Below are 41,583 nucleotides of genomic sequence, written 5' to 3'. Positions count from 1 at the left end.
TATTGAAAGCGCCGTATACCGAACGGTACGTACGGTGCTGTGAGAGGACGGCGGTTAGCCACCGCCTCCTACTCGATTTTCAGATCATTTTTAGCAATTTTTCAGTTTTAATTCCAGTTTCGGAATTTTTCTCTTTTTACAGATGCTCTTCCAGCTCACTGTTCCTATGTACCCCAGTGATCGCATACTCTGCCCACTCCGCGATATTTGTGGCGTGGTCGCCGATGCGCTCGTAGTATTTGGCGATCATGAGGATGTCCAGGATCTGTTCCTGGGTGGCCTCGCCGTTTAAGATACCGTCTGCCAGTTCTTTCTTTACCTGGGAGAACATATCGTCGATCACGTCATCGTAGGCGATGACTTCCTTTGTCTTCTTGAGGTCCTCGTTTGCGAAGCTCTCAATGCTCTCGCGGACCATGGACGCAACGGCTTTTGCCATCTCGCCAAGTCTTGTCGCCTTTACCGGCTCTAAGAGGTCTGTGGTCTTGATGATCTCCGCGATATCGCCCGCCTGGTCACCGATACGCTCCAGGTCTGTGATCATTTTTAATGCGGAAGAGATCTTTCTTAAGTCACTCGCCACCGGCTGCTGCTCTAAGAGAAGCTTCAAGCACTTGCTCTCGATATCTCTCTCCTTTAAGTCCACGTTCGCATCGTCTTGCAGGATCTTCGCCGCCTGCTCCCGGTCCATGTGCATCAGTGCCTCGTAAGTCCCGTCGATCATTTTCTCGCAGAGCAGTCCCATCTCCGCCAGCATCTTATGCAGCTCTTCCAATTGCTTTAAAAACGCGTCTCTCATAATCAGCCAAACCTCCCTGTGATGTAGCTTTCTGTCCGTTCGTCCCTCGGGTTCGCAAACAGATCACTTGTATTATTGTACTCGACGACCTCACCTAACAGGAAGAACGCTGTCTTGTCAGAGATACGCGCCGCCTGCTGCATGTTGTGGGTGACGATCACGATGGTGTATTTATCCTTTAATTCCATCGCCAGGTCCTCGATCTTCGATGTGGAGATCGGGTCCAGGGCAGAGGTCGGCTCATCCATCAAGATTACCTCCGGCTCCACCGCCAGGGTTCTCGCGATGCAGAGTCTCTGCTGCTGTCCGCCGGAAAGTCCCAGGGCACTCTTATTTAAGCGGTCCTTAAGCTCATCCCAGATCGCCGCCTGACGCAGGCTTTTCTCAACGATCTCGTCGAGATCCGCCTTTCTCGTGATCCCGAAGATCCTCGGGCCATAGGCGATGTTGTCGTAAATACTCTTCGGGAACGGGTTTGGCTGCTGGAATACCATGCCGACCTTGTGGCGCAGTGTGATGGCGTCCATATCCTTAAAGATGTTCTGCCCGTCAAGCTCCACTTTTCCGTCGATCTTTACATTCTCCACAAGATCGTTCATCCGGTTCAATGTCTTTAAAAATGTAGATTTTCCGCAGCCGGACGGTCCGATGAACGCGGTGATCTCATGGGCGCTGATCTGCATGTTGATGTCCTTAAGCGCATGGAACGAGCCGTAATGCAGATTCAGCTTTTCGATATCAAATTTCGGTTTCATATCAGTCATATATGTTTTCCTCTCTAAAACTCTCATATGCCATCCTCAGAGTTTCATTACTTCTTCCTCAAGAATCGTCATTGAGGTCCTTTTCCGAATATTTCTTACGCTGCCTCGCCAGAGCTCTTTTTCTTCAGATGATGGCTCCAAACATTCGCACCGATGCTGAATGCCAGAACCAGGATCATAAGGACCGCGGAGGCGGTGTTCGCCAGTGCCTTATCCTGACCGTTTACCTGAAGGTTCCAGATCTGGATCGACAATGTCTCTGCCGGGCGGAACGGGTTGAAGGGGCAGGTCGGGGTTGCCAGGTTCCAGTTGCCCCAGCGCAGGTCGCTTCCGGATCCTGTGGTGTAGAGGAGCGCTGCCGCCTCACCGAATCCACGTCCCGCCGCCAGGATGACGCCTGTCATGATGCGCGGGAGACATGCCGGGAGAAGTACATGGAAGATGGACTGCCATTTTGTCGCTCCAAGACCTAAACTCGCCTGAAAATATCCCGCCGGGAGTCCCTTGATGGCATCCTCGGTGGTCGTCGTGATAAGCGGAAGTGTCAGGATCGATACGGAGAGTGCACCCGCCATCAGGCTCTTTCCCATTCCGAAGAATACGAGGAATACCAGGTATCCGAACAGGCCCACAACGATGGACGGAAGGGAAGAAAGTGTCTCGATACACATTCTCAGAAACTTTGTCATTTTTCCCTGTTTCGCATACATGGCCAGATAAATTCCGGCGCAGACACCGAGGGGGATGGATACCAGCAGGGAGATAAATACGAGATAGATCGTGTTGAACAACTGGTTTCCGATGCTTCCTTTTCTCGCGAAGCGGAACATCTCCGGCTTTGCCCCCATGAGACCGCCGATGATGACCTTGCCCGCAAAACCGATCAGAAGAGCGAAGAAGAAGATCGCAACCAGGTAGAAAATGACTGTCATAACGCGGTCCACACCGCGCGAACGTCTGATCTTACTTTCCATGGTCTAATTTTCCCCCTTTGCTGCGAACTGCTTTACCGGCACTGCGGTCGTGCTGGTTTTCACAGAAGTGCTTGTTTTTTCTTCTTTCTCCGGCTTTACCGCTGTCACATGATGGATCAGGAAGATGAAGAACAGGGAGATTGCAAATAACAGCAGTGCCATGGTCCAGAGTGCGGATTTCATCTCGCCGCCCTCCATGGCGTTGCCCATCTGGGCCGCGATCTCGGTGGTCAGAGTCTTTGTCGTTGAAAAAATGCTTGTGGGAAGCGCTGTGGTCTGTCCGATGACCATGGCCACTGCCAGGGCCTCACCGAAGGCTCTCGCGAGACCTAAGATCACACCGGAAATGATTCCAGGCGCTGCCGCCGGAACTACGATCCGGTATATGGTCTGCCAGCGGGTAGAGCCGAGTCCGTACGCCGCCATTCTGCATTCCTTCGGTACGGAGTGAAGGGCATCCGCCGCAACACTTGTGATCGTCGGGAAGATCATGACCGCTAAGACCAGACCTGCTGCCAAGATGGAATGTCCCACCTGACGGTCAAACAAGATCTTGATCGCCGGTACAAGCACCGTAAGTCCCACCCAGCCATAGACAACAGACGGGATCCCGGCGAAGATCTCGACTACCGGGCGGTAGAATTTCTCGCCAAACTCCGGGGAGATCTCCGTGATGAAGATCGCTGATCCCAGAGAAAACGGAGTCGCGATGAGAAGCGCCAGGCCGCAGGTGCAGAGCGACCCAGCGATGAAGATCAGCGCACCGATGCTGCCGCCGCCTGCCATATTGTCCTCCGGTGCCCAGTCTGCAGATCCTAAGAATTCCAGGAAGGAATGTCTGTAAACCAGGAATGTGGACGATCCCTTGTATACAAGGAACGCGCCGATCACGATCGTCAGAAGAATTACGAACAGTCCACAGACAGTCATCAGATCCCGCCACAGATATTCTCTGACGAACATGCTTTTTTCTTTACCATTCTTCATAAGTCCTCCTGCTTCCTATATTCGAAGCAAATTCTATCAGGTCAGCCAGCCTTTTATCGGCTGGAAATAAGTCCATATACCGCATCGGGCGGGTCAGATTTTTCTGCCCCGCCCGTTTCGCAGCTCTCTGTCCATGTCCTCTCTGCATCCTGCCATCGGCTCATGGCTTTGCTGCCCCATTCTCGATTAATGCGTAACTGCTCAGTACCTTCACAGTTACGAGCAAAAATCTATTCCAAATCGACTGCCTTCCGGGCGACGTTTTCTTACGGTCAGCGCAGTAAACGCGCAGACCTACTGAACATTTATATTAATGTTCGGTGTTTGTCATCTTGGAAGATACGCCGTATCCTAAGGATTCCATCTTTGCGCCGTACTCATCGGACATGATGTAGTCAAGGAATGCGCTTACAACTTCGTCCGGCTCACCCTTTGTGTACATATGCTCAAATGTCCATACCGGATATTTTCCAGCGTATGTATTTTCAAGTGTCGGCTCTGCGCCATCGATCGCTACGGTTGCAACTCCCGCATCACCTGTCAGATAAGAAAGTGCTACATATCCGATCGCACCCTTCGTATCTTTTACATTCTGAAGAAGAACACCGGAATCATCTGTTTCCATGGAAGTATTGGAAGCTTCCTCGTTTCCGTCGAGAGCGTATTTCTGGAAGGTTGCTCTTGTACCGGAAGATGTCGGTCTCGTTACAAGGACAATGCTCTCATCCGGTCCGCCAACCTCTTTCCAGTTTGTTGTCTTTCCTGTGAAGATGTCGATGAGCTGCTGTTTTGTAAGCTCCTCAACGCCGCCTTCTTTTACATCGTTATTTACGATTGGAGCCATTGTGACTACGCATACCTGATGATCAACAAGCTCTTTTGCCTGTGTCTCGTCAAGCTTTGCGGAGGCCTCAACATCGGAGTTACCGATATTTACGGTTCCCTCGGAAACCTGCTTTAAGCCCTCGCCGGATCCTCCTGCGTCGATCGTGATGGAAACGTCCGGGTATTTCTCGATAAACATGTCTGCTGCATCGTCAACCAGCGGTTTTAATGCGGAAGAACCTGCCGCTGTGATCGATCCTGTAAGATCTGCTTTTTTCTCTGCTGCTGTTGTCGCTGCTTCTTTTGCTGTCTCTGCTGCTGCCGCAGTTGTTGTCGCTGCTGTACTACTGCTGCTTCCGCATCCTGTCATCATGCTGACTGCTAATACTCCTGCACCTGCAAGTGCCATTACTTTTCTTGTTTTCATAATTCTTTTCTCCTCCTCAAAGGTCTTTGTTTTTATTTTTTCTTTCTCTGTACAGTATTATTTTTATCACGAATCCCCGAAACCAAAAACCATGGTTCGGTAACTACTTTGTATAATCTATGTAAATTGTAAATTCAGATTTTCGTTTGAAAATATAGCCGGGTAAAACCTTTCCACTGTGCCGGACTACCGCGAATTCAAAAAAATCAGCCATTTGTCGAGATTTTTCACAGTAGTACCGTTATCGCACAGGTATGGATATGGCCCGCTGCACGCAAAAAAAGACGCACCATCTGGTAGTCTGGAATATTTCTTCCAAATCAATCAGACGATGCGTCTTGATCCTTAATATCCTATATTTCCTTTATAACCTTTGAGCCTGGCCTCTATTCTTAAATTCCGGCTGCCGGGCCTTCAGCCGCTACACTTCCTTCACCCGGAACTGTTACCGAACTCTGTCCTTCCGTCGGGGTTGCCGGACCTGCACTCGTTGTCGCTTCCGGAACTGCCGTCGACTTCTCATATCCCGGGCCGATCGGGGCTTCCGTTGTCATATCCTGCGGACTTGACGGTCTGTATGCCTCCATGGAGGTCTCTGCTTCGTCCGTCGGACTTCCTGCATGGCTCTCGGTCGGTTTTGCGATCACATTGCCGTTGGCATCCGTTTCCGTCTCATGCAGATAGCCGCTGTTATGAGCTCCTGATGTAGTTTCGATCGGCTTGCCGTCCGGTCCTGTCTCAGTTTCACCCGTGCTCTCAGATTCCTTCTTGGATTCTTCGAGCATGGACTCCATCTGGGATTCTTCCTGACTCTCCTGCTTACTCTCCTCTTCAGCGGAAAGTGTCGTGGCCTCCGTCTCGCCCTTCGGGATATATCCCTGATCCGTCGCTACATGATCGATCTCCTTGCCAGCCTTATTCAGTCCAGTAAGTTCAGCGATCTTATTGCTGATCGTCTGGACCGTGCTGGATGGCTTGTAGTCCTCTTCACCATAGAGGAACTTGTGAAGGCTTGTAACATTGCTCACGAGTGTCTGCGGGATAACACAGGACAATTTCAGCTTGCCGATCTTCATCTTCTGCTCTCCGCGGGCTGCCGGGAATCCGGTCGTCTCACCGAGATGGTATTTCGTGACATTCTTCGCCATCGGAAGGATATCATTCATATTGATATTTGTCGCGCACATCGCGGACATATTGCCGATCAGGCTGTTTAATGTCGCAAAGTCTGCCTTTTTCGCCTTCTCGAATGCCTTCTGGATTACAAGTCTCTGGCGCTCTGTACGCGCATAGTCACTGTCCATCAGACGAAGACGTCCATAGGCAACGGCCTGTACGCCATCCAGATGGTTCACACCTGCTTTCTTTAACTGTACAGAACCAATTCCGGTACCTTTTACCGTCTCTGTGATGAACGCGTTGATGTAGTAGAACTCGGACTTACTGATATCGATGTCGACACCGCCGAGGATGTTGATCGCTGTTGCGACTGCCTTCCAGTTGAACGCTACATAGTGGGTGATGTTGAGATCCAGATTCTTATTCAGGGCTTTTACGGCCTGTTCCGGACCACCCATCGCATATGCCGCGTTGATCTTATTGTATGTGTTCTTGTCGCTCACATTCAGGTAAGTGTCGCGGAATACGGATGCCAGCTTGATCTCTCCGGTCTCACGATTTAAGTTCACGATCATGATAACATCGGACTGGTTGCCTTTTCCTGTGGAATTGTCACGGGAGTCCAGGCCAAATACCGCAATGGTCCAGTAGCCTTTTTCCATCTTATCTCTCATTTCCAGAGAGATGTTCTCATTCCGAACGTCCGCAATATCAAAATTATTCTGTCCGTTCATCTTTCCGAAGTTGTGCTGGATATAGCCGTATACCGCTGCGGCAAAACCCAGGACCAGAACGATCAGGGCGATCAGAACACCGATGATGATCTTTTTCTTCTTGTTTCCGTTTTTCCGTCTTCTGTGATTGTGGGAAGCTGCCCCATGGCTCTTTGCTGCGGCACGGCCTGCACGGCTTCCCGGGTCAGCACTCATAGAATACAGATCTTCCGTCCTGTGAGTGCGGCGTTTTGCGGACGTCTCACTCTCGCTCTCACGCCGTCTGCTCTTTCTGGCGCGGGAACGGTCTAATTCGTCTTCATAATTCATGTCATTTGTCCTCGTCTTAGTAAGCGTTTTTATTGATGAATCCCTTGAAAACCGTCAGGAACATGATCTTGAAATCAAGACCAAGTGTCCAGTTCTCGATATAATAGAGATCATGCTCGATCCGTTTAATGATCGAAGTGTCTCCACGGTAACCATTCACCTGCGCCCAGCCGGTAAGGCCCGGACGGACCTGATGCTTGATCATATATCGCGGGATTTCTTCCTTAAATTTTTCAACGAAAAATGGCCGTTCCGGTCTCGGACCCACAAGACTCATATCACCAATCAGGATATTAAAGAACTGCGGCACCTCGTCGATGCTTGTACGGCGGATAATTTTTCCGATGAGAGTTACACGGGCATCTCCCTTTGTTGTCCAGCGGCTCTTCTCCTTGCCCGGATCCTGAACCGTCATGGAACGGAATTTATACATTTTAAACGACCGGTTGTGAAGGCCGACTCGTTCCTGACAAAAAATGATCGGTCCCGGAGATGTCAGCTTTATGAGCACTGCCACGATCAGCATGATCGGGGAGAAAAGTACGATCCCCACGATCGCACCCACGATATCGACGGCTCTCTTTACCATCGCATTCATCGGATCATTCAACGGAACGCGGCGGATATGGATCACCGGCAGGCCCTGGAGATCTTCCATATACGGGATCGTCGGGATAATGTTCCCGTAATCCGGGATAAACTTCGTGTGCACGCCGGATTTTTCACAGAGAGCAACGATATGGCGGAGTTTTTCATACTCGCTCAGGCTCAGTGTGACGGCGATCTCATCGAGACTGTTCTGCTCTAAAATATAGTCGAGGTCCTCGATGCAGCCGATGACCTTTACTCCCTTATACTCACTTCCGCGTTCCTTCGTATCATCAATGATCCCGCGGATCGTGTACCCCCATTCCGGATTCTTGTTTACCCGGTCGATAAACCCTTCCGCTGCGGAGGAATAGCCAACTAACAGGATATGTTTCTGATTGTATCCTTTTGAGCGCATGGAACGAAGCACGATCCGGATTCCATTCCGCTCAATGGTCATAAACGCCACGTTCAGCACATAGAAATATACGACCAGTCTCTGGGAGAAGTTGTAGAGATGCGGCTCTTTTCTTCCAAAGTACAGGATCAGACCAAAAATAAGGAGTCCGATCGTGTTTGCCTTGAATATCTTTCCGAATTCATTTCTGCGTCCGAGTACACGCTTCGGCGTGTACAGTCCAAAAAAGGAGTACAAAAGCAGATACGCCGGAATAATGACAAGGAGCGCGCCAAAATAAAAACCGACCTCAAGTGTCCGTTTTCCGAGCAGGTTCGCCCATCCGCTTCCGATTACGATAAACCATGCAAGCAGATAAGAGAATGCGGTCACGAAGGCGTCAAGCACAACGTGAAAACGGTTGAGGCTCTTCTGATTATCTTTGATCATATAATTTTCACCCTGTTTTCCAAGGAACATGCCGGTCAGAATTCTTTCCGTGATCAGCGCATGCACAGCCGCGCCAGCCAATTCCCCCGGCAGGTATTTTCAACTATACCATGCCCCGTCAGACTGCCTTTCTCAAGTCACTCCCCCCGGACATAGTACCGCCATCATAAAAAATATGCATACATAGTATACATAAAATTTACCCATTTGCATATAAACGATTTCTTAAGAAAATCTGAGATTTCCGTAAATTATTCGTTTATTTTGCATAAAAGCAGCCGTTCAGCCTATCCGCACTGAGCCGGCCGCACAGCGTCCGGCGAAGAATCTCAGGCTTTCGCTCCAAGCTTCGCCGCCTGTCTCCTGGAAAACTCATAAACATAGACTGCGGTTCCGGCGATCAGCTCAAGCTGGATCCCGATCTCCCGCTGTATTCTTCCTTTAAAGGAAGGGACGCGTTTACAGTTCTTTAATGTTCTGATCCCCTCAAGGAATCCGGACACATAGTCTTTTCCGAATCCCATCTTTTTAAAAAACAGGAACTTTACAAATGTTCCCGCGAGAAGACACGGAGAATTTAAAAGTAACTGCCAGGTGCGCATATTTTTGTAATTCAGATACACATTATTCCTCGCGGCAAGCTTCACCTTAAAGGAATTATACTTCGATCCGCTTGTCCCGCTGCCTACATGGTACACCACAGCTTCCGGGCAGAATACGTTGTCATATCCGTAAAGCTTCGCCCGGTATCCCACATCGATATCCTCGAGGTAGGCGAAATGCATCTCATCGAAGTATCCGATGGTCTCAAACACTTCCCGGCGGTAGATTGCCGCACCGGCACACGCCGTAAAGACGCGGCAGCTCTTTTTATAAAGCTTTTCCGGACGCCCGACGCCCCGCTGGAACGCCCAGCCGAGGACGCTGTACATGTCTCCGGCATCGTCCATGAGGTCCGGATGGTACATCTGGATCATCTTGCTGCTGACGGAAAAGATCTTCTCCGACCGGTCCATGGCCCTCTCCAACGCTTCGACGTAGTGGGGAGCCACTTTTGTATCATTATTTAATAAGATCACATAAGGCGTATCTGCCGCCCTGATCCCCACGTTTACCGCACCGGAAAAGCCAGTGTTTTCCGGAAGAAAGATCGACGGGATCTCCCGCTCCTTCAGCCACTCCACGCTGCCGTCCGTGGAACCGTTGTCCACCACCAGGATCTTGAAATCCTTTGTCGTCTGCTTTTCCAGTGCCTCAAAGCACAGTTCCATAAACGAAAGTCCGTTGTAATTCGGAATTATGATCGTTGTCTTCATTCGTCTAACGGTACCTCCAGTTTATATGGTTCCCCGATTTTTTCCTTTTTCAGGTCACGCAGCGCAAAATTTGATTTTCTCAGTGTCAGGTTCGGATTGTAGTACGGATCTCCGTCTCTCAGGATCTCCGGCCAGCGCTTCGCGAAGGTGGCGATCTCACGGTTAAATCGCTCCACCTTCTCCGGTGTGTCCTCAAGTCCGCGGGACTTGGATTCATAGTGGTGAAGCACCGCATAAGGCGCGTATACTACAAGTTTTCCGAGCTTTCTCACCTTCATGCAGTAATCAATATCATTGAAAGCCACCGCGAGCTCTTCTGTAAATCCCCCCACAGCGTCAAATACGGAACGCTTGCTCATCATGCAGGCCGCTGTGACCGCGCTGTAATCCTGGGCACACATCGCGCGGTTGAAATAGCTGTTCTCGGATTTATGAAGTCCGATAAACGTATGACCGGCGATACCGCCGAAACCGATAACAACACCGGCGTGCTGGATCGTGTCATCCTCATAGAGCAGTCTCGCTCCGGCGATCCCCACGTCCTCCCTCTGGACAAAGCCAAGCATCTCTTCCACAAAATTCTTTGCGATCAGTTCGATATCGTTGTTCATAAACAGAAGGTACTCGCCCTTTGCGTGCTGTACGCCGAAGTTGTTGATCGCGGAATAGTTGAACTCTCTTTCCCAGCGGACAACATGCACATTCGGGAATTCCTTCTGGATCTTTTCATAGTAATCCCAGGTCACCTGCTCTGTACTGTTGTTCTCCACGATGACGAACTCCAGATTCTTATAGGTTCCCTCCGTCAGCATCGGACGAATACAGTTGTCAAGATCCACGGTGTGGTCCTTGTTTGGGATAATTACAGATACCAGCGGAGCATCCTTGATCTTAAACGTCGTGTGATAGATCCCGTAATCCACACCCTTTTCTACCTTTTCTGCCTCAATTCCCACTCTCTTATAGTGGTCCATAATGGCACGGGAACCGGCTGTGAAGGCATAAAGCTTGCTCTCCGGGTTGCTTGCCGTGGAATTTGGGTGGCAGCGCCAGTGATAGAGCACCTTCGGGATATGGCAGATCTGCTTTGCATTCTCTGTACAGCGGAAAATAAAGTCGTAATCCTGGGCTCCGTCATATTCCGGCCGGAAACCGCCGACTTTATCGAGCAGTTCTTTTTTCACCACAAACAGATGGCAGATATAGTTGACGCTCGTCAACAGGTCCGGATTGAAATCCGGCTTGAAATGCGGGTCGAACAGTTCATCCCCATCCATGTCAAGCTTGTCCTCATCGGAATAGAGGACATCGCAGTTTTCATTCTCATTCAGTTTTTTCGCGCACTCAAAGAGCGCGTTCGGTGTCAGACGGTCATCATGATCCGCAAGAACAATGAAATCACCTTCTGCCATCTCAAGGGCGGCATTCGTATTTCCGGAGATACCGCGGTTTTCCCCCAGTACCTGATAGCGGATTCTTGCATCTTTCTCCGCATATTTCTTTAAAACATTCCCGACACTCTCACCCGCCGGGCTGCCGTCCGCGATACAGAGTTCCCAGTTCGCGTAAGTCTGCTCCACGATGGAGTCCAGCATTTCCTTCAGGAATTTCTCCGGAGTCTTATAGACCGGGATCACGATCGAAAATTTCGGCATATAATCGAACTTCTTTTTCTTCTGCTCTTCCAGTTCTTCCTCCGACGGTTTCGTGAGATTCCACCACTCTGCGTAGTCGTAATCGTCGTCAATTCCCTGGATCTTGTGCTTGGATTTTAAGATCAGGGCCTTCAGGCCATTTTCCTTTAAGAAGTCCCAGGCAACATGGACTGTCTCCATGTTCATAAGGTTCATGAGCTTCTGTACCTTGCGATTTGCCGCTCCGGTCTTCCTGCGGATCGCCATATCGCTGTATTTCACACGGGTCGTCTTCTTCCCGCCGCAGATCACAAGATAATAATTCTTTCCATGTTCATACGGAAAACGGATATCAAAGCCGAGATCACGGTCGATGATCTTCTTATAATAGATCTGGCTCACGTCATCTCTTCTCGTCGGAACGATCTTTGCCTTCACCGGCTGTCCCGCTTCATCCTCGACCCGGTAGGTGATCACGGAATCCGGGTTGCTCTCAACAGCCCAGCCATTTAACTGGATCGTCTGCTCCCGGACTCTCATCACTTCAACACTGTACTTCATACTTCCTCCTGTGCACCGGCCGGTGTATCAAAATTGATGCGCTCCTCCTCCACAACGAGCGGGCGGTGCATCACACGGGTATTGATGCTCATGATATACTCGCCAAGCAGACCGATAAAAAAGATCTGGACAGAACCAAGAAAGCACATTCCGATGAGAAGCGGTGCCATACCTGCCATAAAGCGGTCCCAATATAAGAGTTTCATGATCAGATATATGACTGCTACGATAAAGCTCACGCCGCCGCAGAAGGCGCCGAAAAAGGTTGCCAGGCGCAGGCCCGCTTTTGTGTAGGACGTAAAGCTGAGCATCGCCGCGTCATATAATTTATAGAAGTTATTGTGGGTCTTTCCCGCGCGGCGCTTCGGCTGCTCGTACGGGATCTCTTTTCTCTTAAAGCCTAACTCCGCAACGATCCCGCGAAGGAACGGGGTCGGATCGTTTAAGTTTCTTAAGACCTCGATAAACTGTCTGTCGTAGAGTCCGGAGCCTGTAAAGTGCTCGATCTGCTCCACATCAGATAATTTCCGGATCAGTTTGTAGTAGCAGCTTCTGAGCCAGTACATAATCGGGTTCTCTTTGCTGCTCGTCTTGATTCCGATGACGATCTTATAGCCATTCTCCCACTCGTGGACATACTTCGGAATCAGTTCCACCGGATCCTGGAAATCCGCCACCATGGAGATCACGCAGTCACCGGTTACCTGAAGGATTCCATAATACGGAGAATTGAACTGTCCAAAGTTTCTCGCGTTGAAGATCGCCTTGATCTTCGGATTCTTCGCGCAGAGCATGCGGAGCAGTTCTCTTGTCTTATCGGTGGAGTCGTTGTCGATGAAGACCAGCTCATAGTCGTACTGAGGCAGTTCTTTTGTGATAATGCCGATGACCGCTTCGCTGATCGGAACGACATTCTCCTCCTCGTTATAGCATGGAATCAAAACGCTGATTTTTTTCATGTTATATTTTCTTCTTCCTTAAATTTTACCTGACCGGTACCTTCGGGCACCTTTTTCAGTTTCTTTCAGCAGTGCGGCGGACGCCGATCTGCTGAACTTTTTTTCTAAATTGTTGCCTAGTCTTTAACTTTTATCATTGTAACCATTTTTTCTGTTTTGTCAATACTCGACGTATTTCGCGGCATTTTTTCCCAATCTGTGATCGGTCTGCATTTTCAACTGATTGCTGCCCTCTCTGCCACCCCAGAATTGCTTTCTTGTTCAGTTAAATGGTTCTCTTTCTGAGCGCGATCATCCTTGTAATTCCGGTCTTGAAATCGACCTCTGGCTTCCATCCCGTCACCGTCTCCAGCTTTTCGATGGACGGCATCAGATTGATCAGACCTTCGGCGTTCTCCCCGCGGGTGTTGTATTGGCTCTCGCCCTGTCCGCCGCAGAGTTCGTGGATCTCCTCCACGAATTCCTTTAATACCTTTGTCTCAGCACCGCCGAAGTTAAATACAGGATTTTCAAGTCCCTCAAACGCACTTTCCGAAGCTTCGCAGAGCGCCGCCATCCCTCTAGCCAGATCGTCGATATAGAGGAAATTCCACTTCTGGGTACATGCCCCCAGGGACATTTCCTTATTGTTCAGGAATGCGTCCAGGCATGACTCCACGAGAGTCCACGGGTGGTCCCCGGGGCCGTAGGCGCTGAAAATCCTGGCGTGAATGTACCGCAGTCCCAGTTCATCACAGAGTTTTTCTCCCTTTTCCCGCATGGCAAGCTTCGCCTCTCCATACAGGGATTTCGGCTCGCAGACCGTGTCCTCCGTGATCAGATCCTGGTGCATTCCGTACTCCGCCTGGGAGCCGGAGAACAGGAACTTTTTACAGCCTAGGGCTTTCGCCGTCCGAATCGTCTCCAGAGAGATCTCCATATTCTTCTCCTGAAGCGCCTTGTCCGTTCTTGACGCGCTCCCGGATCCTCCCCAGCCGAAATGGCAGAACACGTCCTGCGGTTTTGTCACTTTTTCTAAAAGCTTTTCCGGCTCGGAAAGATCATTTTCCGTCACGAGAAGACGCCCGGATAAAAGTGCCTCCTCATTTCCCTCAAGGATCGTATCAAGTTTTGAGGATTTGGGGCGCACAATGGCGGTCACCGTGTGCCCTCTCCGTAAGAGTTCCCGCACCGTTGCCGCGCCGACAAAGCTCGTCGAACCTGTCATGATGATATTCATATTCTGCTGCCCCTTTCCTCATTTAACACTGATCAATCATCCATCTTATTCCCGATTGCCAGTATATTGTACATGATGTTACTGTATACGGGTAGGAATTTTCTGAACCATCTTGCATTTTCTTCTAAGTTCCATGTCCCAGGCACACTGAACCTTCTTATTTATTCTCTACTAACGGAATAATCATATTTTCCTTCAGCTCTTCCTCCGGAAGGAACGGAGCCAGATCCTCCAGCGGTACGGATACCATGGTTCCGTCCGGCAGCATCTTTGCGGCTGCCTTCGGCTCGAAGCCCTGTTTCATATCCACGAAGATCTCACAGATCACCGGACCGTCCATGGCAAGTGTCTTCTCCACCGCCTCGCCGAGCTCGCTGTTGTGGTGGGCTGCCACATACGGATAACCGTATGCCCACGCAAGCTTCTCCATGCTCGGGAAGCTTAAGTCGTGGCTGTCCACGCCGATTCCCACTAACGGCTCATGGAAGTGGGTCTTCTGGGTCTGGCGGATGGAGTGGTAACCACCGTTGTTGATCAGGAAGATCTTGATTCCCATATGATGGTGAACGATGGTCTGGAGCTCCTGAAGATTCATCTGGATACTTCCGTCACCTGTCACAAGGATGATGTCCTTTGTATGGTCTGCGACCCAGGCACCGATGGCTGCCGGAAGATCGTAGCCCATGGACGCGATGGCAGAGTTGCTGATGAACCGCTGTCCTTTCTTCATCTCGTAGGCATGTCCGCCTACTACGCACGCGGAGCCATTTCCCACAACGGTGATCTGATCTTCCTCTCCGCGCCTGCTGATCTCCTTGATCGCCGCGTAAACATTTGCAGGCTCGTCATCTCCGGCCTCATAGTGTTTCGGAAGAACGACCGGGTATTTTTCTTTCCATTCCTGGCAGCGTCTGATCCACCAGTCCACGGCTTCTTTGTCCTTTGCTCCACCGTTCGGATCGAACTCTTCCTCGTCGAGGACGAGCTCCAGCTTTTCGAGGAGGTCCCTGACGTCCGCATGGACCGGCATGTCAACATGGACCGTCGGTTTCTTTAACTCCTCGGCGTCGATATCATTGTAGATCACATAGGCCTCTCTCGCCCAGGTCGGGTAGTTATAGCCCACCTGACGGATCGAGAGACGGCTTCCCAATGACAATAAGAGATCGCTGTTCTGTACCGCAAAGTTTCCGGCACGGTCACCCATATGTCCGGCACGTCCCACATAGAGCGGGTCTGTGTCATACATGCAGTCGATGCTGTTCCAGCCGGTGACAACCGGGATTCCAAGCTTCTTTACGACTCTCGCGAATACATCGAATGCCTTTCCGATTCGGATTCCGTTTCCGGCGTTGATCACCGGGCGCTTCGCCTCGCGGACCTTCTTTAAGATTTCTCTCGCCTGCTCTACCGTCACAGGATCCGGCAGTTTCACACGTTTTTCGCCCTGTCCGCTCACATCGGACGGGATCATTGCCGGTTTCCCTTCAACTTTATTCATCATGCAGATCGTACATCCGGAACATCCGGTTCCGTGACCGGACCAGCCGGTTCCGCCTGCTTCGTAATCGTCCTTATCAAATCCGAGAAGCGCTTCCGTCTCAATGTAAGCCCCCTGAACATTCAACGGAATATCGAGCCAGCACGGTCCCGGTCTTCCTGTCTGCGCCAGATAAAGCGATTTCTCCAGACAGAAACGGATCCGCATCGGGTCCAGCACCATCTCGCTGTACTTTGTCATGCAGTCGATCGCCTTTGTGATCTCGAATTCCTGATCCCCCATCGCACGGATCCCCAGTCCTGTGCTGTGGGCGGTCGTGTCATAGCGGACCTGTCCGGATAAAACGAGCATCGGGATCGAGTCGAGCCATCCGCCGACAACGCCTGTGATCGCGTTTGTTCCGCCGGGACCTGTTGTCACGCAGAGAGCCGCAATCTTGTTATGGATCCTCGCGTAGGCCTCAGCCGCGATGGCACAGGCCTGCTCGTGATGGTTAAAATAGCAATGCAGTCCCGGCTGATGTCCAAGTCCGTCATCCAGGTGCATCGCGCCGCCGCCCGTTACCATAAACGCGTCGGTGATGCCCTCGTCTACCAGCTTCTGGGCAATATAATCAGAAACCTTCATTCTCATAAGTGAAACCTTCTCCTCTCTCAAATCGACAAATTCAACCCTACAACTCTTCTCGTTTTCATTTACCTGGGTGCATGGCTGAATTTGTACCAAATATACCTTTCTAGATTATACCATGCGGACCGCATACCGTCCAGTAGATCATATTTTTGTAAGGTTTTCAGTAACTGTTCAGTAGGTCTGCGCACTTGCTGCGCTGACCGTAAGAAAACCTAGGCTAAAAGGCAAAAATCCCATCGGCGTAGCCGATTTGGAATGGATTTTTGCATGTAACTGTGAAGGTACTGAACAGTTACGGTTTTCGCAGGTCTTCCCCGGCGGCACTCTTCGCCTTAATTTTCCGCATTTTCCATCCCATGAAATGCTTTCCACGGCGTTCCAGATATGCCAGGAACCTACACTGGAATTCGGCCTCCACAGCCTGTTATAATCAGCCCGTAAACGAAAACACCACGGCAAAACATTTCAATTTTCATATCAAAAAGGAGAGAAAACGATTATGAAAAAACAGACAAAGATCGCTGCGGCCTTATCCGCGGCAGCATTTATGATGATGGTCTCCGGCCTGCCGGTCTATGCGGCATCCTACGGCTGGGTGACAGAAGGCGACGCAAAGGTCTACTACGATGAGGACGGGTACCTCACCACCGATGCCTGGAGAAAGCGTGGAGAAGACTGGTTCTATCTCGGTGAAGATGGACAGATCGTAAAAAGCAAGAAGATCGACGAGTACTATGTGGATGACGAAGGAAAGATGGTCACAAACGCATGGGTGGAGTTAAAGAATGAGGAAGATCCGGACTCCCCGGAGACACCGGATACCTTCTGGTACTACTTTGAGAAGGACGGGAAGTCCGCTGTCTCCAAGTGGGTGAAATTCGACTCCAAATGGTACTATTTCGATGAATCCGGCCATATGGCAACAGGAAAGACGGAGATTGACGGGGCGACCTACTACCTCGGAACAGAAAAAGACGGTTTCATGCGGACCGGCTGGATCCGTTTAGAGGAAAACAGCCACGCACCGGGCGCTTCCGAGAGCTGGTACTACTTCAATTCCGACGGCAAAATGGTGACCACCCAGTACGATAAGAAGATCGACGGAAGCTACTACACCTTCATCGACGGAAAGATGCAGACGGGCTGGGTCCTGATGCCGTCCAAGTCTGACGTAACAGACAGCAACGCCGCATCCCCGAGGATCACCGACTACCAGTACTACGGAGCAGCCGGGGACGGAAAGCGCGCCGAAGGTTTCCGCTCCATCGAGGGCATTTCCGGGATCCACGCTGCAGATGAGGTCTACACCTTCTACTTTAAGGCCGGAAAGCCGTATGTTTCCGATAAAAAGGGAAATTCCCTGTTCACCATCAACGCGAAAAAGTATGCGTTCAGTGACCTGGGAATCATGCAGACAGGCAGACAGATCGCGAACGTGGCGAACGATGAGATCGCAAACTTTTACTTCGGTGAGGACGGTATCGTAAAGACCGGAAAACAGGCGATCTACAACGAGGAGACCGGTGAGACCGAGAACTGGTTCTTCCACACCGACGGTGACAAGAAAGGGCAGGGCTACCACGGTCTCCGCGACGGCATCCTCTACGTCTACGGAAAAAGACAGGACGCCACCGCCGACCAGAGATATGCACCGGCTGATTTAAACGGCGTGACCTACCTCGTAGGGACCACCGGAAACGTACAGAAAGCATCCGCTTCCTCCACTTCCTCCGCGAAGCCGGAGCTGGGACGCGGATATAAGGACATCAAAGACGCGAACGGCAAGATCTGGACCGTGGATACGGCCGGAATCGTGCAGTAACGCTGACCATCCACACCATAGATAAAGTTTGAGTCCTCTGGGACTCTTACAAAATGCATAATTGCAAAGGTGCCGGACTCTCTCGCTCAGAGTCCGGCACCTTTTATCTCTATACTGTAATTATCCTTTTATCTTCCTGCTTCTTCATCCCAACTGCCGTCCTCTTTTACAAGCCAGCCGTCCGGAGTTCTCTTCCTTGCGCACATAATTCCTCTGGTTCCGTCGGAGACAGGATTCAGATAATACCACCTTCCATCGATGAACTGCCATCTTCCGCTGATCTTCTCCCAGTGATACTCGCTGCGCTGCCTTTCCTCACTATTTACTTTCCGTAATATACTCTTTCACCAGGCGGTTCAGTGTGCATTTCATCTGTACCACAATGTCCATCAGCCTGTCGTTCTCTTCGCGAAGCCTTTGGTTTTCTTCTTCCAGAGCATTTTTGCAATGTCTCTCCATGCTCATTGTTTTCGTCCCCCTTACGCCTCGTCAGCAGCCGCCCTTTCCTGCGTCCACTTCCTTTTACTTAAATATATAATACATTTTCCGGCAATTGAAAAGTGGTTTTTGAACGCAAGTTTCGACATGGTTCGAAGGACACACGGTATGCATGGACAAGAGCCCATGCCGCAAGACTCCTGCTGCCCCAAGCAACAGACCTCGTGCAACAGCGAAATCAATATAAAAAGCGGCAGTCCCGCCAAAAAAAGCAAGACTGCCGCCAGATTTTCTCTTATATGATATGAAGCTGCTCAAACGCCCAGGCGATCCCGTCGTCTTCGACATCTTTGGTGATGAAAGTTGCGTAGGGCTCAAGCCCCTTCGCATGTTTCTCCATAATAATGCTGTTTCCGGCATACCGGATCATCGCCAGATCGTTCATGCTGTCCCCAAAGGCGTAGGAATCTTCCCTCGCGATCCCATATCTCTTTAAGATCACTTCCATCGCCGTCGCCTTATCGTACCCCGTCGGCACGCACTCGTAGAGTCCGTGTCCCCGGTCGATGGCGGTCACGTCCGGTGCCAGGATCTTTAAAAAACCTTCCTCGTCACTGTTCTCGTCCGCAAGAACACAGAACTTATCAAAATCCACCAGCTCCGTATTCCAGTCCGCGCTGGCCAAGCCCTGGTTCTTGTAGACCACATTTTTCACATGCTCGATCTCGTCCATGTGGGAGACACCGATCTGCACCGTACATGCCTTCGGTCCCTCTAAGATTCCGTCAAGTTTGCACTCGAGGATCGCCTTCTGGATCTCCCAACGGCGTTTTGCGGAGATTTTTCTGTGGAGCAGTGCTTTTCCCTCGGCCTCTATGTAGGTTCCACAGCCGCAGAGGTAGCCGTCCACCGGTACTTTCCCCTCAACATCCTTCATCAGGCATCTCGTCCTCCCGGAGTTGATGAAAACCAGGTGTCCGGCGCGGCGCGCCTCTGTTAAAGCAAGCGCCGCGCTCTTCGGGAGCTCCTTCGACGCATCCACCAGGAGCGTCCCATCGATATCAAAAAATAATGCTTTTCTCTTCATGATCTCCGTATTAGTTTGCTGCGGAACTGCTCTCGCTCTCCTCCGCAGCAGTCTCTTTCTCTTCAAGAATATTCTCAGCCTCTGTTGTCTCGGCTTCTGTCTCCGGTGCCTCTACATATGTGGAGTTATCGATCAGGTAGTAGTAAACAGCGCCCATGTCGAAAATCTGCTTTGCGGAATCCTCGCCGTAGGTCGTGATCATCTGCGCCGCGTTCTTGAAGTAGTTCATAACAGCGAGCTTATCTTTCTGTTCATCTGTCGCAGAAAGGTTCTCCTCTGCCTGGATCGCGTTTAAAATGATCTGCTGTTTTACAAGGTTCTCTGCTGTGTCGCGGAGTCCGTCCTCGTCCGTTCCCAGGAACATGCTGAGGAACTGATCGAACTCAAGTCCATAGCTGCTTGCATAGCTGGAATATGTGTTCTTTAACTGGTTGAACATATCATCAACGGCATCCGGGTCAGCTGTAACCTTGGAGTTGTTGATGACCTCGTTTAAGAGCTCACTTCCTGCCGCGTTGAAGAACTGGCTGTCAGCCTCTGCCTGAAGCTCCGCACGTACTTCCTCTTTTAACTGGTCAAGAGTCGCTGTATCGTCGTTGTAGTAACGTTTTGCAAGATCATCATCCACCTTGCTGTCAGACTCAGATTTTAACTGGTTTAATTTTACATGGAACACGACTTCCTGGCCTGCGAGATCAGCACTGCTGTAGTTGTCAGGGAATTTTAAGTTTAAGTCTTTCTCATCGCCTACATTCATGCCGATGACGCCGTCCTCAAAGCCGTCGATAAATGTGCCGCTGCCAAGCTTCAGGTCATAGCCCTCTGCGGTTCCGCCTGCAAATGCCTCGCCGTCCTTTGTGCCGGAGTAGTCGATATTCGCGGTGTCACCTTCCTGAGCCGGGCGTCCCTCGATGGTTACCGGGTACTCCGCGCAGAGTTCTTTTAATCTTGTCTCGACCTGGGCGTCAGTTACTTCCTCTTCCTTCGCGGAGAAAGTCAGGTTTTTGTATTCTCCAAGAGTTACGCTCTCCTCGTCGTGAAGCTCTTCCTCGGATTTTGTCTCTGTCTCAGTTGTCGCGGATACTGTCTCCTCTACAGCCGCAGAGCTGCTCTCAGTATTCTGATTCTTATTTCCGCATCCTGTTGCGATCACTGCCGCTGCAGCAACGCAGATACCTGCTTTTATAATTTTTTTCATGTTCTCGTTACCTTCCATTCTGTCTCTATTTCCCTGCGCACTGCCCATTTTCCGGGTCACCCGCGCGTGATATTTATTCTAACATACCGCCACGCGAAAAAAAAGGGTGTTCACAGAATTTTAAGATATTAGTGTCCAAAGGTCTGAAGTCCGCCGCAAGCTTGCTTGCAGGAGGATTTTGGATCTTGGTATCAGAGAGGTCAAAAGACTTTTTGACCTCAACATCATTTTAAGAGAAAATCAAAAAGCATCCTGTAAGGATCATATCATCATGATCCCGCCAGGATGCTTTTTACTATCTCTTATTTGTAGAACGCACAAAACGCCTTATATGTATTGTACACATCAAGCTTCGAAGCCAGCTCAAACGGCGCATGCATGGAAAGGATCGGAACACCGAGATCCACGACATCCACATCCATCATCGCCACAAACTGGGCGATGGTTCCGCCGCCACCCGCGTCAACGGCGCCGAGTTCGCCAGTCTGCCAGTAAACGCCATTCTCTTCCATGATACCGATGACCTTCGCCATGGTCTCCGCGCTGGCATCACTGCTGCCGGATTTTCCTCTCGCGCCTGTGTACTTTGTGAGCACACAGCCTTTGTTTACATAGCTGGAGTTTCTGTTCTCGTAAACGCTTGCGAACGTCGGATCATATGCCGCGTTTACATCGGAGGAGAGGCAGATGGAATGGCGCAGAACGGTCTTTGTGTCCGCCCCAAAGCTCTCCGCAAGGTCCTCAACCGCATGGTGGACGTAGTCGGAGTGAAGTCCCGTATTTCCGACGGAACCGATCTCTTCCTTATCTGTAAGGATCGTGAATGTGGTGTGTTCCGGGTTCTTCGCAGCAATCTCCGCCATCAGCGCTGTATACGCGCACACACGGTCATCCTGTCCATAGGAACCGATGAGGCCGCGGTCCAGTCCGATATCAACGGCCTTGTATGCCGGAACCATCTCGATCTCCGCACGGGTGAAATCCTTCTCCGTGATTCCGTAGCGGTCATTCAATAACTTCATCGCAAGGAGCTTCGCCGGATTCTTGATCTTCTCGTTCTCCTCGTCATGGTACGGGATGGAGCCGATGATGATGTTCAGCTCCTCGCCCTTTAAGCCCTCGCCGAGCTTTCTTCCGTTCTGCTCTGCCGCAAGGTGCGGGAGAAGGTCTGTCACGCAGAACTGCGGATCGCCCTCTTTCTCGCCGATGGAGACCTCAACAGTCTCTCCGTCCGCCTTCATAACGACGCCGTGCATGGATAACGGCACGGTGCCCCACTGATATTTGCGGATTCCGCCGTAGTAGTGCGGCTTTAAGTAGGCGATCTCGTCCTTTTCAAATAATGGGTTCGGCTTTAAGTCCAGGCGCGGGGAATCGATATGGGCGCCGTTCATGCGCAATCCCTCGTTCAGATCCTTTGTGCCGATGGTGGAAGCGATGATCGCTTTCTTTCGGTTTACCCAGTAGATCTTGTCGCCCGGCTTGTAGGACGCCTCCGGGTCAAATTCCTTGTATCCGGCGTTCGTTAAGAGCGATACCGCCTTTTTCACACATTCTCTCTCGGTCTTTCCCTCATTTAAAAATGTCTTGTATCCCTCGCAGAAATCCTGCGCCTCCGGAATCTGTTCCGGCGCTTTTTCTCCGATGTGCGGAGCTTCCCAGAGAAGTGCTTTTTCCAGATCTTTGCCGTTCATGCTAAAAACCTCCGTATGTGTATTTTATGAATTATAACAACTCACTCACGCTGCCTGGTCCGAATCAGTCTGTTTTATGGAAACCATTTTCGACCTGGACACATGTTCCAATTCCTGCATGCAGCTGTCGTGTCTTATCTCTTACTTTGTAAGCAGATCTTTACTGTCGAGCATCAGTGTAAATGGACCATCATTTAGCAGGTCCACCTTCATATCTGCCCCGAACTCCCCATGTGCCACCTTCTCCACATGCATCCTGCACCGCTCCATAAAGTATTCATAGAGGCGGTCCGCATGATCCGGCGCTCCGGCGTCAGTAAAGCTCGGGCGGTTGCCCTTTCTGCAGTCCGCGTACAGCGTAAACTGGCTCACAACAAGGATCTCGCCGTCCACATCCTGGAGCGAGCGGTTCGTCTTTCCGTTCTCATCCTCAAAAATGCGGAGCTTGCAGATCTTGTCCGCCATCTTGTCCGCAATGCTCTCGTCATCCGTGTCGGAGACGCCGAGAAGGATCAGGAATCCCTGTCCGATGGCTCCCGTCTCCCGTCCGTCCACATGGACCGACGCGTGTTTTACTCTCTGTAATACGACTCTCATGTTTCCTCCGACGCTCTGCCTGCACTCCATTTTCCGTACCGGCAGATCCGCCCATAAATTTTATATTTTCGCTGCTGGAATTTCCTGCCTTAACAAGAGCGGAAACGGCCTACGTTGGACCGTTTCCTGCAAGTTCTTCCTGTCTTTTTTCTGCCTTTTCCCGCTCGCGGCGCTTTTCTTCCTCAACACGCCGCTCTTCCTCCTCGACCGCCATGATCGCCTGGTTTAAGGAGAACATCTTCATGTCCAGCATATCCACCATATCGGCACAGGACTTCAACTCCCGCTCCAGATAATCCGGCGCTTTTCCTTCAAATTTATAAGCGATCTTGTGCTCTAAGGATGCCCAGAAGTCCATGGCGATAGTCCGGATCTGGATCTCGACCTTCGTGTCCCGCTTTCCTTCCGACAGATAGACCGGGATCGTCACTACCATATGATAGCTCTTGTATCCGTTCGTCTTCGGGTATTTAATGTAGTCCTTGACGTGCAGGACCGTGATATCCGCCTGTCTTGCGATCATATCCGCGATCGGATAAATGTCGGACATAAAGGAACAGATGATCCTGATTCCCGCGATATCATTTAAGTGCTCCACCATATTGTCGATCGAGACTTCACATCCATCATTCTTCAGCTTTTTCACAATACTCTCCGGTGTCTTCAAGCGGGAAGTGATATGCTCGATCGGATTGTAATTGTACAACTGGATAAATTCATTGTTTAAGATCTCGATCTTCGTGTTGATGGATTTTAACGCGGAGCTGTATAAAAACATTGTTGATTTCCACTGATCGATCTGATCAAAGCCTCCAGACTCTTTCGTCATGCTGACGCCCCCTTTCTTTGCAGCCGGGAACGTTCCGTCCATGCGACCATGTCTTCACGCGTTCTCTGCTACAGCTTCAGACCCTTTAAGAGATCCGCAAGACCTGTGCTTGCCTGACCTTCTTCCTTATATCCGTAGGTGTCCTCAGCTTCTCTCTCCTCTTCCTCCTCGATCAGCTCCTTCATAGACAGACTGATCTTGTTGTTTGCGGTGGAGATAATTTTTACACGTACTTCCTGTCCCTCTTTCAGAACAGCGCCCGGATGTTTGATCCTCTTTGTGCTGATCTGGGAGATATGGAGGAGACCGGTAAGTCCGTTCTCAAGCTCTACAAATGCGCCGTAGTCCTTTAAGGTCTCGACGGTACCCTTCATGACAGCGCCGACTTCGCATTTTGCTATTTTTTTGTTTGTCTCTTCCTGTTTCTTCTCTCTGGCTGCCTCGCGGCCGGATAATACGAGGCGGTGTGTCTCCTCGTCGGCGGTGATAACGGTTACCTCGATGGTCTTTCCGTCGAATTCCTTTAAGTCTTCCACATACTCGTCGCTCAGACGGGAAGCCGGAATAAATCCGCGGATCCCTTCCAGGTACGCAACAGCGCCGGCGTTTACGATCTCAGCGATCTTTACCGGGACAACAGTGCGCTCTTCCATCATATTTTTCAGCTTATCCCACGCGAGGACCTGATTTGCTTCCTTCTTTGAGAGGACCATATTTCCCTCGCCGTCGTTTGTCGCCATCACGGTGGCTGTGATCTCGTCGCCCGGATGGATCATCTCTGCCATGTTGAAATCAGGATCTTCGCTCAGGTCGTCCTTGCGGATCACGCCGTCCGCGTAAGCCTTCAAGTCCACGATCACCGCGTCATCTGTCACATCGATCACGGTACCTGTCACAACATCGCCAACTCTAATTTTTTTAAGGGAGGCTTCCAGCTCCTCTTTGTAATCGTCCATGGATTCCATATGTCATCTCTCCTTTTCTCACCATCTGCCCTTACGCCGTTGGACGGCATAATTATGAATAGTAATTCCTTTCTCTATTTAACCATATTCTGTGAATATTTGCCATAGTTTTCACAAAAAAATCATGATAAAATGTGCATAGTAATTACTGTACACGGGTAGGGATTTTCTGAGCTGAAAATTCCGTACAATACAGTGGCGGTAGTGGATTTTGCTGATCTGGAATGCGAAGCATCGGCAAAATCAGTTACTGTTTGCGCAAAGCGTGAGCAGTAACGCATAGTATATATTTTGGAGGCACTCACCATGAAAGATTATGCTGACCTGCATACCCATACCATCGCCAGCGGACATGCCTATGGAACCATCACGGAGATGGTCCATGCCGCTGCTTTAAAGGACCTGCCGATCCTCGGCATCACCGAACACGCCCCGTCCATGCCTGGAAGCTGTGGGGAGATGCAGTTTTGTAACTTCAAAGTGATCCCGCCGGTCTTAGAGGGCGTCCGCCTTTTATTCGGCTGTGAGTTAAATATCGTAGACTATAAAGGAAGCATCGACCTGTCGGAGAAGATGTTAAAGCGGTTATCCTACACCGTTGCCAGTCTCCATGATCTCTGTTTAAAGCCGGGAACAAGGGAAGAAAACACCTTCGCTGTCGTCACAGCATTAAAAAATCCATATGTCACGATCCTTGGACACCCGGATGACGGAAAATTCCCGCTGGACTACGAGGCGGTGGTGAAAGCCGCAAAGGAACACCACCGGATGATCGAACTCAACAACACATCCCTGACCCCGGGCGGATCCCGCATCCACGCATACGAAAATGACCGGATCATTCTTCCGCTCTGTGCAAAATACAAGGTTCCGGTTATCATGAACAGCGATGCCCACTTTACGACGGCTGTCGGGGAACATGGACGGGCGGAGGCCCTCTTAAAGGAGTTAAACTTTCCGGAGGAACTGATCGCAAACTATCATCCGGAGATCCTGAAGGAATATATTCCGGATTTAGCTGACTTCCGGGGTTGAAACATCTGATAAAAGGGGGCTTGCCTTTACTGCTGGCAGCATATTTCAGCTGTCTGACAGCACAAAAAACGGCTGCGAAGTTTTATTTCACTTCACAGCCGTTTCCTCTTTCGTAAAAATCATTCCAGAATTACTTCAGCAGTTTGTCGACCTTCGCCCACAGTGCCTGCAGTTCCTTCTGATCGCTCAGACGGTCTTTCTGGATCCGGATAATATTCTCCAGCGCCGCATTCGCGCCGTCCGCATTTAACTTCTCGTCACAGGTCTTCTTCGCCTTTGTGTACGGGTCCATGCTCTCCTGATCCTCTTCCTGCTCTGCCTGGAGCTTCCGGATCTTCTCCACAAGCTTTACCACCTCGTCCGACGGGTTCTTTACATCCTGCCAGTTTAAAAGGTGGGTATTGTTCTCCGCGTTGATCGTATCCAGTGCAATACTGTTCTTTAACATCGTTTTCCAGTTGTCCGAGATCGCCGTCTCATACGTCTGCTTCGCAGTCTTATTATCCGCAAAAGCTGTCAACGGCATTCCCGCAAGACATACCAGAAGACCGAATAAAAATAAAATCCTCTTCATCTTCGTGTCCTCCTCATTGCAAGCTGATAATCAATCTCTTGACACTTTCGTGCTCCCGAGATACTAAAACATCTGAAACCCGCCCGATTTTACTTTTTATTCAATCGGTGGATATTTTCCATGTTCCGTTCATTCAAAGAATATCTGCAAATGTCTGCTTATCACACTTACAAGTCCACTCTCTGAACTGTTATCATCTTATCACACTTCTGTCCATTCTTCTACGGCAAAGCTGCGGCAATCCTGCGGCAGTATGATCGTAAATATGGCACCTTCCGGCGAGGCTTTTGCCGCAATATCGCCTCCCATGTACTCCATGGAGCGTTTTGCGATGGAAAGCCCCAGCCCGTGATTTCCGTTCTTCCCTTTATAAAAGCGATCGAACAGATGAGGAAGATCGTCTTCCAGGATTCCCGGCCCGTCGTCCCGGATCGTGATCTTTAGCTGTTCCCCGTTCTCCTCCACGGAGATCCAGACCATCTCCTTTGCGTATCGGATACAGTTTGATGTCACATTCGAGAACGCCCGGCCTAAAAGCATCACATCCGAGATAATTTTATGCTCATCCCCCGGCAAAAATTCCAATTTTATTTTTTTCTGATACGCAAGTCCCTCAAGGCGCTCGATCTGGTCCTCGATGTACTCCCGGATCCCCAGCTCCACCGGCACGACCTGGTACCGCATCTGGTCCATTCTCGTCAACGTCAGGATCCCGTCAACAACTTCCGTCAGGCGGCTGCTCTCGTCCAGGATCACGCCTGCTGCCTGGGAGACATCCTCAAAGACGCCTCTCTGGATTCCCTGGGCATAACCGCTGATGGACATAAGCGGCGTTCTGAGCTCATGGGACGCGTTCTGGAAAAACACACGCTCCGCCTCGTCTGCCTTTAAGAGATTGTCCTGCATCTGGTTGATCTCGTTCTCCAGCTCGTAGAGCTCCTTTACGTTGGTCCCAGTCTCGACTTTCTTAAACTTCTTCTCACCGATTCCCCGGGCTGCTTCGCAGAGACGGCTCACCGGAGTCGAAATACTTCCCGCAACGAACCAGAACAGCACAATGGACACGCCCGCCATCGCTCCCATAATCATGAGCACCAGTCTCGACACCTCATTTAAGATCACGCTGGTATCGTGGATCGGACAGTATAAGAGCACATTCTGGACATGACCGGTCCGGTTCTGACCCACATCCAGAAAATAGAGCATATATTTTGTGTCACCGATGGTCTCCTCCGTGATCTCCCCGCTCTCGAACGCCTGATCATTTCCGGTCATTCTCGTCAGAAATTCCGAGTACATCTGGGTCATCTCCGGCTGGTCATCATAGTTTTTCGGGTACAGCACCCGGTAATTATTTCCAATGACCAGCATTTTCGACTCCCCGGACTCTGTCTGAGCCGCGTTCCGCAGGGCACTCAAGAGACTCTTCCCGGCATCCGGCGCATTAGTTTCGTCCGGCACGTCCAGGTTGCTGTATTCGTCCGCCAGTTCCTCCACGGTCTTCACCATCTGCCCCAGGTCACGCTTCGCGTTGTAGTTCATATGTCCGTCCAGCGCATAGCTGAACACGAACCACGCCGCAACCGGGAACGCGATCAGAAGAAACATCACCGGAAGGAATATCTTCATCCGGATACTTAATTTCATGCCTCTCCTCCACTCGTCAGGCGGAATCCGTAGCCCCATACGGTCTCGATCTTCACGGTGCTCTTCTGGTTCTTCAGCTTCTTTCTGAGACGCTTCACCATGTCATCCACAGCTCGGGTGTCAACTTCCCTGCTGTCCACCTTCCAGAGAGATTTTAACAGGTCATCACGGCTCGCCGCATGTTCCTGGCGCTCCAGCATATGGCACAGGAAGTCGAATTCCAGCGGTGTCAGGGCAAAATCTTCGTCCTTTAACTTCGCGGCACGGCGCTTCGGGTAGAGCTTGATATCCCCGATCTCATAGGACTCCTTCGCCTCTTCCTCCTGTCCGGAGAATGTGTCCACGCGGCGGAATAACGCCTTGACTCTCGTCACAAGTTCCAGCGGCAGGAACGGTTTTACCATGTAATCGTCACTTCCGAGAGTGATTCCGGTGATCCGGTCTAATGGGGAATCCTTCGCGGAGACAATGATGATCGGAACATGGCTCGTCTTCCGGATCCGGGTGCAGACCGTAAGGCCGTCCATCCCCGGCATCATGATATCGAGGATGCAGAGGTCTGGCGCCTTTTTCTGGAACGCGTCAAGAAGGGACTCGCCATCCCCGAAGCACTCCACCTCGTATCCCTCTTTTTCCAGGAAATTTTCTATCAGAAAACAGATGTTTTTTTCATCATCCGCCACATAGATCAGCTTTGGCATAATTTTCCTCCTGTATTTCTATTGTCTGCCAGGATGCGCAGCCTATTCCGCCGCCTTTCGGCAGTCTGCGTTCCCGAGTTTTAACTTCTTTGTTAACGCCCATTATACCATGCCTTTCCTTGCATGGTAAATACCTGCCGCAGAATTGCCGCACGACCGCCCGGACCCGCGTCTCATTCTAATCATCTGAATATTTTCGATTTCTGCTCCTTCAGCCCGGAACAGAGGACATAACTTCGCAGAAAATTGTCCGCAAAACTCTTTTTCCCATTGTACTTTTCAACAAACTGTTGTAAACTAACTCTATATCACAGCGCAGTGTGAAAGAAATGTTTTTCCCACTCGCCATCCAACATTTTCAGAAAGGACGGAATCTCACATGAATAAAGACCTGGAATTTCTCACCCGCGTGATCGATGAAAAATCCGCGAAGATCCTGGATGCCAACGATAAGATCTGGGAGTATGCCGAGCTGGCGTTCCATGAGACAAAATCGGCTGCCCTGTTAAAATCAATCTTAAAAGAAGAGGGCTTTGCCTTGACGGAAGGCGATGCCGGAATCCCGACCTGCTTTACCGGAACCTTTTCCTACGGAACAGGAAAACCTGTCATGGGAATCCTCGGCGAGTATGATGCCCTGTCTTCCTTAAGCCAGAAGGCCGCTGACCCGCACAAGGACCCTTTAAAGGAAGGCGCTCCGGGACATGGCTGCGGCCACTGCGCGCTCGGTACCGGCGCTCTCGCCGCTGCCCTGGCTGTCAGGGAATACCTGATCGCCAACAAGAAGGACGGAACCATCATCTACTTCGGCTGCCCGGCTGAAGAAGGCGCAGGTTCCAAGCAGTTCATGGCCCGCGCAGGCATGTTCGACGATGTCGATTTCGTATACTCCTGGCACCCGGCAACAAAAAACGCCGTCGAGTGCAATCACAGCAACGCCATCATGGGCGCAAACTTCTATTTTAAGGGTGTTGCCTCCCATGCAGGCGCAACCCCATACCTCGGAAGAAGTGCCCTGGACGCCGTTGAACTCATGAACGTGGGCTGCAACTACCTGAGAGAGCACATGATCCCGGAAGCGAGGATCCACTACGCTTACATCGATGCCGGCGGAACCGCCCCGAACGTCGTACAGGATCACGCGACGATCCGCTATGAGGTCCGCTCTCCGTGGGTCTACCAGGTAAAAGAGCTCTTCGAGCGCGTAAAAAATGTTGCCCGCGGCGCATCCATCATGACCGATACCACCTTTGAGTGCGAGCTTTCCATGGCGTTCACCGAATATCTTCCAAACAACGCCCTGGCGGCGGTTGCGGACGAGTGTTTACAGGAAGTCGGCGCTCCGAAATGGGATGACGCGGATTACAGGATGGCAAAGGAATTCTTAAATACCTACCCGGCGACCACCCTGGAAAACATCAAATCCCAGATCATTGAGACTTACGGGGAAGACCGCTTAGAGGAGATTCTTGAAAGGCCGCTGGATTCCGAGATCCACCCGTTCAACCCGGATAAGATCAAGCTGACCGCCGGCTCTACAGATGTGGGTGATGTCGGATACGCCGCCCCTACCTTAAATATCAATATTGCCACCGCATGTGTCGGAAATGTCGGACACTCCTGGCAGATGGTTGCCCAGTCCTGCAGCCCGTTAGCCCACAAGGGACTCCTGACCGCAGCAAAAGTCCTGGCTCTCTCCTGCATCCGCACCATGGACCGCCCGGATGTGATCGAAGCCGCAAAGAAAGAACTCCACAAGAGAAACGGTGGACACTATACCTGCCCGCTGCCGGATTCTGTTGAGCCGCCGTTAGATACATACTAAACCGTCGATTCACGGTTCTCCGCAGACTCCATCTTTCACAATTTGAAACTGCTTTATCTGTAAAATCATGTCTGTGTGAGTTCAGTCTTTCATACAAAAAACGGATATTTTGTTACAGTTCAGCCATGCGCTGGTTTGAATGAGAAAGTGTGTTGCAAGCTTGCTTGCATAAGCACTTTTTCATCCAAATCAGCATATGGTGGAACCACCAAGCTTCTTGTTTTCATGAATATGAAAACAAGAAGATGTAATGGCTGAACTGTAACGATATTTTCCAATAAGTTGATCAGGGTACATGTTCGTACCCTGATTTTCTGTTATAATGATAATGTTTCAATAGCCTGTTCCTATACGGAACTAACCGGAAAGTATAAGCTCTCGACTTAAAATCCATGCTTTATCAGCCACTCAATACAGTGGTTCTACTGTGTATACAAGGGAGGAATTGAACATGAACATACTGATCGCCGCAGATTCCTTTAAGGGAAGCTGCTCTGCCAGACAAGTGACCGATACCATTGAACGTGCCGCAAAAAATGTAATCCCGGATGTGACCATCACAAAGATTCCTGTCGCTGACGGCGGAGAGGGAACCGTTGATGCCTTGGTTGCTGCCATGAAAGGAACAAAAGTCAGCGTTCCTGCCCATGATCCTTTGGGGCGCCCAATAACCGCCGAGTATGGACTTCTCCCGGACGGCAGCGCCGTGATCGAGACCGCTGCGGCGTCCGGACTTACCTTATTAAAACCTGAGGAGCGGGATGCCCTGCACGCGTCCACCTTTGGAACGGGCGAGCTGATCCGTCACGCCCTGGAACATAGAGTTAAAAAGATCATCTTAGGTCTCGGCGGAAGCGCCACCACCGACGGCGGCGCCGGGCTGGCAGGCGCCCTTGGAATCTCGTTTCTCGATAAGGATGGGAAGGAACTGGAACCGGGCGGTGTCCACTTAAGGGAACTTGCCTCGATCTCCACGGATGGGCTTTTGAGGGAAGCCGCCGGATGCGAGTTTTTGGTTGCCTGCGATGTAAAAAATCACCTCTGCGGAGCCCTCGGAGCAGCTGCCGTGTTCGGACCTCAGAAAGGGGCTGATGAGGAGCAAGTGAAGATTCTTGACGCGGCGCTCGCTCACTATGCCGCAGTTTTGAAGGATAAACTCCACTGCGCTGCCGCCGACACCGACGGGAGCGGAGCGGCAGGCGGCCTGCTCTGCGGAATTCTCCCGTATTTCCCGGTGACGATCTGCTCGGGAATCGACCTGGTTCTGGATCTCACGGATTTCGATGAGCATGTGAAGCAGGCGGACCTTGTAATTACGGGCGAAGGACGGATTGACTTCCAGTCCGCGCTGGGAAAAGTTCCTGTCGGTGTCGCGGAACGCGCAAAAAAAGTCAGGAATGTTCCGGTGGTTGCCATCGCCGGGGCGAAAGGTGACGGATGCGAAACGCTTTATGATTTCGGGATCGATGCGATCTTCGACACGGTTCCGGGCGTCATGTCGTTGGAGGATGTGATGAGTCGTGCGGAGGAGAATCTGCTGAATACTGCAGAGAATGTGCTTAGACTGTTTCAGATTGGAAATATTTTCACTTTCTGAGCCTTTTGGCGGATACTCTTCTGTGTTTTATCTGCCCACAATTTTTTCAAAAAAGGAGACGATTATATATGAAGCTTGTAGTTTTAGATGGATATACAGAAAACCCGGGCGATTTAAGCTGGGACGCGTTAAAAGAATTCGGTGACCTCACCGTCTATGACAGAACTTCCTTCACAGAATCACCTCTGATCACTGAACGTATCGGTGATGCCGAGATTATCATCACAAATAAGACCCCGATCTCCCGTGAGACCATCGACAAGTGTCCGCGTATCAAGCTGATCGCGGCTCTCGCCACCGGCTACAATGTCATCGACTATAACTACGCCGCTGAAAAGGGAATTCCTGTCGTAAATGTTCCGACATACGGAACCGCATCTGTCAGCCAGTTCTCCATCGCTCTTCTCCTTGAGATCTGCCATCACATCGGCCACCATGACAAGACTGTCCATGAAGGAAAATGGGCTGAAAACATTGACTGGTGCTACTGGGACTATCCGCTGATCGAGCTGGAGGGAAAGACCATGGGCATCATCGGCTTCGGGCGCATCGGTCAGGCTGAGGGACGCATCGCGAAAGCTCTCGGCATGAACGTCATCGCCTATGACCTCTACCCGAATGAATCCGGCCGCGCGATCGCGGATTACGTTACCCAGGATGAGCTTTTCGCGAAGGCTGACGTGATCTCCCTGCACTGCAATCTGACACCGGAAAACGCAGGACTCATCAACCGGGAAAATATCGCGAAAATGAGGGACGGCGTGATTCTTCTGAACAATGCCCGCGGGCAGCTTGTCAACGAGGTGGACCTCGTAGAAGCGCTTGCTTCCGGCAAAGTCGCTGCCGCCGGTCTCGATGTCGTTTCCACTGAGCCGATCAAGGCTGACAACCCGCTCTTAAAAGCTCCAAACTGCATCATCACCCCGCATATTTCATGGGCTCCGAAGGAAAGCCGCAGGCGGATCATGGACTGCACTGTGGAGAATATCCGGGCGTTCTTAAACGGAAAACCGGTTCATGTAGTGAACATGAAATAATTTTGACTGGGCATATCAGGCTTTTTAGCGCCACTGTGTCACAGGAAATTATCTGGAATTTCCTGTGACATTTCATTTCAAAAATTCCTGTCGTCATTTGCTATCCAGGAGAAAGGAAATGTTCCGTTCCTTACGATACTGAACTACATTTAAAATTATGAATGAATCGATCCACAAATATTTCCGCGTCGGTGCGCTCCAATGGATGAGTTTTCCCGACAAAGCCTCCCTCGTGGAACCGGCTCCATACGCGGCAAAATTCGGCGCCGAGATGCGGATGACCCACAACAATTTCGGTCTTCTCGTAGATCTCTCCCACATCCCGGTCACCCATGAGACCAGCCAGTTCGTCTTCCGCACGCTCCGCCCTTACATCACCCATTTAAAAATACGTTCCATCCCGGTGTGCCAGCGGTTCTTTCTAAGCTCTGGATGAAAGAATCGTACCTGCCGTAGATGGAACGTATTTTTTCGCTTTCTAGTCGTTCTACTTATTTTTTCTTTCTGGATTTTTCGCACGTCAAGTGCATAAATTTGTTAAACAATTGCAATTGTTTATCTATTTTCTTCCTTCTCCGCGCTTCTCACCGTATTCACCATATACCGGATGACTTCCACCGGGTAATCTCCGACCGCAGTCTCCCCTGTCACCATGATTGAAGCAGCGCCATCCATCACAGCATGGAAGATATCATTTACCTCCGCACGGGTCGGGACAGGGCTGCGCTCCATGGAGGCCAGCATCTGGGTCACTACCATGAACGGCTTTCCCGCCGCCCGGCACTTCTCGGAGATCTGGCGCTGGACACCCGGAAGGTCCCAGAGATGAACGGCATTTCCAAGGTCACCCCTGGCGATCACGATCTCATCCGCCGCCGGAAGAAGTTTCTCCAGTTTCCGGACGCCATCCATGTTTTCGATCTTCGCGAAGAGCCTGATATCCTCCGCTCCCGCCTCCCGAAGCACCTCTTTTACGCGCTCCAAATCACTGTGATCTCTCACAAATGGCTGCATGACACCGGTCACGCCCATCTCGTTTGCGATCTTAATGTTTGCAAGGTCAGAATTTGTCAGCGTCGGCGGATAGATCTTCGCGCCCGGAAGAGCCGCACTCTTTCTGCTCTTTAGGAGACCGCCCCAGAGGACCTTTGCGAAATAACGCTTTTCCTGAGTGTTTTCTCCACCATTCTCGGTCACATTTTCCGCTTTTTCCACAATTTTTAAATGGATCTTCCCATCGTCCAGAAGAACTTCCTGACCCGGAATCAGGTATGGGAAGGTGAGTTCCGGCAGCATGATCTTCGCATACTCTCCAGGTACTTTCACATGGTCACGTTTATTTTGGGACCGATCAGCGTTTCCAGAACCTTTTCCAAATGTATTTTTCTCAGCTGGTATTTTCTCGATATCTTTATTTTCAGATTTCTGTGCGATTTCTTTTCTATCTGCCCCACTTACTGAGGAATCCTTCACTTTTTCTGGGATTCCGCATATCTCTACAATATCCCCATTCTTCAACGAAACAGGCTCAGAGATGGTTCCAGTTCGCAGTTCCGGTCCCTGAAGGTCCACGAGAAGCTGCGGTTTTACCCCGCATTTTTCTGCTGCGCGCTTCATCTTTCCAATCAGATCCCCTGACTCTGCGAGCGTAACATGGGACAGGTTCAGCCGCATTCCTGTCATTCCCAGTGAAAACATCTCCGCCAGCACCTTCTCGCTTGCGCACGCCGGTCCCAGCGTTCCGTATATATTCACCATCTAAACGTCCTCCTGATCCTTATTCTTCCTCAAGCATATCATAAGGCGACGGGATTGTCATCTAGTTTCCCGGCGGGAAGAACTTTTCCCGACTTTCCTGGCTACAGAACCTGCCACCGGCAGCTTTTTCCAGATGCATGGCAATATAAAAGGTGCGCCAGACCTTTTTTCTCTGTCCGCCACACCTTCTTTTATCGAAGATCCCATTCTTTATTTATCTTTCAAAAACCTTAAACCTGGATTCTATCCGCAACTTCACATCCGATCGCGACTCTGCACATGTCATTTCCAATGATCATCCAGTCATTGTTCCGCAGGATCACATCGATCGGGTTTCCCTCGCAGAAATCGTGGCGATGAAGAAAATCCATCACCTTCTGGTTTCCGAGCATCCACTTAATTGTATAACGTTCCCCTGATTTTGCCGTTGATAAAGCCTGCATAATAACGCCCCCTGATCCTATGCTTTACAATTGTTTTATCGGATATTGTCTGTAAATTTATATGAATTTATTTATTTTGTATCTTCTTTTTATAGAATACTCCTCAAACTATTGGTTAGTCAAGCGTAAAATCAGTTAGGTGCATGTAATCTTTTCATCTACGGCAAAATCACAAATTCGGTACTGCTAACATAGCATATATTGTTTTTTTGTAACAGAAAAACCCGCAGAACAAAGTTCTGCGGGTCTCTTACGCTTGGACACAAATATCTCACGGAGATACTATATTTATTTTTTCGGTGCAAAGCACCTCGGTATTAGATTCGTTGATTACTCGATGATTGTAGCAACTCTACCGGAACCAACAGTTCTGCCGCCCTCACGGATAGCGAAACGAAGACCCTGCTCCATAGCTACCGGATGGATAAGCTCGATTGTCATCTCAACGTTGTCGCCCGGCATGCACATCTCTGTACCTTCCGGAAGCTCGCAAACGCCTGTAACGTCTGTTGTTCTGAAGTAGAACTGCGGACGATAGTTGTTGAAGAACGGTGTATGACGGCCACCCTCGTCTTTAGTAAGAACGTAAACCTGAGCTGTGAATTTCTTGTGGCAGGTTACGGAACCCGGTTTAACAAGACACTGACCTCTCTGGATCTCTGTTCTCTGAACACCACGAAGAAGAGCACCGATGTTATCACCAGCCTGAGCCTGGTCAAGGAGCTTACGGAACATCTCGATACCAGTTACAACTGTCTTACGAGTCTCCTCGTGAATACCAACGATCTCAACCTCATCGTTGAGTTTAAGAGTACCACGCTCTACACGGCCTGTAGCAACTGTACCACGACCTGTGATTGTGAATACATCCTCGATCGGCATAAGGAACGGCTTATCTGTGTCACGAACCGGATCCGGAATGTAGCTATCTACAGCGTCCATAAGTTCCATGATCTTGTCGCCCCACTCACCGTTCGGATCCTCAAGAGCCTTAAGAGCGGAACCCTGGATGATCGGAGTGTCATCGCCCGGGAACTCGTACTCGTTAAGAAGGTCTCTGATCTCCATCTCTACGAGCTCAAGAAGCTCCGGATCGTCAACCATATCGCACTTGTTCATGAATACTACGATGTACGGTACGCCTACCTGACGGGAAAGCAGGATGTGCTCTCTTGTCTGAGCCATAACACCATCAGTAGCAGCTACAACGAGGATAGCACCATCCATCTGAGCAGCACCAGTGATCATGTTCTTTACATAGTCAGCATGGCCTGGGCAGTCAACGTGTGCATAGTGTCTCTTTTCTGTCTGATACTCAACGTGAGCTGTAGAGATTGTGATACCACGTTCTCTCTCTTCCGGAGCTTTATCGATATCTTCAAAGTTCTCAGCTGTGTTACCTGCAACTCTTGCTGCAAGAACTTTTGTGATTGCTGCTGTTAATGTTGTTTTACCATGGTCAACGTGTCCAATGGTACCAATGTTACAATGCGGTTTGGTTCTTTCAAACTTAGCTTTTGCCATTTTAAAACGTCCTCCTTAATTTTGCGCCCATTGGGCTATCATATTTAACTTAGGCTGAATACTATTATATTCCATTCGAAAAAGTTTTTCAAGCCTATTCTTGCTATATGCAAGAGGAAACCGGAAATAATCCCGTGGGATTATTTCGCAGCGCCCTTTCTCTCAGCGATGATCTTCTCCTGAACGCTCTTCGGTACCTGCTCGTACTTCTCGAAGAACATGGAGTAGTTACCACGACCCTGTGTTCTGGAACGAAGGTCTGTGGAGTAGCCGAACATCTCAGCAAGCGGAACATATGCCTTAACCATCTTGCCGCCGCCGATATCTTCCATACCCTCGATACGTCCACGACGTGCGTTAACGTCACCGATAACGTCGCCCATGTACTCCTCAGGCATTGTAACCTCTACCTTCATGATCGGCTCAAGAAGTACCGGGTTACCTTTCGCCATAGCATCCTTGAATGCCATGGAACCAGCGATGTGGAATGCCATCTCGGAAGAGTCGACCTCATGGTAAGATCCATCATATACATCTGCAGCTACGCCGAGTACCGGGAATCCGCCAAGGATACCGGCCTTTGTAGCCTCTTCGATACCTTCGCCGACAGCCGGAATGTATTCCTTCGGAATAGCACCGCCGACAACGGAAGAAGTGAACTTGAATGTCTCTTCGCCGTTCGGATCCATCGGTGTAAAGTGTACTTTACAGTGACCGTACTGTCCACGACCACCGGACTGCTTCGCGTACTTGCTGTCTACGTCAACAGCCTTAGTCATTGTCTCTTTATAAGCAACCTGCGGAGCACCAACGTTAGCCTCTACCTTGAATTCACGAAGGAGACGGTCAACGATGATTTCCAGATGCAGCTCACCCATACCGGAGATGATTGTCTGGCCTGTTTCTGTATCTGTATGAACACGGAATGTCGGGTCCTCTTCAGCAAGCTTTGCAAGAGCCTCGCCCATCTTATCCTGTCCGGCTTTTGTCTTCGGCTCGATTGCGATATCGATAACCGGCTCCGGGAATACCATGGACTCAAGGATTACCGGATGCTGCTCGTCACAGATTGTATCACCAGTTGTTGTGGACTTGAATCCAACAGCTGCTGCGATATCACCGGAGTAAACCTTGTCAAGCTCGTGTCTCTTGTTTGCATGCATCTGAAGGATACGACCAACACGCTCTTTTTTATCTTTTGTTGCGTTTAATACGTAGGAACCGGAATTCATTGTACCGGAGTAAACACGGAAGAATGCAAGTTTACCTACGAACGGGTCTGTCATGATCTTGAATGCAAGTGCGGAGAACGGCTCATCATCGGAAGAATGACGAACTACTTCGTTGCCCTCAAGGTCAACGCCCTTGATCGGCGGGATGTCAAGCGGAGACGGCATGTACTCGATGATCGCATCAAGGAGCTTCTGTACGCCTTTGTTTCTGTATGCTGTACCGCAGCATACCGGAATTGCCTGACACTCGCAGGTTGCTTTACGAAGAACCTTCTTCATCTCATCAACGGTCGGCTCCTCACCCTCAAGATACTGCATCATGAGGTCATCATCGAGCTCGCAGATCTTCTCAACGAGTTCGCTGTGGTAAAGCTCTGCATCATCTGCCATATCTTCCGGAATGTCTGTTACGGAGATATCATCGCCCTTATCATCATTGTAGATGTAAGCCTTCATCTCGAAGAGGTCGATGATTCCCTTGAACTCGTCTTCCTTACCGATCGGGAGCTGGATGCAGATCGCGTTCTTGCCAAGTCTTGTACGGATCTGATCTACACAGCCGTAGAAGTTTGCACCAAGGATATCCATCTTGTTGATGAATGCCATTCTCGGTACGTTGTAGGTATCAGCCTGACGCCATACGTTCTCGGACTGCGGCTCTACACCACCCTTTGCACAGAAAACGCCAACAGCGCCATCAAGTACACGGAGGGAACGCTCAACCTCAACAGTGAAGTCTACGTGGCCTGGTGTATCGATGATGTTGATACGGTGCTCAAGTGCGCCAGCCTTCGGCTTTGTCTTTTCCTGAAGAGTCCAGTGACAAGTCGTAGCTGCGGATGTGATCGTGATACCTCTCTCCTGCTCCTGCTCCATCCAGTCCATGGTAGCTGTACCTTCGTGAGTATCACCGATCTTATAGTTAATACCAGTATAATAAAGGATACGCTCTGTCGTTGTTGTCTTACCAGCATCGATATGAGCCATGATTCCGATATTTCTGGTTCTCTCTAACGGATATTCTCTTCCAGCCAAGGATTTTTCCTCCTATTAGAATCTGTAGTGAGCAAATGCCTTGTTAGCCTCAGCCATCTTATGCATTTCCTCTTTCTTCTTTACAGATGCGCCAGTGTTGTTAGCTGCATCCATAATCTCGTTTGCAAGTCTCTCTACCTGGGTCTTCTCGCTTCTCTTACGGGAATAGAGAGTGATCCAGCGAAGGCCTAATGCCTGTCTTCTCTCCGGCTTAACCTCGATCGGTACCTGGTATGTTGCACCACCGATACGTTTTGCCTTAACTTCGAGAACCGGCATGATGTTGTTCATAGCCTCTTCGAATACTTCTACAGCGTCCTTACCGGTCTTCTCAGCGACCTCTTCGAAAGCGCCGTAAACAATTTTCTGAGCAACGCCCCTCTTACCATCAAGCATGATGTTGTTGATCAGCTTGGTTACAACTTTGTTGCTGTAAAGCGGGTCTGCTAATACGTCTCTTTTCTGAGTATGTCCTTTACGTGGCACGTTACTTCCCTCCTTAATTATAAAAATTATATCATCGGTACTCACATGTTTCCATAAAATGTGTTCGCGCGCGGTTTTCTATCTATCTCCTGCAACCACAGGTCAAATATCACCGGCACTAATATGCGTTATTCGCATTCACTTTATTCCTGTTAGTGATCCCTGTGCGGTTGTTCAAGTTTTTATCTGCCGCCAGTTAAGACGGGAAACTCGAACTCCGCCACGCTACGTTTGAGTAGCAGTAATTGCGAAGCAATTACTTCTTATCTTTCGGTCTCTTTGCGCCGTACTTGGAGCGAGCCTGTCTTCTGTTGGCAACGCCTGCAGTATCAAGAGTACCTCTGATGATGTGGTATCTGGTACCCGGAAGGTCCTTAACACGACCACCACGGATCAGAACAACGGAGTGCTCCTGAAGGTTATGTCCCTCACCCGGGATATAGCTTGTTACTTCAATACCGTTGGAAAGACGTACTCTGGCAATCTTTCTAAGAGCGGAGTTCGGCTTCTTAGGAGTTGCAGTCTTAACAGCTGTGCATACACCTCTCTTCTGCGGAGCAGATGTATCTGTGGCTTTCTTATGAAGGGAATTGTATCCTTTCTGGAGTGCCGGAGCTGTAGATTTCTTTACAGATGTCTCTCTACCTTTTCTTACTAACTGGTTAAATGTTGGCATTCTTTTCACCTCCTGTGATATTGACTGTTGGTTGCTGCTTATCAGCCTTTATGCGCACAAAAAACGGGACGTACCCGATGCACGCCCCATTATTATATACAGAGTTTTTCTGCATGTCAAGGAGAAACCTTAAATTTTCTTTGAAAATACGGCGTTTTTCGATCATGACACGCCTGGATGAGTTGTCTCAAATTTATCTCTTGTGATTTTGACAGGTTTGGCCTGTTTTTCTCCTTCCGGGAGACTACTCTCCAAGACAGAACATGTCCACGGTCACATCAGCGAGAAGATCTCCCTTTTCATCTGTCACTTCACTGCGGACGATTGTGATGGATCTGCCGCGGCGGATCAAGATGCCTTTTGCATAGACCGTTCCTTCCGATACGTTCCGGATAAAGTTTATATGGGCGCTCTGGGTCACATATTTTCTTCCGTCGGCTCTGGCCGTGAGGCCTGTTACCACATCTGCCAGAGCATAGAGCATTCCGCCATGGACCATGCCCATCAGGTTTGTCACGCCGTGAGTGATCTTCATACTGATCTCACTGCATTCCGGGGAGATCTTTTCAATCTTCATATTGGTATATCCCATAAATGGATTGTGTTTTACATACTCGTCCGGGTCGAGGACGTTCCATGTTTCTTTCATGACTTTTTCCTCCTTCTGCGTTCCGGCAGTGTCAATAATCCCATCGCACAGCCGGTCCGGAATAGATTTTTGCCCGCAACTGCAAAGGTACTGAACTGTTACAAGCACTGTATATTTTCAGACAGGATTTTACCATACCGGAAATTTTCATGCAAGACCCCCGGTGCGATTTGATCCCCCCCGATGCGATTTAGTCCACATCCGATACACATTCGGGAACGATGCCGCTCCCGGACTGAACCGTTACAAATCTCTTTCGATTCTGAGGGAGACCGCATCTGCGGTCTCCTCTTTTAATCTATCCTTCGTTAGGGATTGGGTGCCAGAAGTCCAGCTGTTCTCAGATTTGCAAGTAATTCATTAAACTGATTCACCACGTTCTCCGAGTCTGTGGCATTTGCCACCGGAGCAGCCGCTGTCACTGTCCCTGCGGGGCCTGTCGGACCGGTTGGCCCCTGCGGACCCATCGGACCTGTCGCTCCCACTGCTCCTGCCGGACCTATCGGACCCATCGGACCTGTCGCTCCCACTGCTCCTG

Annotated in this window: 34 protein-coding genes and 2 pseudogenes; 6 read left to right on the top strand and 30 right to left on the bottom strand. The window is 50.2% G+C overall.

Going from position 1 to position 41,583, the window contains the following annotated elements; all coding sequences use genetic code 11:
* Positions 1-136: 136 nt before the first annotated feature.
* The 12 genes from phoU to GPK83_RS06545 all read right to left on the bottom strand — a co-directional run bounded on the left by phoU (position 137) and on the right by GPK83_RS06545 (position 16,196).
* On the bottom strand, positions 137-799 hold the full coding sequence (phoU, locus tag GPK83_RS06600) for a phosphate signaling complex protein PhoU (RefSeq protein ID WP_215704325.1): 663 nt from the start codon (positions 797-799) through the stop codon (positions 137-139).
* A gap of 2 nt (positions 800-801) precedes the next feature.
* A complete protein-coding gene (pstB, locus tag GPK83_RS06595) occupies positions 802-1,563 on the bottom strand; it encodes a phosphate ABC transporter ATP-binding protein PstB (RefSeq protein ID WP_215704324.1) in 762 nt (253 codons plus the stop codon).
* A 95-nt stretch (positions 1,564-1,658) separates the two neighbouring features.
* A complete protein-coding gene (pstA, locus tag GPK83_RS06590; protein WP_117469213.1) occupies positions 1,659-2,537 on the bottom strand; it encodes a phosphate ABC transporter permease PstA in 879 nt (292 codons plus the stop codon).
* 3 nt (positions 2,538-2,540) lie between these two features.
* Positions 2,541-3,524 (bottom strand): phosphate ABC transporter permease subunit PstC, encoded by a 984-nt coding sequence (gene pstC / locus GPK83_RS06585; protein WP_118530007.1) that lies wholly within the window; start codon positions 3,522-3,524, stop codon positions 2,541-2,543.
* Positions 3,525-3,834: 310 nt separating this feature from the next.
* Positions 3,835-4,776, bottom strand: a complete 942-nt coding sequence (locus GPK83_RS06580; RefSeq protein ID WP_015553364.1) for a phosphate ABC transporter substrate-binding protein — start codon at positions 4,774-4,776, stop codon at positions 3,835-3,837.
* A gap of 392 nt (positions 4,777-5,168) precedes the next feature.
* Positions 5,169-6,938: an LCP family protein gene (locus GPK83_RS06575; protein ID WP_252196252.1), complete on the bottom strand. Its 1,770-nt coding sequence runs from the start codon at positions 6,936-6,938 to the stop codon at positions 5,169-5,171.
* 16 nt (positions 6,939-6,954) lie between these two features.
* Positions 6,955-8,373: an undecaprenyl-phosphate glucose phosphotransferase gene (locus tag GPK83_RS06570; protein ID WP_215704323.1), complete on the bottom strand. Its 1,419-nt coding sequence runs from the start codon at positions 8,371-8,373 to the stop codon at positions 6,955-6,957.
* Positions 8,374-8,702: 329 nt separating this feature from the next.
* Positions 8,703-9,689: a glycosyltransferase family 2 protein gene (locus GPK83_RS06565; RefSeq protein WP_117551707.1), complete on the bottom strand. Its 987-nt coding sequence runs from the start codon at positions 9,687-9,689 to the stop codon at positions 8,703-8,705.
* Entirely contained in the window at positions 9,686-11,884 is a 2,199-nt protein-coding gene (locus tag GPK83_RS06560) for a glycosyltransferase family 2 protein (RefSeq protein ID WP_117551708.1), read from the bottom strand. Before GPK83_RS06560 ends, GPK83_RS06565 begins: the two co-directional genes overlap by 4 nt.
* The gene (locus tag GPK83_RS06555) at positions 11,881-12,843 is read right to left on the bottom strand and encodes a glycosyltransferase family 2 protein (protein ID WP_117551709.1); all 963 of its coding nucleotides are present in this window, start codon (positions 12,841-12,843) and stop codon (positions 11,881-11,883) included. The genes GPK83_RS06560 and GPK83_RS06555 overlap by 4 nt, the downstream gene beginning before the upstream one ends.
* A gap of 265 nt (positions 12,844-13,108) precedes the next feature.
* Entirely contained in the window at positions 13,109-14,062 is a 954-nt protein-coding gene (locus GPK83_RS06550; protein WP_117551710.1) for an NAD(P)-dependent oxidoreductase, read from the bottom strand.
* 157 nt (positions 14,063-14,219) lie between these two features.
* Positions 14,220-16,196: a thiamine pyrophosphate-binding protein gene (locus GPK83_RS06545; protein ID WP_021905575.1), complete on the bottom strand. Its 1,977-nt coding sequence runs from the start codon at positions 16,194-16,196 to the stop codon at positions 14,220-14,222.
* 499 nt (positions 16,197-16,695) lie between these two features.
* Between GPK83_RS06545 and GPK83_RS06540 the strand changes: the two genes are divergently transcribed.
* Complete coding sequence (locus GPK83_RS06540; protein WP_215704322.1) at positions 16,696-18,018, top strand: cell wall-binding protein; 1,323 nt, start codon at positions 16,696-16,698, stop codon at positions 18,016-18,018.
* Between the two features lie 318 nt (positions 18,019-18,336).
* Here the strand turns inward: GPK83_RS06540 and GPK83_RS06535 are convergent, their stop codons facing one another.
* The 7 genes from GPK83_RS06535 to GPK83_RS06505 all read right to left on the bottom strand — a co-directional run bounded on the left by GPK83_RS06535 (position 18,337) and on the right by GPK83_RS06505 (position 24,826).
* Positions 18,337-18,483: a hypothetical protein gene (locus tag GPK83_RS06535; protein ID WP_015553355.1), complete on the bottom strand. Its 147-nt coding sequence runs from the start codon at positions 18,481-18,483 to the stop codon at positions 18,337-18,339.
* Between the two features lie 268 nt (positions 18,484-18,751).
* Positions 18,752-19,543, bottom strand: coding sequence for an HAD family hydrolase (locus GPK83_RS06530; protein WP_215704321.1), 792 nt, complete (start codon positions 19,541-19,543; stop codon positions 18,752-18,754).
* Between the two features lie 10 nt (positions 19,544-19,553).
* Positions 19,554-20,741 (bottom strand): trigger factor, encoded by a 1,188-nt coding sequence (gene tig, locus GPK83_RS06525; protein ID WP_215704320.1) that lies wholly within the window; start codon positions 20,739-20,741, stop codon positions 19,554-19,556.
* 302 nt (positions 20,742-21,043) lie between these two features.
* Positions 21,044-22,435 carry an aminopeptidase gene (locus tag GPK83_RS06520; RefSeq protein WP_215704319.1) on the bottom strand — a complete coding sequence of 464 codons (1,392 nt, stop codon included), beginning with the start codon at positions 22,433-22,435 and terminating at the stop codon, positions 21,044-21,046.
* Positions 22,436-22,576: 141 nt separating this feature from the next.
* Positions 22,577-23,032 (bottom strand): D-aminoacyl-tRNA deacylase, encoded by a 456-nt coding sequence (dtd, locus tag GPK83_RS06515; RefSeq protein ID WP_215704326.1) that lies wholly within the window; start codon positions 23,030-23,032, stop codon positions 22,577-22,579.
* A 109-nt stretch (positions 23,033-23,141) separates the two neighbouring features.
* Positions 23,142-23,861, bottom strand: a complete 720-nt coding sequence (locus tag GPK83_RS06510; RefSeq protein ID WP_021905580.1) for a GTP pyrophosphokinase family protein — start codon at positions 23,859-23,861, stop codon at positions 23,142-23,144.
* Between the two features lie 68 nt (positions 23,862-23,929).
* On the bottom strand, positions 23,930-24,826 hold the full coding sequence (locus GPK83_RS06505; protein ID WP_015553349.1) for a S1 RNA-binding domain-containing protein: 897 nt from the start codon (positions 24,824-24,826) through the stop codon (positions 23,930-23,932).
* 306 nt (positions 24,827-25,132) lie between these two features.
* Here GPK83_RS06505 and GPK83_RS06500 point away from each other — a divergent pair, with 306 nt between their 5' ends.
* Positions 25,133-25,861, top strand: coding sequence for a phosphatase (locus GPK83_RS06500; protein ID WP_117551714.1), 729 nt, complete (start codon positions 25,133-25,135; stop codon positions 25,859-25,861).
* Positions 25,862-25,991: 130 nt separating this feature from the next.
* Here the strand turns inward: GPK83_RS06500 and GPK83_RS06495 are convergent, their stop codons facing one another.
* The 3 genes from GPK83_RS06495 to GPK83_RS06485 form a co-directional block, all read right to left on the bottom strand.
* A complete protein-coding gene (locus GPK83_RS06495) occupies positions 25,992-26,435 on the bottom strand; it encodes a hypothetical protein (protein ID WP_117551715.1) in 444 nt (147 codons plus the stop codon).
* A gap of 201 nt (positions 26,436-26,636) precedes the next feature.
* The gene (locus GPK83_RS06490) at positions 26,637-28,082 is read right to left on the bottom strand and encodes a HAMP domain-containing sensor histidine kinase (RefSeq protein ID WP_215704318.1); all 1,446 of its coding nucleotides are present in this window, start codon (positions 28,080-28,082) and stop codon (positions 26,637-26,639) included.
* The gene (locus GPK83_RS06485; protein ID WP_215704317.1) at positions 28,079-28,783 is read right to left on the bottom strand and encodes a response regulator transcription factor; all 705 of its coding nucleotides are present in this window, start codon (positions 28,781-28,783) and stop codon (positions 28,079-28,081) included. The genes GPK83_RS06490 and GPK83_RS06485 overlap by 4 nt, the downstream gene beginning before the upstream one ends.
* A 379-nt stretch (positions 28,784-29,162) precedes the next feature.
* Here GPK83_RS06485 and GPK83_RS06480 point away from each other — a divergent pair, with 379 nt between their 5' ends.
* The 4 genes and pseudogenes from GPK83_RS06480 to GPK83_RS06465 form a co-directional block, all read left to right on the top strand.
* Entirely contained in the window at positions 29,163-30,608 is a 1,446-nt protein-coding gene (locus tag GPK83_RS06480; protein ID WP_117469200.1) for an amidohydrolase, read from the top strand.
* A gap of 451 nt (positions 30,609-31,059) precedes the next feature.
* Positions 31,060-32,205 (top strand): glycerate kinase, encoded by a 1,146-nt coding sequence (locus GPK83_RS06475; protein ID WP_015553342.1) that lies wholly within the window; start codon positions 31,060-31,062, stop codon positions 32,203-32,205.
* Between the two features lie 68 nt (positions 32,206-32,273).
* Positions 32,274-33,242, top strand: a complete 969-nt coding sequence (locus tag GPK83_RS06470) for a D-2-hydroxyacid dehydrogenase (protein ID WP_215704316.1) — start codon at positions 32,274-32,276, stop codon at positions 33,240-33,242.
* 217 nt (positions 33,243-33,459) lie between these two features.
* A pseudogene (locus tag GPK83_RS06465) lies at positions 33,460-33,624 on the top strand (sugar phosphate isomerase/epimerase); the annotation flags it as partial.
* A gap of 173 nt (positions 33,625-33,797) precedes the next feature.
* Here the strand turns inward: GPK83_RS06465 and GPK83_RS06460 are convergent.
* From GPK83_RS06460 to GPK83_RS17120, 8 genes and pseudogenes are all read right to left on the bottom strand, one after another.
* Positions 33,798-35,000: a pyruvate kinase gene (locus tag GPK83_RS06460; protein ID WP_215704315.1), complete on the bottom strand. Its 1,203-nt coding sequence runs from the start codon at positions 34,998-35,000 to the stop codon at positions 33,798-33,800.
* 230 nt (positions 35,001-35,230) lie between these two features.
* Positions 35,231-35,443 (bottom strand): FeoA family protein, encoded by a 213-nt coding sequence (locus GPK83_RS06455; protein WP_015553338.1) that lies wholly within the window; start codon positions 35,441-35,443, stop codon positions 35,231-35,233.
* A gap of 330 nt (positions 35,444-35,773) precedes the next feature.
* The gene (gene tuf, locus GPK83_RS06450; RefSeq protein ID WP_015553337.1) at positions 35,774-36,967 is read right to left on the bottom strand and encodes an elongation factor Tu; all 1,194 of its coding nucleotides are present in this window, start codon (positions 36,965-36,967) and stop codon (positions 35,774-35,776) included.
* Positions 36,968-37,107: 140 nt separating this feature from the next.
* Positions 37,108-39,234, bottom strand: coding sequence for an elongation factor G (gene fusA, locus GPK83_RS06445; protein ID WP_117469197.1), 2,127 nt, complete (start codon positions 39,232-39,234; stop codon positions 37,108-37,110).
* Between the two features lie 15 nt (positions 39,235-39,249).
* Complete coding sequence (gene rpsG, locus GPK83_RS06440; protein ID WP_021905592.1) at positions 39,250-39,720, bottom strand: 30S ribosomal protein S7; 471 nt, start codon at positions 39,718-39,720, stop codon at positions 39,250-39,252.
* A 256-nt stretch (positions 39,721-39,976) separates the two neighbouring features.
* Entirely contained in the window at positions 39,977-40,396 is a 420-nt protein-coding gene (gene rpsL / locus GPK83_RS06435) for a 30S ribosomal protein S12 (protein ID WP_015553336.1), read from the bottom strand.
* A gap of 244 nt (positions 40,397-40,640) precedes the next feature.
* A complete protein-coding gene (locus tag GPK83_RS06430) occupies positions 40,641-41,045 on the bottom strand; it encodes a PaaI family thioesterase (RefSeq protein WP_015553334.1) in 405 nt (134 codons plus the stop codon).
* A gap of 308 nt (positions 41,046-41,353) precedes the next feature.
* Positions 41,354-41,583, bottom strand: a pseudogene (locus GPK83_RS17120) (collagen-like protein); the annotation flags it as partial.

The organism is Clostridium sp. MCC328 (assembly GCF_018785465.1).
Lineage (GTDB): Bacteria > Bacillota > Clostridia > Lachnospirales > Lachnospiraceae > Pilosibacter > Pilosibacter fragilis.
The sequence above is the reverse complement of the archived record's forward strand: the minus strand, read 5'-3'. Positions and strand labels throughout refer to the sequence as shown.

What these genes read in the sequence shown, in the direction of transcription:
- GPK83_RS06495 (WP_117551715.1), bottom strand. Translation starts at nt 26,435, where the DNA reads ATGAAGAGGATTTTATTTTTATTCGGTCTTCTGGTATGTCTTGCGGGA.
- GPK83_RS06505 (WP_015553349.1), bottom strand. Translation starts at nt 24,826, where the DNA reads ATGGAATCCATGGACGATTACAAAGAGGAGCTGGAAGCCTCCCTTAAA.
- pstC (WP_118530007.1), bottom strand. Translation starts at nt 3,524, where the DNA reads ATGAAGAATGGTAAAGAAAAAAGCATGTTCGTCAGAGAATATCTGTGG.
- dtd (WP_215704326.1), bottom strand. Translation starts at nt 23,032, where the DNA reads ATGAGAGTCGTATTACAGAGAGTAAAACACGCGTCGGTCCATGTGGAC.
- GPK83_RS06490 (WP_215704318.1), bottom strand. Translation starts at nt 28,082, where the DNA reads ATGAAATTAAGTATCCGGATGAAGATATTCCTTCCGGTGATGTTTCTT.
- GPK83_RS06520 (WP_215704319.1), bottom strand. Translation starts at nt 22,435, where the DNA reads ATGAACGGCAAAGATCTGGAAAAAGCACTTCTCTGGGAAGCTCCGCAC.
- GPK83_RS06485 (WP_215704317.1), bottom strand. Translation starts at nt 28,783, where the DNA reads ATGCCAAAGCTGATCTATGTGGCGGATGATGAAAAAAACATCTGTTTT.
- GPK83_RS06510 (WP_021905580.1), bottom strand. Translation starts at nt 23,861, where the DNA reads ATGACGAAAGAGTCTGGAGGCTTTGATCAGATCGATCAGTGGAAATCA.
- tig (WP_215704320.1), bottom strand. Translation starts at nt 20,741, where the DNA reads ATGAAAAAAATTATAAAAGCAGGTATCTGCGTTGCTGCAGCGGCAGTG.
- rpsL (WP_015553336.1), bottom strand. Translation starts at nt 40,396, where the DNA reads ATGCCAACATTTAACCAGTTAGTAAGAAAAGGTAGAGAGACATCTGTA.
- GPK83_RS06550 (WP_117551710.1), bottom strand. Translation starts at nt 14,062, where the DNA reads ATGAATATCATCATGACAGGTTCGACGAGCTTTGTCGGCGCGGCAACG.
- GPK83_RS06580 (WP_015553364.1), bottom strand. Translation starts at nt 4,776, where the DNA reads ATGAAAACAAGAAAAGTAATGGCACTTGCAGGTGCAGGAGTATTAGCA.
- GPK83_RS06430 (WP_015553334.1), bottom strand. Translation starts at nt 41,045, where the DNA reads ATGAAAGAAACATGGAACGTCCTCGACCCGGACGAGTATGTAAAACAC.
- phoU (WP_215704325.1), bottom strand. Translation starts at nt 799, where the DNA reads ATGAGAGACGCGTTTTTAAAGCAATTGGAAGAGCTGCATAAGATGCTG.
- GPK83_RS06540 (WP_215704322.1), top strand. Translation starts at nt 16,696, where the DNA reads ATGAAAAAACAGACAAAGATCGCTGCGGCCTTATCCGCGGCAGCATTT.
- GPK83_RS06560 (WP_117551708.1), bottom strand. Translation starts at nt 11,884, where the DNA reads ATGAAGTACAGTGTTGAAGTGATGAGAGTCCGGGAGCAGACGATCCAG.
- GPK83_RS06570 (WP_215704323.1), bottom strand. Translation starts at nt 8,373, where the DNA reads ATGATCAAAGATAATCAGAAGAGCCTCAACCGTTTTCACGTTGTGCTT.
- GPK83_RS06500 (WP_117551714.1), top strand. Translation starts at nt 25,133, where the DNA reads ATGAAAGATTATGCTGACCTGCATACCCATACCATCGCCAGCGGACAT.
- GPK83_RS06460 (WP_215704315.1), bottom strand. Translation starts at nt 35,000, where the DNA reads ATGGTGAATATATACGGAACGCTGGGACCGGCGTGCGCAAGCGAGAAG.
- GPK83_RS06565 (WP_117551707.1), bottom strand. Translation starts at nt 9,689, where the DNA reads ATGAAGACAACGATCATAATTCCGAATTACAACGGACTTTCGTTTATG.
- GPK83_RS06545 (WP_021905575.1), bottom strand. Translation starts at nt 16,196, where the DNA reads ATGAGAATGAAGGTTTCTGATTATATTGCCCAGAAGCTGGTAGACGAG.
- GPK83_RS06480 (WP_117469200.1), top strand. Translation starts at nt 29,163, where the DNA reads ATGAATAAAGACCTGGAATTTCTCACCCGCGTGATCGATGAAAAATCC.
- tuf (WP_015553337.1), bottom strand. Translation starts at nt 36,967, where the DNA reads ATGGCAAAAGCTAAGTTTGAAAGAACCAAACCGCATTGTAACATTGGT.
- GPK83_RS06575 (WP_252196252.1), bottom strand. Translation starts at nt 6,938, where the DNA reads ATGAATTATGAAGACGAATTAGACCGTTCCCGCGCCAGAAAGAGCAGA.
- pstA (WP_117469213.1), bottom strand. Translation starts at nt 2,537, where the DNA reads ATGGAAAGTAAGATCAGACGTTCGCGCGGTGTGGACCGCGTTATGACA.
- GPK83_RS06475 (WP_015553342.1), top strand. Translation starts at nt 31,060, where the DNA reads ATGAACATACTGATCGCCGCAGATTCCTTTAAGGGAAGCTGCTCTGCC.
- GPK83_RS06555 (WP_117551709.1), bottom strand. Translation starts at nt 12,843, where the DNA reads ATGAAAAAAATCAGCGTTTTGATTCCATGCTATAACGAGGAGGAGAAT.
- pstB (WP_215704324.1), bottom strand. Translation starts at nt 1,563, where the DNA reads ATGACTGATATGAAACCGAAATTTGATATCGAAAAGCTGAATCTGCAT.
- GPK83_RS06535 (WP_015553355.1), bottom strand. Translation starts at nt 18,483, where the DNA reads ATGAGCATGGAGAGACATTGCAAAAATGCTCTGGAAGAAGAAAACCAA.
- GPK83_RS06455 (WP_015553338.1), bottom strand. Translation starts at nt 35,443, where the DNA reads ATGCAGGCTTTATCAACGGCAAAATCAGGGGAACGTTATACAATTAAG.
- GPK83_RS06470 (WP_215704316.1), top strand. Translation starts at nt 32,274, where the DNA reads ATGAAGCTTGTAGTTTTAGATGGATATACAGAAAACCCGGGCGATTTA.
- GPK83_RS06530 (WP_215704321.1), bottom strand. Translation starts at nt 19,543, where the DNA reads ATGAAGAGAAAAGCATTATTTTTTGATATCGATGGGACGCTCCTGGTG.